Origin of the sequence: Flavobacterium urumqiense, from assembly GCF_900108015.1 — a bacterium.
In the GTDB taxonomy this organism is placed as follows: domain Bacteria; phylum Bacteroidota; class Bacteroidia; order Flavobacteriales; family Flavobacteriaceae; genus Flavobacterium; species Flavobacterium urumqiense.
In genome coordinates this window covers 1-50,004 of sequence record NZ_FNVP01000016.1, presented here as the reverse complement: position 1 = coordinate 50,004, position 50,004 = coordinate 1, and the positions used below count along the sequence as shown (strand labels likewise).

General features: G+C 32.7%; 38 protein-coding genes and 1 tRNA gene. 20 read left to right on the top strand and 19 right to left on the bottom strand.

The annotated features are described in order from the left end of the window. The 4 genes from C4S35_RS14595 to C4S35_RS14580 form a co-directional block, all read right to left on the bottom strand. Nucleotides 1-3,664: beta strand repeat-containing protein (locus C4S35_RS14595; RefSeq protein ID WP_146059562.1), on the bottom strand; the 3,664-nt coding region annotated here is incomplete at its 3' end. A 646-nt stretch (nt 3,665-4,310) separates the two neighbouring features. Next, nucleotides 4,311-6,329 carry a protein-disulfide reductase DsbD family protein gene (locus C4S35_RS14590; RefSeq protein WP_104000885.1) on the bottom strand — a complete coding sequence of 673 codons (2,019 nt, stop codon included), beginning with the start codon at nt 6,327-6,329 and terminating at the stop codon, nt 4,311-4,313. Next, a complete protein-coding gene (gene tilS / locus C4S35_RS14585; protein ID WP_104000884.1) occupies nt 6,329-7,639 on the bottom strand; it encodes a tRNA lysidine(34) synthetase TilS in 1,311 nt (436 codons plus the stop codon). The genes C4S35_RS14590 and tilS overlap by 1 nt, the downstream gene beginning before the upstream one ends. 12 nt (nt 7,640-7,651) lie before the next feature. Then, nucleotides 7,652-8,953 (bottom strand): anthranilate synthase component I family protein, encoded by a 1,302-nt coding sequence (locus C4S35_RS14580; protein WP_104000883.1) that lies wholly within the window; start codon nt 8,951-8,953, stop codon nt 7,652-7,654. A gap of 358 nt (nt 8,954-9,311) precedes the next feature. Here C4S35_RS14580 and C4S35_RS14575 point away from each other — a divergent pair, with 358 nt between their 5' ends. Then, nucleotides 9,312-9,689 carry a DoxX family membrane protein gene (locus C4S35_RS14575; RefSeq protein WP_104000882.1) on the top strand — a complete coding sequence of 126 codons (378 nt, stop codon included), beginning with the start codon at nt 9,312-9,314 and terminating at the stop codon, nt 9,687-9,689. A gap of 81 nt (nt 9,690-9,770) precedes the next feature. Here the strand turns inward: C4S35_RS14575 and lpdA are convergent, their stop codons facing one another. Further along, the gene (gene lpdA, locus C4S35_RS14570) at nt 9,771-11,174 is read right to left on the bottom strand and encodes a dihydrolipoyl dehydrogenase (RefSeq protein ID WP_104000881.1); all 1,404 of its coding nucleotides are present in this window, start codon (nt 11,172-11,174) and stop codon (nt 9,771-9,773) included. 440 nt (nt 11,175-11,614) lie between these two features. Next, nucleotides 11,615-12,073 carry an Lrp/AsnC family transcriptional regulator gene (locus tag C4S35_RS14565; protein WP_104000880.1) on the bottom strand — a complete coding sequence of 153 codons (459 nt, stop codon included), beginning with the start codon at nt 12,071-12,073 and terminating at the stop codon, nt 11,615-11,617. A 291-nt stretch (nt 12,074-12,364) separates the two neighbouring features. Between C4S35_RS14565 and C4S35_RS14560 the strand changes: the two genes are divergently transcribed. Then, the gene (locus tag C4S35_RS14560) at nt 12,365-13,591 is read left to right on the top strand and encodes an aminotransferase class I/II-fold pyridoxal phosphate-dependent enzyme (protein WP_104000879.1); all 1,227 of its coding nucleotides are present in this window, start codon (nt 12,365-12,367) and stop codon (nt 13,589-13,591) included. A 122-nt stretch (nt 13,592-13,713) separates the two neighbouring features. On the opposite strand, the gene C4S35_RS14555 is transcribed toward C4S35_RS14560, so the two are convergent. Together C4S35_RS14555 and C4S35_RS14550 are read right to left on the bottom strand one after the other, a co-directional pair. Next, complete coding sequence (locus C4S35_RS14555) at nt 13,714-15,645, bottom strand: amino acid permease (protein ID WP_104000878.1); 1,932 nt, start codon at nt 15,643-15,645, stop codon at nt 13,714-13,716. A gap of 306 nt (nt 15,646-15,951) precedes the next feature. Further along, a complete protein-coding gene (locus C4S35_RS14550) occupies nt 15,952-18,867 on the bottom strand; it encodes an FAD-binding and (Fe-S)-binding domain-containing protein (protein WP_104000877.1) in 2,916 nt (971 codons plus the stop codon). Between the two features lie 249 nt (nt 18,868-19,116). Between C4S35_RS14550 and C4S35_RS14545 the strand changes: the two genes are divergently transcribed. From C4S35_RS14545 to C4S35_RS15765, 18 genes are all read left to right on the top strand, one after another. Beyond that, nucleotides 19,117-20,649 (top strand): glycoside hydrolase family 10-like protein, encoded by a 1,533-nt coding sequence (locus C4S35_RS14545; protein WP_104000876.1) that lies wholly within the window; start codon nt 19,117-19,119, stop codon nt 20,647-20,649. Nucleotides 20,650-20,673: 24 nt separating this feature from the next. Continuing rightward, entirely contained in the window at nt 20,674-21,951 is a 1,278-nt protein-coding gene (locus C4S35_RS14540) for an MFS transporter (RefSeq protein WP_104000875.1), read from the top strand. Nucleotides 21,952-22,113: 162 nt separating this feature from the next. Further along, a complete protein-coding gene (locus tag C4S35_RS14535; protein ID WP_104000874.1) occupies nt 22,114-23,724 on the top strand; it encodes a glycoside hydrolase family 3 protein in 1,611 nt (536 codons plus the stop codon). A gap of 138 nt (nt 23,725-23,862) precedes the next feature. Beyond that, entirely contained in the window at nt 23,863-24,501 is a 639-nt protein-coding gene (locus C4S35_RS14530; protein WP_104000873.1) for a peroxiredoxin, read from the top strand. A gap of 89 nt (nt 24,502-24,590) precedes the next feature. Further along, the gene (locus tag C4S35_RS14525; protein ID WP_104000872.1) at nt 24,591-24,899 is read left to right on the top strand and encodes a thioredoxin family protein; all 309 of its coding nucleotides are present in this window, start codon (nt 24,591-24,593) and stop codon (nt 24,897-24,899) included. 124 nt (nt 24,900-25,023) lie between these two features. After that, on the top strand, nt 25,024-25,281 hold the full coding sequence (locus tag C4S35_RS14520; RefSeq protein ID WP_073211635.1) for a DUF6952 family protein: 258 nt from the start codon (nt 25,024-25,026) through the stop codon (nt 25,279-25,281). 224 nt (nt 25,282-25,505) lie between these two features. Further along, complete coding sequence (gene tpx / locus C4S35_RS14515) at nt 25,506-26,003, top strand: thiol peroxidase (protein WP_104000871.1); 498 nt, start codon at nt 25,506-25,508, stop codon at nt 26,001-26,003. Nucleotides 26,004-26,012: 9 nt separating this feature from the next. After that, nucleotides 26,013-26,387, top strand: a complete 375-nt coding sequence (locus C4S35_RS14510) for a diacylglycerol kinase family protein (protein WP_104000870.1) — start codon at nt 26,013-26,015, stop codon at nt 26,385-26,387. Between the two features lie 18 nt (nt 26,388-26,405). Further along, the gene (locus tag C4S35_RS14505) at nt 26,406-28,853 is read left to right on the top strand and encodes a DNA translocase FtsK (RefSeq protein WP_104000869.1); all 2,448 of its coding nucleotides are present in this window, start codon (nt 26,406-26,408) and stop codon (nt 28,851-28,853) included. 49 nt (nt 28,854-28,902) lie between these two features. Continuing rightward, nucleotides 28,903-29,547 carry an outer membrane lipoprotein periplasmic chaperone LolA1 gene (lolA1, locus tag C4S35_RS14500; RefSeq protein ID WP_104000887.1) on the top strand — a complete coding sequence of 215 codons (645 nt, stop codon included), beginning with the start codon at nt 28,903-28,905 and terminating at the stop codon, nt 29,545-29,547. A gap of 7 nt (nt 29,548-29,554) precedes the next feature. Further along, the gene (locus tag C4S35_RS14495) at nt 29,555-30,988 is read left to right on the top strand and encodes an LptF/LptG family permease (RefSeq protein WP_104000868.1); all 1,434 of its coding nucleotides are present in this window, start codon (nt 29,555-29,557) and stop codon (nt 30,986-30,988) included. 9 nt (nt 30,989-30,997) lie between these two features. Then, the gene (gene ribB, locus C4S35_RS14490; protein ID WP_167386528.1) at nt 30,998-32,131 is read left to right on the top strand and encodes a 3,4-dihydroxy-2-butanone-4-phosphate synthase; all 1,134 of its coding nucleotides are present in this window, start codon (nt 30,998-31,000) and stop codon (nt 32,129-32,131) included. 167 nt (nt 32,132-32,298) lie between these two features. After that, nucleotides 32,299-32,383, top strand: a tRNA-Ser gene (locus C4S35_RS14485). A 131-nt stretch (nt 32,384-32,514) separates the two neighbouring features. Beyond that, nucleotides 32,515-33,138, top strand: a complete 624-nt coding sequence (locus C4S35_RS14480; RefSeq protein WP_104000866.1) for a hypothetical protein — start codon at nt 32,515-32,517, stop codon at nt 33,136-33,138. A gap of 549 nt (nt 33,139-33,687) precedes the next feature. Then, entirely contained in the window at nt 33,688-34,443 is a 756-nt protein-coding gene (locus C4S35_RS14470; protein WP_104000864.1) for a hypothetical protein, read from the top strand. Nucleotide 34,444: 1 nt separating this feature from the next. Next, complete coding sequence (locus C4S35_RS14465; RefSeq protein ID WP_104000863.1) at nt 34,445-34,840, top strand: DUF5675 family protein; 396 nt, start codon at nt 34,445-34,447, stop codon at nt 34,838-34,840. 10 nt (nt 34,841-34,850) lie between these two features. Next, entirely contained in the window at nt 34,851-35,084 is a 234-nt protein-coding gene (locus C4S35_RS14460) for a hypothetical protein (RefSeq protein WP_104000886.1), read from the top strand. After that, nucleotides 35,074-35,250: a hypothetical protein gene (locus C4S35_RS15765; RefSeq protein ID WP_167386527.1), complete on the top strand. Its 177-nt coding sequence runs from the start codon at nt 35,074-35,076 to the stop codon at nt 35,248-35,250. The genes C4S35_RS14460 and C4S35_RS15765 overlap by 11 nt, the downstream gene beginning before the upstream one ends. Before the next feature lie 55 nt (nt 35,251-35,305). On the opposite strand, the gene C4S35_RS14455 is transcribed toward C4S35_RS15765, so the two are convergent. From C4S35_RS14455 to C4S35_RS14405, 11 genes are all read right to left on the bottom strand, one after another. Next, nucleotides 35,306-35,896, bottom strand: a complete 591-nt coding sequence (locus C4S35_RS14455; RefSeq protein ID WP_104000862.1) for a DUF1643 domain-containing protein — start codon at nt 35,894-35,896, stop codon at nt 35,306-35,308. A gap of 11 nt (nt 35,897-35,907) precedes the next feature. After that, entirely contained in the window at nt 35,908-36,750 is an 843-nt protein-coding gene (locus C4S35_RS14450; RefSeq protein ID WP_104000861.1) for a phospholipase D-like domain-containing protein, read from the bottom strand. Nucleotides 36,751-37,552: 802 nt separating this feature from the next. Beyond that, the gene (locus tag C4S35_RS14445) at nt 37,553-38,680 is read right to left on the bottom strand and encodes a hypothetical protein (RefSeq protein ID WP_104000860.1); all 1,128 of its coding nucleotides are present in this window, start codon (nt 38,678-38,680) and stop codon (nt 37,553-37,555) included. 316 nt (nt 38,681-38,996) lie between these two features. Beyond that, nucleotides 38,997-39,461 (bottom strand): hypothetical protein, encoded by a 465-nt coding sequence (locus C4S35_RS14440; protein WP_104000859.1) that lies wholly within the window; start codon nt 39,459-39,461, stop codon nt 38,997-38,999. Further along, the gene (locus C4S35_RS14435) at nt 39,461-41,407 is read right to left on the bottom strand and encodes an ATP-binding protein (RefSeq protein ID WP_104000858.1); all 1,947 of its coding nucleotides are present in this window, start codon (nt 41,405-41,407) and stop codon (nt 39,461-39,463) included. The genes C4S35_RS14440 and C4S35_RS14435 overlap by 1 nt, the downstream gene beginning before the upstream one ends. Before the next feature lie 111 nt (nt 41,408-41,518). Continuing rightward, entirely contained in the window at nt 41,519-44,149 is a 2,631-nt protein-coding gene (locus C4S35_RS14430; RefSeq protein ID WP_104000857.1) for a DEAD/DEAH box helicase, read from the bottom strand. Between the two features lie 3 nt (nt 44,150-44,152). Continuing rightward, a complete protein-coding gene (locus C4S35_RS14425; protein ID WP_104000856.1) occupies nt 44,153-45,802 on the bottom strand; it encodes a site-specific DNA-methyltransferase in 1,650 nt (549 codons plus the stop codon). Between the two features lie 9 nt (nt 45,803-45,811). Further along, nucleotides 45,812-46,723, bottom strand: coding sequence for a hypothetical protein (locus tag C4S35_RS14420; RefSeq protein ID WP_104000855.1), 912 nt, complete (start codon nt 46,721-46,723; stop codon nt 45,812-45,814). A 5-nt stretch (nt 46,724-46,728) separates the two neighbouring features. Then, on the bottom strand, nt 46,729-47,877 hold the full coding sequence (locus C4S35_RS14415; protein WP_104000854.1) for a DUF3696 domain-containing protein: 1,149 nt from the start codon (nt 47,875-47,877) through the stop codon (nt 46,729-46,731). Continuing rightward, the gene (locus C4S35_RS14410) at nt 47,874-48,977 is read right to left on the bottom strand and encodes a DUF262 domain-containing protein (protein WP_104000853.1); all 1,104 of its coding nucleotides are present in this window, start codon (nt 48,975-48,977) and stop codon (nt 47,874-47,876) included. Before C4S35_RS14410 ends, C4S35_RS14415 begins: the two co-directional genes overlap by 4 nt. Before the next feature lie 173 nt (nt 48,978-49,150). Continuing rightward, nucleotides 49,151-49,777 carry a hypothetical protein gene (locus tag C4S35_RS14405; protein WP_104000852.1) on the bottom strand — a complete coding sequence of 209 codons (627 nt, stop codon included), beginning with the start codon at nt 49,775-49,777 and terminating at the stop codon, nt 49,151-49,153. Between the last annotated feature and the right edge of the window lie 227 nt (nt 49,778-50,004).

Below are 50,004 nucleotides of genomic sequence, written 5' to 3'. Positions count from 1 at the left end.
GAACCGTAATCACTTGGATTTTTGAAGAACTGTTTGATGCTACATCGGTAGCTGTCCAAGTTCTGGTCAACGTGTAGTTGTTGGTTGAGGCTCCGTTAGTTCTTACTTCAGCGTACGTTACAACTGGCGCTGCATCACAATTGTCTGTAGCGGTCAAAGTAGCCGCTGCAGGAACTGCATCACATTCTACTGTTGCGTCAGCAGGCACAGTACTCAATACTGGTTTGGTCGTATCTTGAACCGTGATCACTTGGGTTTTTGAAGAACTGTTTGATGCTACATCGGTAGCTGTCCAAGTTCTGGTCAACGTGTAGTTGTAATGTCCTATGCCTGTTGGAGTTTGTGTCTTGGTTTCTACCAAGGCGATCGAAGGACTTGCGTCACAAATATCGCTTGCTGTTACAATTGCAGCAACCGGGATTGTATTACAACTTGCTGTAGCGTCTACAGGAACTCCTGCCAATACTGGAGCTGTTATATCTAATACAGTTACCGTAAAACTACAACTGGCCGTGCCACATGAATTAGTTGCAGTAATAGTAACAGTCGTGACTCCTTTATTAAAAGTAAGGCCGCTTCCTGTACCAATGCCGCTTCCTGTTGTTGCACCGAAAAATACATAAGTAAGTGTCGCTGTGGGCGTGCCTGTTGCTGTAGAGGTATAAGTTACAACGGCATTACAAACACCTGGATCTGTGTTTTTTGAAATATTTAAAGGACATATAGTAAATGATGGCTCTTTATTGACAGTTACAGTTGCAGTAATCGGAGGGCCTGGGCATCCTCCGATAGTTGGTATAATAGTAAAAATCGTTGACTGGGCAGTAGTAGTTGTATTACTGAGTATACCTGAAATATTTCCCGTGCCGCTACTACTTATACCAGTTATATTAGAACTATTATCACGCGTCCAGTTAAAAATGGTTCCCCCTACACTTCCTGATAAAACAATTGCTGTTATAATATTGCCTGAACAAATGGCTTGGATAGTAGGAGTTGCAACTGCATTTGGTGTTGGGTTTACTACTACAGTAGCAGTGATCGCAGTTCCAATGCATCCATTTGCTGTAGGCGTAATAGTGAATGTAACAGTTTTGGTCGCTGTAGTGTTATTAATAATTACAGAATTGATATCTCCACTTCCAATTGAAGGGACAATATCAACATTTCCAGTTACGCTGCTTGTCCATGCGTAAGTTGTGCCACTTATGTTAGAATTGGTCACAATTGCAATTATAGCATCACCAGAACAAATTGTTTGAGTTGAAGGAGTTGTTGTAGCAACCGGTACCGGTCTTATCGTTATCGTTCCTGTTGCATTTAAACTGCTACAACCTCCTGTTAACGGTAGGCTGTAATTAAATATACCTGATGCAGTCGGTGTTCCGCTGATTGTAATTGTATTAGATGTAAAGGCAGCAGCTACTCCCGCAGGTAAACCCGTTGGACTACCGATACCGGTTGCACCAGTTGTAGTATGTGTAATATTCGTTAATAGAGTATTAATACATAAAGTTGGTGTTGATGATGCAGCTCCTACTGTATTGTTTGCTTTTACAGTTATCGTTCCTGTTGCATTTATACTTCCACAACCTCCCGTTAATGAAATGGTGTAATTAAATGTGCCTGATACAGTCGGTGTTCCACTTATCGTAATTGCATTGAATGCAAAGGCAGCAGTTACTCCCGCAGGTAAACCCGTTGCACTTCCAATACCGGTTGCACCGGTTGTAGCATGTGTTATATTCGTTAATACTGTATTAATACATACGGTTGGTGTTGACGAAGCTGCACCTACAGAATTATTCGGCGTTACTGTTATCGTTCCTGTTGCATTTGCACTACTGCAACCTCCTGTTAAAGGTATGCTGTAATTAAATGTACCCGATGCAGTAGGTGTTCCGCCTATTGTAATTGTATTAGACGCAAAGGCAGCAGTTACTCCCGCAGGTAAACCCGTTGGACTACCAATACCAATTGCACCAGTTGTAGTATGAGTAATATCCGTTAGTATTGTATTAATACATAAAGTTGGTGTTAATGATGCAGCTCCCACAGTATTGTTCGCTTTTACAGTTATCGTTCCTGTTGCATTTACACTGCTACAACTTCCTGTTATTGGTATGGTATAATTAAATGTTCCTGATGCCGTCGGCGTTCCGCTTATTGTAATTGCATTGGATGCAAAGGCAGCAGCTATTCCCGCAGGTAAACCCGTTAAACTACCAATACCGGTTGCACCAGTTGTAGTATGTGTAATATTCGTTAACACTGTATTAATACATAAAGTTGGTGTTGATGATGCAGCCCCTACTGTATTATTTGCTTTTACAGTTATTGTTCCTGTTGCATTTATACTTCCACAGCCTCCCGTTAATGAAATGGTGTAATTAAATATGCCTGATGCTGTCGGTGTTCCACTTATTGTAATTGTATTGGACGCCCACGCTGCGGTTACTCCCGCCGGTAAACCTGTTGCACTTCCAAGACCTGTTGCTCCAGTTGTAGTGTGACTAATATTAGTTAATGCTATATTAATACAAGAGGTTGGTGTAGATGATGCCGCACTTACTGTGTTATTCGGCGTTACTGTTATCGTTCCTGTTGCATTTACACTGCCACAACCTCCTGATAATGGTATGGTATAATTAAATGTTCCTGATGCAGTTGGTGTTCCGCTTATTGTAATTGTATTGGATGCAAAGACAGCAGTTACTCCGGTAGGTAAACCCATTGGACTACCAATACCAGTTGCAACAGTTGTAGTATGTGTAATATTCGTTAACACTGTATTAATACATAAAGTTGGTGTTGATGAAGCTGCTCCTGCATTATTGTTTGCATTCAAGGTTACAATTGGCTGTGAGGCAATATTTGTTAGTGTCCCGCCATTTTGTTTTGTTTGAGTTGTGAATGTATATATTGTATTAGTTCCGACAGTTGGTACAGTCACTTTTGTACCTCCACCTTCATATGTTATAATAACAGTGCTTCCTGCACTACAAGTCATAGTAATTGTAATCAACGATCCACTTATAGAATATATAGATTTTGCCGAAGCTGTACCTGAAAGACTAATGAATCCGGGGTTAGTAGAAGTTGTATTCTGAGGAGTTGTCCATCCAATAGGTACTAACAAAGTTAATTCAGACACAGCATTAAAATCTTTTCCATTAGGAGCAGTGAAAGTAAAAGTAAGGCTATTTCCAGTACTTCCGGAACATTTAGAAGTAGGAGCGGTTAAAACCGTTATTGTTCCATCTCCATCATTTGCATTTCCTGCATCCGTAAATGTCCACTGCGCATGCGCACCACTTTGACTATCAGCAGTCAAAAGAAAAGTTGCTCCAAGAGCATCACCTTCTTCAACAGTCGGAACATACCAAGAGGTTTGAATATTTCCAATGCTGTCAGCAACAACTGTCCACGGTTGGTGATACTGCGGATCAGTTCCTGCAGGTTCTTCCCCAACATGTTCTACAAGTAAAATAACTGTTTCACCTGCCTGAAATCCAGAACCCGTAATAATAGCCGTTGATCCCGGTCGATAATCCAGTAAATCAGTTGATACCGTTGCCTGCCCAAAAGCCACACTTGCAAAAAACAAATTGGTAAGTAAAAAAATAATCGATAAAAAATGGGATTTGTGTAAAAATGTCTTCATAACTAATTGAATTAAAATAATAAATTAGGGGCTACTACTTTATTTAAAATTTAGATGGGAAAGGAACTTCTTTGATTTTATCGCTTTAACACAATTTTATAAAATTAAAGTCTTTTTAAATAAAAAATCTTACAGCAAGTAGCTAAATTTCAAATACTTATAGACTAAGTTAAATAATTAAGAATACATTAGTATTATTTTTTAGACATTTCCGATGAACAGAATAAAAAAAACTACTAACTACATATATTGCATTTTCCAGGATAATAAAAAATAAATCGAATAGGAATTCATCACCTTTTCATCCCATATTTCCTTTCAAAAAAATTGAAATCTAATTTGAAATTATATAAATGGAACTTTTTAACTTAAAAATGAAATGCTTATTTTTTTAAAATCCATACATTATTTAGAGTTATTTATTCAAAAAAATAGACTAGAATAATACTGTTAAATAAGACAATAGGAATAAGAACAATAGTGCAAAACACGGTTAAAATAAAGTCGCTATTGTACTTCATTTAAATCGTTCACATAACATTTAAAAATAGGATGCAAAATTATGTACACCGTAAAAAAGAAATAAAAAAAACCTGTCCAAAGAGTTGAACAGGTTTTGAATATTTTAAAAAAATATTTTAAGATTCTATTTTTTGAATTGAGAGATTCCAATTTTTAGCCAACTTGCATATTCATCCACTCCAACATAACTAATAGTAGGCTTTTCTTCATTTAAACTTTTCCCTTCTAAATCTGTTAAAACATACAAAGGCTGGGTATTGGTTTTGTATTTCGAAATCATAAAATCAGTCCACTTATCTCCTGTAGTTTCAATTTCGGCTCCTGTTGTTTTCGAAACAAATTGTTCTTCTTTAGGCAATTCTCTTTTATCATCTACATATAACGAAATTAATACTACTTCATTTTTCAATTGGGATAAAACACGATCAGCAGACCAAACATTATTTTCCATTTTTCTACAATTCACACAAGCATAACCTGTAAAATCAAGCATTATGGGTTTGTTTACCGTTTTGGCGTAAGCCAAACCTTTTTCATAATCATCAAAAACCACTAAACCGTGAGGTCCACTTTTTGCCCCATCCGGTAAAACAACTGCCGATTCCTTTACTCCGGAACCTACAAAACCCATTGGACTTTCGCTATATTCCATTGGTGGCGGAAAAGCATTAATTAATTTTAGTGGTGCTCCCCAAAGTCCGGGTATTAAATAAATGGTAAAAATTAAAACAACTAACCCAAAAGCTAATCTTCCTACAGAAATATGTGGTAAAGGACTATCGTGTGGCAAAGTAATTTTTCCGAATAAATAAAAGGCCAAAGTTCCAAAAACAGCGATCCAAATCGCCAAGAAAACTTCTCTTTCCAATAAATGCAATTGCAAAACTAAATCAGCATTCGATAAAAATTTGAAAGCCAAAGCCAATTCCAAAAAACCCAAAACTACTTTCACCGTATTAAGCCATCCACCTGATTTAGGTAAAGAATGTAACCAACCTGGAAACATGGCAAATAGCATGAATGGTAAGGCTAATGCCAATGAAAAACCAAACATTCCTATAATTGGAGCAATACCTCCTTTAGAAGCAGCTTCTACTAAAAGTGTTCCTACAATAGGTCCCGTACAAGAAAATGAAACAATAGCAAGTGCCAATGCCATAAATAAAATTCCAACTATTCCTCCTCTGTCTGCCTGACTGTCTACTTTATTAGCCCACGATTGAGGCAGCATAATTTCGAATGCACCAAGAAATGAAAATGCAAAAACAATCAATAAAAGAAAGAAAATGATATTAAACCAAACATTGGTAGACAACGCATTTAATGCTCCGGCACCAAAAATCCAAGTCACTAAAAACCCTAATACAACATAGATAAATATAATCGAAACTCCGTAAATAAGTGCGTTTTTAATCCCCTTGGCTCTTGATTTACTTTGCTTGGTAAAAAAACTTACGGTCATGGGAATCATCGGAAAGACACATGGCGTAAGCAAAGCGGCAAATCCTGAGAAAAAAGCGATGAAAAATATAGACCAAAGTCCTCTTTTATTTACCGGATTAGCATCAGGAATATTGACTTTTGCAGGAATAACAGTCGCTGTACCTACTTCGGTTTTTACAACCGTTGAATCTGATCTTACACTATCTGTAACAACAGCCTCTTTTTTAACGGCATCAACAGAGTTTTTTAAAGGTGAAGGAATCGCAAAAGTGAATTTTTTTTCCAAATTAATACACGCCTCTTTGCAGACCTGATAATTCAAATCAACTTCAATTGTAGTAAGCTTTGGATTTGTGATAATAACTTGTTGCTGAATTTGAGCTTTATCGTGAAAAAACGTTTCATTAACACCAAAAACATCATTAAAAGCAGTTGTAGTTTTACTTTCTTTGGCTTTGCCAACTAAGGTAAAATTACCTTTTTGATTTTTGAAAATAACTTCTAATGCCAGTGGTCCGCCATCTGGTGTAAATTGAGAATACATATGCCAGTCTTTTTCAATGACAGCATTAAAAGTCAACAAATATGTATTCTCCGATTTTTTCTCAATTTTGGTGGTCCATTTTGCGGGATCCAGAATTTGTGCGTTTCCTTTGGCGAAAGCCAAAAAAACAAGTAGTAAAAAAATAATTTTCCTCATTATTCTAATTGTATTTTAAGTATATTTTCTGCTTTATTTTCTATTCTAAAACGTTCATCCTGCCGAATCCCAATAACCCAAACGATTTCATTATTGGAACATAAAAGCCATGCATTTTCTTTATCGATCAATGACAATTTTTCGTCTTTAAAAAGCTTGCTCACTTTCTTAGATTTGCCTCCCATTCCAAAAGGCTGAAAAACATCTCCTTCATTCCAATGGCGTAAAACCAAAGGAAATTGTAATTTATCAGTAGCAACAAATATAGTTGTATTCGAAACTAAACTAATGTCAGTTACTTTACAAAATGAAAGATTTAAGGGAATTTTAACTTCTTTCTGATTTTCTTCAATTAAAAATTCCTCCTTTTCAGTTATTAAATTTATCGGACTTAAAATTAAAGAATTTCTGTCTTTTATCAATCTAAATTCAAGAGAAAAAACCTGTTTACCAGATTGACTTTCAACCAAATCATATATATCTTCCCATGCCGAAAATCCAAATTCATGAAGCCATTGGTACAAATACGATTTGTAATTTGGTAATTTCCTCAATTGATTCAAATCAAAATGAATGTCGTCACCTTCTTGCTTTGCCACTTGTTGATAAACTATTATTGAAGCATCTTCAACCATGTCTTGTGCTTCCTGCAAATAGGTTTGCGTTTTTTGAAAAGAGGTGATAAAATTTGGATTTAACGCTTTTAATATCGGAACTAAATGATGCCGAATTTTATTCCTCAAATATTTATCGGAAGCATTACTGCTGTCTTCTCTCCATTTTATATTGTTTTCTTTTGCATAATTTTCAATTTCTTGTCTTGAAAACAACAATAATGGCCGAATTATATTTTCATTTTTCTCCGGAATTCCGGTTAAACCTTCTAATCCAGTACCTCGACTAAGATTAATGAGAAAGGTTTCTAAGTTATCATCGGCGTGATGTGCAGTCAGAATATAGTCGTAGTTTTCTGTTTCCAAAAGCTCATAAAACCAGTTGTATCTTAATTCGCGAGCGGCAATTTGAGTAGATAATTTGTAGTCTTCTGCAAAAGCTTTAGTATCAAATTGTGTTAAAAAAAGAGGTGTCGAATTTGTATTAGCATATTCCTGAACAAAGTTCTGATCTTCAAAACTTTCCATTTCTCGGAGTTGAAAATTGCAATGCGCAATAGCGATTTCATAATTTAACTTATGGAATAAATCAGCCATAACCATACTGTCTAATCCTCCGCTTGTGGCAAGAAGCAACTTTTTTCCATTCAAAAACTGGAGATTTTGGCTAAGATGATTTTCTAATTTTTGCTTCATTTTTAAAAGTAATTAATTCATTCCACTTTTACTTAAAACTTCAAGCATTGCTTTGGCTTTAAGCAAACATTCCTCATACTCCTTTTCAGGAAGAGATTGTGCCGTTATAGCACTTCCCACTGAAAACGAAACGTATTTCTTTTCTTCATTATACAAAATACTTCGAATAACCACATTGAAATCGAAGTCGCAATTTGGTGTAAAATAACCCACGGCACCGCTATACAAACCGCGTTTTGTTGCTTCCAGTTCTTCAATAATTTTCAATGCTGAAATTTTAGGCGCTCCAGTCATACTTCCCATAGGAAAAGTAGTTTTTATAGCTTCAACAGCGGAGTATTGGTTATCTAATTTTGAAGTAACTGTAGAAATCATTTGGTGTACTTGCATAAAAGAATAAATGGCACACAACTCCGCTACTTCAACAGAACCTTTTTGAGCCGTTCGAGACAAATCATTCCGAACTAAATCAGTAATCATGATGTTTTCAGCGCGTTCTTTTGGGTCTAAAGCCAATTGATTTCTTGATTTTTCATCTTCAATTGTATCCAAAAATCGCTTGGTAGTTCCTTTAATGGGTTGAGAAATTAATACTTCTGCTTCTTTCCTTAAATAACGTTCCGGTGATGCTGAAAGTAAAAAATGTTTATTGTTTTTAAAATAAATTGCAAAGGGAGGCTGAGAAATTGCATTGAGTTTTACAAATTTTTCCAACGGATTAATAATCGCATTTTCAGCAAAAAATTCCATACAAAAATTAACTTCATAAATGTCACCCTGATGGATATGATCTAATATTTTGGATGCTTTAACAAGATAATTTTCTCTTGAAATTCGTTGTTGAATTTTGATTTGTGAGTTCTGAACATTAAATATTGAAGACTGAATATTTATTTCTTCTAAATCCTCCTCTATTTCATCATCACACATATTGAGATATTGAATTTCGAGTTCATTTCCTTTCAACAAAAATATTTTTTTGGGTTGAAAGAAAAACAAATCAGGAAAACCCAACCCATCAAAATTACTTGATTTTAAATGCTCAACATCATTTTTTAAATCGAAAGATAAATAACCAAAAAGCCAATCCTTAGTGATTTGCTGATATTGTTTTAAATCTTCGAAAGCGTTATGATCGTCGGTTTTTATGGAAGTAAAAGCATCTACAGCGAGAATACAATCATAACTGGAATACTGTTGTGGATATTCGTTGCTATCCATAAAAATGATTTCACGGAATTGTTGTCCCCAAAATAGAAGCTGTTGTTTAAACAACTTTGGATCCGAAATTTGCTTAAAAATTGAAGTTCTCAATTACTATATTTCTTTAAAATTCAAAATTACAATAAAAAAAATCCTTCGATAAGAGATTACTGTAAAAATTAGCTTGTTTTTTTGTAAATTTGTTATAGTAGATTGATTTTAAATTCCTTGATAATGTCCATAAAAAAAGGGAAAGTTTTGATTGCCATTGATGCCGCAAGAAAAAGAATATGAAATGGTTAATAATACTGTTCATGATGGTAGTTCAATTTATAAAAAACTGCAAAATCATAACTAGATGTACGAGCATCGTTTTGCTGATTTATCAGTACACAAATGGGAAATTTACAGGGATGAAAGTACTATCCTAAATAGGATACTTAAGATGTAACCAATAAAACCATATACCATGAAAATTGCAATCATCATTGTTAGATCTTTACTAGGACTCCTTTTTCTTTATACCTCAATTAGTTTTTTTTTACATCTATCTCCTGAGGCTGAAACGACTGGAAATTTCAAAGCATTTAATGTCGGTTTAATGGCATCAACTTACTTGATACCTTTAGCAAAATCTTTGGAATTTCTTTGTGCAATTTCATTTATTACCGGTCGGTATGTAACCTTGGCTAATCTTATCATTTTGCCGGTTACTTTAAATATATTACTAATTAATTTTTTCCTAACGCCAGAAAACTTACCAATAGCTTTATTTGTATTTTTTGGAAATATCTTTTTAATCTTTAGCCATTGGGACAATTATAAAAGTGTATTTGTCGCTAAATAATTTTAGTTCATATATTGAAAAACCCGTCTTCTATTAAAAGGAGACGGGTTTCTTTGTATAAAACAATTATTTTTTTTCTATTTATACGTGCAGTGCTCTATTATCTGTAGCGGCAAGTGCTGCTTCTTTTATTGCTTCTGCAAATGTAGGATGCGCATGAGACATTCTTGAAATATCTTCAGCAGACGCTTTGAATTCCATAGCAGTAACAGCTTCAGCTATTAAATCCGCACAACGCGCACCAATCATGTGAACTCCCAGAACCTCATCGGTTTTTGCATCAGCAAGAATCTTTACAAATCCGTCTAAATCTCCACCTGCGCGAGCACGACCTAAAGCTTTGAATGGGAAACTTCCTGATTTATAATCTATTCCGGCAGCTTTTAATTGCTCTTCCGTTTGCCCTACTGCAGCCACTTCTGGCCATGTATAAACAACGCCAGGAATCAAGTTATAATCAATATGTGGCTTTTGGCCTGCTAATATTTCAGCAACCATTACTCCTTCTTCTTCTGCTTTGTGCGCTAACATTGCTCCACGAACAACATCACCAATTGCATAGATATTAGGAACTGAAGTTTGTAAATGGTCATTTACTTCAACCATTCCTCTATCAGAGATTTTCACGCCTGCTTTATCAGCATTCAATCCATCAGTATACGGACGACGACCTACAGAAACCAATGCATAATTCCCTTCAAGCGTAATCGTTTCACCCTTTGCATTTTCGGCTTGAACAGCAACGATATCACCATTTCTTTCTACTGACTTCACTTTGTGTGAAACGTAGAATTTCATGCCTTGTTTTTTTAATACTTTAGTCAATTCTTTAGACAATGAAGCATCCATTCCTGGAATGATTCGGTCCATGTATTCCACTACAGAAACTTGTGCTCCCAATCGTAAATATACCTGACCTAGTTCAATCCCAATAACTCCACCACCAATAATAACCAAATGTTTTGGTACTTCTGGCAATTTCAACGCTTCAGTAGAAGTAATGATTCTTTCTTTATCGATTTTGATAAATGGTAAAGAAGATGGTTTTGAACCTGTAGCGATAATGATATTTTTAGCTTCGATAGTTTCTGAGGTTCCATCCGCTTTTGCAACAGCAACATGTGTAGCATCAACAAATGAACCTAGTCCTTCGAGAACAGTAATTTTATTTTTGTCCATCAAAAATTTCACACCACCTGAAGTTTGATCTACAACAGCTTGTTTGCGTGCAATCATTTTTTCAAGGTTCACTTTTACTTCTCCAGAAACTTCAATTCCGTGATCTGCAAAATGAGCAATTTCACTGTAATGGTGCGAAGAAGCAAGCAATGCTTTTGAAGGAATACATCCTACATTCAGGCAAGTTCCTCCAAGAGCGGAATATTTTTCGATAATTGCTGTTTTGAAACCTAGTTGTGCGCAACGAATTGCTGCTACATATCCGCCTGGGCCAGAACCTATAATGACTACGTCAAATGAACTCATAGTTTATTTATTTTGTTGTGTTTTTCAAAAAAATTTAGTACAAAATTAAGGAATTTTGTTTATAAAGAAGGTTCTTTATTTAGTAATTTCAATAAAAAAAGACAGCCAATATCTTGACTGTCTTTTAAAAAAAAATTGAATGAATATTTATTATTTTTTTGATGGCATTTTCTCAATTCTTTTTAGAATATTTTCCATTGACTTCATTTCAGGTTTTTCGTCCATTTACTTCGCATTTATGTACATACTTTAGCGCAATGTACGCTTGTACTGTTTTCATCATTTCTTTTTTACTGAACACTTAAACCTGAAGATTTACGGAAAAAACCACAATAAAAGTAGCTACAAAAATTATCTTTTTCATAACAATATATTTTATTGGTTATAAAAATATTGTTATTGAATTTTATTTTAAAACATTAATAATCAATTGGTTTTGATTACAAAATATATGCTGTCGTATTTTTTACTTCCCCAATCATAAAGGTGCTGTGCGTACTTCCGATATGCTGTAAGGTGGTTAGTTTGGTCACCATAAATTCTCGGTATTCTTGCATGTCTTTCAAACAAATTTTGAGAATGTAATCGTAATCACCACTAACGTGAAAACATTCCAGTACTTCATCGAGTTGAACAACTTCTTTCTCAAATTGTGATATAAATTCCTTGGTGTGTTGCATCAATTTGAGATGACAGAAAACAACAAATCCTTTTTCTATTTTATTCCGATTCACTAACACTATATATTTGTCAATAATCCCTTCTCTTTCTAATTTTTTGATCCGTTCATAAACGGCAGTAACAGAAAGATTAAGTTTTAAGGAAAGTTCCTTGGTTGTTTTTTTACTGTCCGATTGCAATAAAAAAAGCAGTTTTTTATCGATGGCGTCTAATGTCATTTTTATTAAAATTTGAATTGAAATAAAATCTATATAAATCCTATTTAAGAAGCTAATTTAGAAAATTAAATTACATTACTCTTATTTTATAGATTTAAAATCCAATATTAAACAGTAGAATTGATTATTAATCTAAAACGCTGTTATTTTGATTGGATTTTTTAAAGACCTAAATCCCCTAGCCCTGATAGAAGCGGCATCCTTTCCAGTGCTGAACTTGTGAAACAAGTTCAGCACTGGAAAGATAGAGCGAATAGCAGGAATAGCTTCAAACAACAATAAAAAACAATTATGAAAAATTTCAATCCCGCAGACAACATTCAGGATTTACAGTACTTTGGAGAATTTGGTGGTGTAAACCCTTCAATTTCTGACTCATCAACTTATACTTTTCTTTCGGCAAAAACAATGTTCGATACTTTTGAAGGAAATATGGAAGGTTGCTATTTATATTCCCGTCATTCCTCACCAAGTAATTTATATTTAGACAAAGCCTTGGCAGCAATGGAAGGTACAGAAACAGCCAATGTTTCGGCTTCAGGAATGGGAGCGATTACCCCTACGCTATTGCAATTGTGCGGAACGGGTGATCACATTGTTTCTAGCAGAACCATTTATGGTGGAACGTATGCTTTCTTGAAAAATTTCACTCCAAGATTAGGTATCAAAACCACATTTGTCGACATCACAAAACTTGAAGTGGTTGAAGCTGCAATTACTCCGGAAACTAAAGTTTTGTACTGCGAAACGGTGAGTAATCCTTTGCTGGAAGTTGCTGATATTTCTGGTTTGGCTAAAATTGCGAAAAGGCACAATTTAAAATTGGTGGTCGATAATACTTTTTCGCCATTATCTGTTTCTCCGGCACGATTAGGTGCTGATATTGTGATTCACAGTTTGACAAAATACATCAACGGAAGCAGTGATACTGTAGGTGGTGTAACTTGTGCGTCACAAGAATTTATCGACAGTTTAAAAAACGTAAATAGTGGTGCCAGCATGTTACTTGGGCCAACAATGGATAGTTTGCGTTCCGCTAGTGTGATGAAAAACTTACGCACATTACATATTCGGATGAAACAACACAGTTATAATGCGCTGTATCTTGCGAAACGTTTTGAAAAAGACGGACTAAAAACTGTTTATCCGGGATTAGCTAGTCATCCAAGCCACAAAATCTATAAAACAATGATTAATCCTGAATATGGTTTTGGAGGAATGATGACATTGGATGTTGGAACTTTGGCGAAAGCCAATGAATTGATGGAATTGATGCAGTCGAAAAACCTGGGTTACCTAGCGGTGAGTTTAGGATTTTACAAAACCTTGTTTAGCGCACCGGGAACTTCTACATCTAGTGAAATTCCTATGGAAGAACAAATAGAAATGGGGTTGACTGATGGTTTAATCCGATTCTCTATAGGTTTAGACAATGACATTGAAAGAACCTATCAGATGATGAAAACCTGTATGATGGACTTAGAAATCCTGAAAAGTGACTCTATAGTAATGGTATAATATTTTTTTAGTTTTTTTGTTAAAAGCCGTTTGAATGCCATTTCGAACGGTTTTTTTTGGTTTAAACCAAAAAAAACCGTCTTGAATAAACAAGACGTTTTACGTTATATAAATCTTTAAAATTAAGCTTCGATCGTATTCAACTTACTGTTATTGCGGCTAAAGCCAAAATAAATTACCAGACCTATTAACAACCATATGGTAAAGTAAATCCAGTTCCAAACACTTAGTTCTGCCATCATATACAAACAGCAAATCAATCCTAATAATGGAATCAATGATAAATTTTCTTTGAAAGACCACACGGATAATCCAACCAAAACGATTAGAAAAATCCACATTGGAATTTTGTGTTTGAATAAGCCAAACCCACTTTCGTATTTAATGGATTCCGCAACTGGTAAACTGGCAATTACACCAGCATATTTAAGATCATCTTGTTGGTACTGACTTAGTAAAAGTTCTAAATCAGGCGTTCCAGTTGTGGCATTTTTAGCATCAACAGTTACTAAATAATCATATACTTTTTGAGTTTCTTCTTTATTCAATGATGTAATGATATCAGCTGAATCATTGATTTGAGTTTCATTAGTTATGAAGTCTATTGTGTTTTTTTTGTTGTATCCAAAAGAAAAAACCAATCCCACAATTATTAAAACTGGCATGATAAATTTTGAATTCACATAAGGTGTTTTGAATTTTCCACGAGGAATATCGGTTCTGTTTTGCAAAGCTAAAACTCCCGCACAAACCAATACAAAGGCAAATAAAGTTCCTATACTACATAAATCTGTAACCATAGTCAGATTCAAAAACAAAGCAGGTATTGCTACAACAAAACCGGTAACAATTGTAGCATAAGAAGGCGTTTTGAATTTAGGATGTACTTTAGAAAAACGTTTTGGCAATAATCCATCACGACTCATACTCATCCAGATACGCGGTTGCCCCATTTGAAATACTAATAAAACACTTGCCATTGCAATTACCGCACTTACTGCAATAATTCCCGACATCCATTTTAAATGCAATTTATCAAATACGAATGCTAGCGGATCCCCAACATTCAATTCGTTGTAGCTTACCATTCCTGTTAAAACCAATGCGATAGCTATATATAAAATAGTACAAATAATAATTGCCCACATCATTCCTTTTGGCAAATCACGTTGCGGGTCTTTACATTCTTCCGCAGTTGTAGAAATAGCGTCAAACCCAATATAGGCAAAGAATACAGCCGAAACCCCTTTTAAAACTCCTGAAGCCCCATTAGGTGCAAACGGATGCCAATTATCAACATCTACATAAAAAATCCCTACAGCAATGACCAAAAGTACAATACATAATTTCACTACAACCATAATATTACTGGCATTACGAGATTCTTTCATACCGCGATATACTAAAGCAGTAATCAATACAATGATTAATAAAGCAGGCAAATCAGCTACAAGATGAAAAGAACCAATAACCGGCGAAGTTGTCCATGCAGTATAAGCGCCTTGTGTTGCTAAACTTAAATTTTCAAATGTTTTTCCACCTTGCATCAAAGCAGTGGCGTCTTTAAAACCCGTGGAGGCAGATAGATAATCCATTTGGGCATATTGTGGAAGATGAATCCCCATACTATCAAGTAATCCTGTAAAATAATCACTCCAGGATATGGCGACCGTTATATTTCCCACAGCATATTCCATGATTAATGCCCAACCAATAATCCAAGCGATTATTTCTCCAAAAGCAACATAGGAATAGGTATAAGCACTTCCGGATACTGGTACCATCGAAGCAAATTCAGCGTAAGCGAAGGCAGCAAAACTACACGCTATTGCTGTAAACAGGAATAAAAAGATAACGGCAGGACCTCCATCAGCACTTGCTTTACCAATAGTGCTAAAAATACCAGCTCCAACAATTGCTGCAATTCCAAAAGCAGTCAAATCACGAGCGGTCAAATGTTTTCCTAGTGCATTATGTCCATCTGCATTATTTTTTTCAACTTGTTTTAAAATATCTTGGACCGTTTTCTTTCTGAATAAACCGTTTAATGCCATTTTGTAAATTTTATCATTAAAAATTATTATGTTGTAAATTTTACAATTTTTAGTTGTAATTAGTGTGAATTATATAAAAAAAACCAAATATATAAAACAATTTCAATATTCGAAGTTTTAAGAAAATAATTTTATCAATACTTTTATCTCTTATTCCATATTTCCTTTTTTTAGCTTTAAAAAATTAATAAATCAATATTAAAAAACTGTATTTTTTACGAAATAATAGATATTAAACAAAAGATTTAAACTAAATTCATTTTTTTACAAATATTGCACATTTAATGTTCCAAAACAAGTACAAATCTACTTTAAATATGACTTTAAAATAGATACCGGATGCAAGGCTTTTCTACGGGTTCCATCAAAAATCTGGTGACGACAACTTGTTCCTGCTGCAGCAATAGTTACAGTTTCATCGGTCGTCCTAATTTTTGGAAATAAAGTATCTTCTCCCATTTGCATGCTAATATCATAATGTTCTTTCTCGTAGCCGAAAGATCCCGCCATGCCGCAGCAACCTGAATTGTAAATGGTAACCGAGCTGTTTTTTGGTAAATTCAGCATAGTAAAAGTCGCTTCTACGCTACTCAATGATTTTTGATGACAATGTCCATGAATTTTTATCGTTTTTTTAATATCGGAAAATTGTCCGGAATGAATTTTTCCTTTTAGGATTTCATTCTTAAAAAACTCTTCGATAGTAAATACCTGTTGTGCTAGTTTTTTAGCATTTTCTTTGTCATCTGCTAAACGAATATATTCATCTCTAAAAGTCAATATCGCTGACGGTTCTATTCCTACTAAAGGAACATCTGCCGAGATAATTTTCGAAAAAACAGCAACATTTTTATTTGCAATATCTTTTGCTTCTTCCAGAAAACCTTTGGATATAAAAGCCCTTCCGCTTTCCTCATGTTCAATCAACAGTACTTCATAACCCAAATTCATCAATAGTTCATAAGCATCTATCCCAACCGAAACATCGTAATAATTAGTAAATTCATCACAAAATAAATAGAGTTTTCCATTCGTAAAAGAATTAGCTAATTGTTTGGACTTATTTTTTTCAATCCATTTTCGAAGCGTCATTTTTGCTAATAAAGGAATTTCTCTTTTTGACGCAATTCCCATTACATTTTTTATCAATGGAATATTTACTAAAAAATTAGTTACTGATGGAGCGATACTTCCCAATTGATTCAATTTAGAATTGTAAGCAAATATTTTATTCCGCAGCGAAAATCCATTTGCTTTTTGATATTGGTACAAAAACTCCGATTTTAAGGCCGCTACATCTACATTACTGGGACATTCACTCGCACAAGCTTTACAACTTACACACAATTCAAATACTTTATATAATTCTTCATGATTGAACTTGTTGTCTTTTTCTGAATGCGTCAAATATTCTCTTAGTGCATTGGCACGAGCCCTAGTGGTATCTTTCTCGTTGCGTGTCGCTCTATAACTGGGACATAAAATACCACCTGCAGAAGGCAATTTCCTGCAATCACCAGAACCATTGCATTTTTCAGCCAATCTCAAAATCCCCATACTATCTGAGAAATCCTGAATCGTTTGGATATCCGGTTCTACTCTACCCGCTTCCACCCTTAAATTTTCATCCATTTTGAAAGCATTTACTATTTTACCTTCATTCAAAATAGTATTAGGATCGAAAGCGGCTTTTATTCGTTTTAATAATTCATAATTCTTTTCTCCAATCATAAATGGTAAAAACTCGCCACGAACTATTCCGTCACCATGTTCTCCACTTAGTGAACCTCTATATTTTTTTACTAAATGTGCCACTTCAGTAGCAATGGCTCTAAATTGATGTAATCCCTCTTTTGTTTTTAAGTTTAATATGGGACGCAAGTGAATTTCGCCAGCACCCGCATGAGCATAATATATAGCCTCTTGACCATGACTTTTCATCATTGCCGAAAAATCAGCAATATAATTAGGTAAATCACTTAACTCAACGGCAGTATCCTCAATAGAATCAGCTGCTTTATCATCTCCAACAATACTTCCTAAAAGGCCGAGACCTGCTTTTCGTAACTCGTTTATTTTATCAATATCTGATCCATAAATTTTAGGCAAAGCATATCCAAAATTGTTATTTTCAAGATCAACAATTAAAGCATTGGCCTGAAATTCGGCATCTTCCATACTAATAGGAGAAGCCACTTCGAGCATGATAACTGCCTTTGGTTCCCCTTGTATGAAAAACCTGTTTTTAGCTTGTTCTCTATTAGTTTTGGTACAATTCAAAATGGTGTCATCCATCATTTCGCACGTATACAAATGATGTTTCATCGCTATGACCACCGCTTCTAAACTTTCCTGAATGGTATGAAAATGCGCCACGACCATAATATTATTCGCAGGCGGCAAATCATCTACTTTCAAAGTAATTTCGGTCGTGAAGGCTAAAGTTCCTTCGCTGCCGCAAAGCAGTTTTCCTAAATTTATCGTTTTTTCAGTACCTGAAAATAATTCTGATTTTAATAATAAATCAACTGCATAACCTGTATTTCGTCTATGAATTTCTGGTTTCGGAAACTCTTTTACAATCTCTTTTTGGTTTTCTGTATTCGAAAGTTCTTCGTAAATTGTTTTATAAATTTTACTTTCCAGTGAATCACCTTTACTCTTTTCTATAAATTCTGTCGAAGAAAGTTCCTTAAACACCGCTTTCGATCCGTCACTCAAAATAGCTTTAATTTCTACTATTTTATCACGAGTGACTCCATAACGAATTGAGGTTGTTCCGGAGGAATTATTCCCTACCATCCCTCCTATCATGCATCGATTAGATGTAGAAGTATTAGGTCCAAAAAACAAACCATGAGGTTTTAAGTATAAATTCAGTTCATCACGAATGACTCCTGGCTGAACGGTTATTGTCCTTTTTTCTGCATCAAAAGAAACAATTTTGGTGAAATATTTAGATACATCTACAATAATTCCGCTACCCACAGTTTGCCCTGCTAATGAAGTCCCTGCAGTTCTGGGAGTAAGCGAAATTTTATTTTTATTGGCAAATTGTATCAGTTTAATGATATCATCTTCGTTTTTAGGAAGTGCTACAGCAAGCGGCATAATCCTGTAAGCGGAGGCGTCTGTTGCATAAATCGTTTTGTTAAGTTTGTCATATAAAAGTGTTCCTTCTAATGACTCTGACAAATGCTTTAATTGAAGAGCGGTCAACATGGCTGGTATATTATTTAAAAAAAAACTGTTACTACAGCATTATGTGACAAATATAAATATATAAGGGATTAAAATTTAAAAATTCAAATAAGAAAAATCCAAATTTATAAATAGTGTATTTCCTTTCAATGAAAATTTAAAAAACGGCAAAGAAATTGCAACAGTAAAATAAGTCAAATTTTATCTGGATTTTAACGGATTAATTTCACTAAAAAAACTATTTTTGAATACTTTATAAACACAATAATAATGAAGAATTACAAGCATATAGGATTTATAATTTTGTTCTTTTCACTTTCAGTTTTGAATTTAAAAGCACAAATACAGGTTACAAATCCTAAAAATGAGTTTAGAGCCGTATGGATTGCTACTGTTGCCAATATTGACTGGCCTAAAAGCAGTATCGATAATGTAGCAAAGCAAAAAGCTGATTTTATTGAAATTTTAGATACCTATAAAAAATTAAATTATAATGCTGTAATTGTTCAGATTCGAAGTGTTGGAGATGCTTTTTATCCTTCGCAATATGCCCCTTGGTCCCGATTTTTAACCGGTAAAGAAGGGAATGCACCAAAACCTTACTTTGACCCTTTAGCATGGATGATTGCCGAATCTCATGCCAGAGGTTTTGAATTTCATGCTTGGTTAAATCCGTATCGTGCAACAATGGATTTAAACACCGCTATTTTAAGTCCACAACATGATTATTTTAAGCATCCGGAATGGATGATTAAATACGGTGATAAATATTACTATAATCCAGCACTTCCAGAAGTAAGCGATCGTTTGACAGCCGTAGTTGACGAAGTGGTTAAAAATTATGATATTGATGCCATTCACTTTGATGATTATTTTTATCCTTACAGAATTAAAGGAGAAGTTTTTAATGACATTGATTCCTACCAAAAATACGGAAATGGACTAAGTATAGAAAATTTTAGACGATCCAATGTAAACAACTTGGTGAAAAACATTTCTATTTCCATAAAAAAAATAAAACCTTGGGTGCAATTTGGCATTAGTCCATTTGGCGTTTGGAGAAACAAATCGGTTGATCCAAAAGGTTCTGAGACAGAGGCTGGCCAAACCAATTATGATGATTTATTTGCCGATCCAATAGCGTGGATGGACAATAATTGGATCGATTATCTTGTTCCACAACTGTATTGGAGTGTGAATCATCCTAAAGCTTCGTACTCAAAACTGTTGCGTTGGTGGTCAGAAAACTCAAAAAACACGGCGATCTACATCGGAAATGGTTCCTATAAAATAAATGCAGATTCGGATAAAAAGTGGAGCAATCCTAATGAAATTCCAGATCAGATTAACATTACCAGAAGCTATAAAAATGTGCAGGGAAATGCTTTTTTTAGTGCAAAATCATTTTTGAACAAAAATCAAAATGTGACTAAATTATTGCTGGAGAATCAATACAGATATCCTGCGCTACCTAATGTGGTCCCAAATTCGGTAAAAAAGATGGCTATCGTCCCAACAGCAAATAATATTCTTATCAACCCAATTTCTTCAAGCTTCAATGTCAAATATCCTTTGTACAGTAAAGTACGTTACGTAATGGTTTATGGTGCAAAATTCAACTCGAAAATTGATGTGAATGATCCAAGTCAAATTATTGATAAAATAGCTTTTAAAGAAAATATTGATACTGTCGCAATTGTGATTCCTACTTATAAATTAGACAAAAACACAACCTGCGCCATTACATTTATTGATTTTTATGGTAATGAAAGCGAACCAACACTTGTAAACTTTACACTATAAAATTTGAATATTATCCCATCTTAAATGAGAAAAGACAATAGCCCTTGGTTTTGGATTCCGTTATTAAATTTTGCATCGGGATTTCCGTATGCCATCATCATATCCGTATCGGTGATTATGTACAAAAGTTTGGGTATCAGCAATGAAGACATCGGAGTTTATACGAGTTTATTATACTTGCCTTGGGTTCTTAAACCATTATGGAGTCCTTTTATAGATTTATATGCAACTAAAAGGAAGTGGTTTCTAGCCATGCAGTTGGTAATTGCCGTTGCCTTTTTGATTGTAGGATTAACCATTCCTATGAGTAACTTTTTTGTACTCAGTTTGGCTATATTTTGGATAGCGGCATTTGCATCAGCTTCAAATGATGTGGCCAGCGATGGTTTTTATATGTTGGCTTTAGCCAAAGAACAACAATCTTTTTTCCTGGGAATTCGAAGTACTTTTTACAGACTTTCTATGCTTACCGCCAATGGATTAATCGTGATTCTAGGTGGTTTTTTGGAACAGAAATACGGAGACAAAAGCAAAGCATGGTCCTACACCATGATAATTGTGGCTTTGCTTATGGTTTTTTTAACCATCTATAACTTTTTTAATACTCCAAAAGTAGAAGAAACGAAAATTACAACTGAAAGAGAAAACAATCAGAGTTTCGGAGTTGTTTTTAAAACCTTTTTTCAAAAAAAACAAATTGGGCTTGTATTAGCTTTCATATTACTATTCAGATTGGGGGAATCCCAATTACTAAAAATGCTAACCCCTTTTTTAATAGATGAAAAAATTAAAGGTGGTATGGGATTAACGACGGAAGATGTGGGTATTATTTATGGAACATTTGGAGTTGCGGCACTGGTAATTGGTGGAATTCTTGGTGGAATTGCAATTTCGAAAGGAGGACTTCGCAAATGGATGTTACCGATGTTTTTAGCCATGCACTTACCTATTATTGGTTTTATTTTACTTTCTAATTTTCATCCTGAATCTGTGTACTATGTTTATGCGACGGTCATTGCGGAACAATTTGGTTACGGCTTTGGTTTTGCTGCCTTTATGATGTTTTTAATTTATGTTGCCGATGGCGAATCTAAAACGTCCCACTACTCTATCGCAACTGGATTTATGGCTTTGGGAATGATGCTTCCGGGAATGTTGAGCGGATTCATTCAGGAATATTTGGGTTACGGAAATTTCTTTATTTGGGTGTTTTTAGCTACAATTCCTGGATTAATACTTTCCAGATTTCTAATCTTTCCTGCTGATTTTGGTAAGAAATTAGAACAAGAAAAAACAAACTAGTTTTTTTTAAACCATAGAAGTCACATAAGTTTATTTTAGTAAGGTAGATTCTCTTAAAATAACCGTTTTTTTTTACAACCTTTTTTATGTAATTATTTATTCTATGTATAATTTAACTCACATGACTTATATGTTTAAAATTATTATCATATTCATCTCAAAATGACATTAGAACAAAAAATAGGACAATTTTTCTTCCCGGCCGTTTTCATAAATGATACTGAAGAAAACATTCAGGAAACCGAACGATTAATCCGTGATTATAATATTGGTGGATTGACCTTTTTTCACAGTAGAGCTAGTGCTGCCACTAATTATGAAAGCAAGAAAAAAGTAATTCTAAACGACGATAGCTGCCAAAAGCTAAAAGAACTTATTGTACGTTATCAAAAATGTGCTTCTACGCCATTGTTAATGAGTATCGATGCAGAATGGGGATTAGCCATGCGTGTCGAAAAAACACCGCAATATCCGTATGCCATTACACTTGGCGCATTGCCGTACAGTGAAAAGCACTTGGTTTACGAGGTAGGAAAACAAATTGGTTTAGATTTGAAAACGGTTGGAATTCATTATAATCTGGCGCCATTGGCTGATATTAACAACAACCCCAATAATCCGGTAATTGGGTATCGCTCTTTTGGTCAAAATAAGAAAAAGGTGGCTCGATTTGCCCTCGAATACTTAAGAGGAATGTCAGACGCTGGTATATTAGGTTGTCTGAAACATTTTCCGGGACACGGAAATACCAACGTAGATTCACATTTGGGATTACCTATTTTAGAAGAAAATTTAGACCAATTACTTGAAAATGAATTGTATCCTTTCATAAAAGGAATCGAGAATAATGTGGATTCGATTATGATTGGTCATTTGGCTGTTCCTGCTTTAAACGACGGCAAAAACACCTCGGCAACATTATCAAAACCCATAATAGAAACACTTTTGCGAAAGCAATTAGGATTTGATGGTTTAGTAATTTCTGATGCGTTGAATATGCGAAGTGTTTCGAGTTTGTATGATAAAAAAGGACAACTGGAAGGGGAGGCTTTTAATGCTGGAAATGACGTATTGTGCTTTGCTGAAAATGTTCCTGAAGGGATTCAGGAAATCCTTAAAAATGCTTCGCCAGAACGCATCGAAGAAAGTTTTAACCGTTTACTGAAATGCAAACAAAAAGCAGGGATTCTAGATTCGAAAGTTCCTTTGACAATTCTTTCTGAAAACGATTTTGATTTTGAAACCACTTCGACTTTAAACAGCAGAATTGCAGAAAATTGTATTACAAAAATAAAAGACAATCACAATGCTGTTACCGTTTTTGACGCAAAAAATAGAGGAGATCTTGCTAAATTAAGTTTGTATAAAAGCACGGATAATACCTTTTTCAAAGAACTGGATATACTATTACCCTCTTCAGAATTCGCTTATGAAAATGGTGGTGAAGCAGCAGTAAATGAATTAAACAAAAGTTTAACCAAATACGACACCGTCATTGTCTCTTTATTTGTTCCAAAAGCGAAGCCGTTTCATAATTTTGAGATGGAAGACAGTGTCCTTCAATTTTTAGGTAATTTGTTTGTTTCTAAAAAATGTGTTTTATATATATTTGGAAATCCATATGCCTTGCAAGTTATCCCAAATTTAGAATACGCATCAGGAATTGTTCAAATGTACCAGGATTTCGAAGAATTTCAAAAAGCAGCGGCATCCCAACTACTGGAAAATTCAGAATGCAAAGGAACTTTACCAGTGATTTTAAGCGGTATCTAATTAAATAACATAGCAATAATCAAAATCAATAAGAAATATTTATTTTTAAATAAATATTTCTTATCAAAATTTACAACAATAAACCTCTTATTTAAGCTACTTTTGCACCATTAAAAAAAATAATTTAAAATAAAGAATATGTCATTAGTAGGAAAAAAATTCCCAAGTATTGCAGTTGACGCCATCTCTGAAATGGGAGATAATTTAAAAATCAACATTTTCGAAGAAGCTACAAAAAACAACAAAAAAGTACTTTTGTTTTGGTACCCTAAAGATTTTACATTCGTTTGTCCAACTGAATTACATGCTTTTCAAGCAGCTTTGCCAGAATTTGAAAATAGAAATACAATTGTTATAGGTGCATCTTGCGATACTAATGAAGTGCACTTCGCGTGGTTAAATACTCCAAAAAACAATGGTGGAATTGAAGGGGTTACCTATCCAATTCTTGCTGACACGAACAGAAATTTATCTAACATTTTAGGAATTCTTGATATTGAAGAAACTGGTTACAGTGAAGAAACTGATTCTATCATTATTGAAGGTTCTAATGTAACTTACAGAGCTACTTACCTTATCGATGAAACTGGAAAAATTTTCCATGAAAGTGTAAACGATATGCCGTTAGGTCGTAATGTAAATGAGTATTTACGTATGGTTGATGCTTACACACACGTTCAGGAAAAAGGAGAAGTTTGTCCTGCTAACTGGGAAGCTGGAAAAGAAGCAATGAGTGCTGACAGAAATAGTACTGCAGAATACTTAAGCGCAAACTAATAAAGTATAAGACTAAGATACTGAGGTTATATGGTTTAAAACCAACAACCTCAGTATATTAGTAGATTAGAACCTCAAAAAATAAAATTATGTTAATTGAATTAAACGAAGATACATTAGCAGACTTAATTTCAAAAAACGAAAAAGTTGTAGTTCAATTTTCGGCATCATGGTGTGGAAACTGTCGTATTATGAAACCAAAATTCAAAAAATTGGCTTCAGAAAACGAAACTATTACTTTTGCTTTTGTTGATGCAGAAAATTCTCCAGAATCTAGAAAGTTAGCTAATGTGAGTAATTTACCAACTTTTGCTACTTTCGTAAACGGAAAATTAGTGAACGAAACACAAACCAATAAACAAGAAGTGTTAATTGAATTAGTGAACGAAATTGTTTAATTTTTTTTTAGTTTAAAGTTGAAAGACTTAATAATAAAGTCCATTATTAAACTTTAGTACCAAATTTTCAACGGCAATCTTGAAACCTTAAACTTTTTGAACATTAAACTTTAAACAAATAAATATGAAATTACCCGTAATCAAGCATTTAACACAATTCATAGAAGATAATGATCAGGATTATGTGATAGAAGCAATTGAAGTTTTAGAGGCAATGACTGAAATTTCGTCCTTGAAAGATGAAGAATTAGACGTAATTGGTGAATTGATTTCTAATATGTATGGCGCATTAGAAGTGAACAAATTGGTAAAAAACGGAACCGATAAAAAAGAAGCTTTAAATACCTTTATGAAACGCGTTCTAGGTTCTATAGACAAATAATTTTCCCGAAAAAACTATCAAAAATAGGATTCTAGCGACTCAATAATTAAAATATCAGAAAACGTACTCGGCAATGGGTACGTTTTTTTATTGGACTCCAATAAACGAGAGAGTTATTTATTGAAGTTTGTTTTAGTTCCAAAATGATGAACTTTATCCCGAATTTTCGAGACTAAATCTTAAATAATTTTCATACTTTTGAACCTCATTAAAAAACATTTATTATGGCTTCAATAACATTAGGCGGAAATCCAATACATACATCAGGAGAGTTACCAAAAGTGGGGACAAAATTATCCGATTTTAAATTAGTTAAAACTGATCTATCAATCGCAACATTGGGAGACTTTGCTGGAAAAAAACTAGTCCTTAATATTTTTCCAAGTATTGACACAGGAACTTGTGCTGCTTCCGTTAGAAAATTTAACGAAAGTGCGAGTAATCTAAAAAACACTAATGTATTATGCATTTCCAGAGATTTACCTTTTGCTCAAAAACGTTTTTGTGGCGCTGAAGGACTTGATAATGTAATTAATTTATCTGATTTCCCAGAAGGAAGTTTTGGTAAAACAAATGGATTGGAAATCACTGATGGTCCTTTGTCAGGATTGCATTCAAGAGCTATAATTGTTGTTGATGAAAATGGAATTATTACCCATACGGAGCAAGTGCCTGAAATTGCAGATGAGCCTAATTATGAAGCTGCTTTAGCGGTACTTTAATACTCACGAATGGAATTTCAAAAAGATAATACGTTCTTTACCGGAAGACTAAAAAGTGTCACTTATGCTTTTAAAGGCGCTGTAAAATTAATTACCACTGAACACAGCGTAATGGTTCAATTTTCGCTAGGAATAGTGATGGCTATTGCTGGCTTTTATTTTGGTATTTCAAAAACAGAATGGCTTTTTCAAACCTTTGCAATTGGTTTAGTAATGAGTATTGAAGGCTTAAATACTGCTGTAGAAAAAATGGCAGATTTCATTCATCCTAATTACCACGAAAGAATTGGTTTTATTAAAGATATTGCGGCAGGAGCAGTGTTTTTTGCTGCATTGACAGCAATCGCAATCGGTTTAATCATATATATACCACTATTATTTTAGGTATCATAAAAATCAAGAATGGCAAAAACGACAAAAAAAGAACCTTTAGACAAAAAAAATAATTCTAAAACGGAGGTAAATAAGCCATTGCAACTGACCAAACAGCATAAAATAGTTTTGGGTTGCCTTTTGGTGTTATTTTCTATTGCTTTATTACTCGCATTTGTTTCCTTTTATATTTATGGACAACAAGATCAAAGTGCAGTGGCAGAATTGACAGACAGATCTGAAGTTGTTCGTAATTGGTTAGGAAAATTTGGCGCTTTTTTAGCTGATTTGATCGTATATAAAGGTTTTGGACTTGCCGCATTTCTATTTGTCCGTTTATTTTTCCTAACTGGGATGTATATGGTTCTTGGATTGCCTTTAAAAAAATTGAAGAACATTTGGTTCTGGGATTTATTCGTAATTATTATCCTATCCGTTTTATTTGGTTTTTTCGCCACTTCAGTTCCTGAATTAGGTGGAACGATCGGATATGAATTGAATTCCTTTTCGCAAGATTACATTGGAAAGACTGGAACTTTGTTAATTTTATTTTTTGGATTAATTATTTACGTAATTTTTAAACTGAAAATATCTCCTGAAAATATTCAATCTTTTTTTGACAGCACTAAAAAAGAAATCAAAGCTGAATTAGCGACTAATGCAATCAGTAATAATAAAAACAATTATAATTTAGAGGAATTTGCAGTTGTTGAAGAGGAATTGGATGAAATACATTTAAAAACAAATGGCTCACAATTCGAAATTAACAAAGAAGCATTAAAACCAACTATTAATAATTCTTCGGAAATTAATTTAGATCCTATTGCAAAACCATTAACAATGGTAGTAACGCCTCCTCCATTTCCAGAAAATATTTCAACTCACAAAGAGGAATTTGTAATTGAAACTGCTCCTGAGGAAGATATTATAGAAGAAAATTTAGCTTCAAGACTCGTTGCTGATTTCGGATTATTTGATCCTACTTTGGATTTATCCAATTATAAATTCCCTACAATTGATTTATTAAAAGAATATTCAACGGGAGGAATTACTATAAACCAAGAAGAATTAGAAGAAAATAAAAACCGAATTGTAGATACGCTTCGCAATTATAAAATAGAAATCGCTCAGATAAAAGCGACTGTTGGTCCATCGGTTACTTTATATGAAATTGTACCGGAAGCGGGAATTCGTATTTCAAAAATTAAAAGCTTAGAAGACGATATTGCGCTGTCACTTTCGGCATTAGGAATTCGTATCATCGCTCCTATTCCTGGAAAAGGAACAATAGGAATCGAGGTTCCAAATAAGAATCCCACTATGGTTTCTATGAAAAGTGTAATTGGCTCCGCCAAATTTCAGGAAGCCGAGATGGAATTACCTATCGCACTTGGAAAAACAATTTCGAATGAAACTTTTGTTGTCGATTTGGCCAAAATGCCTCACTTATTGATGGCAGGAGCAACTGGTCAAGGAAAATCAGTTGGTTTGAATGCCGTTCTGACGTCGCTTTTATACAAAAAACATCCAGCCGAAGTCAAATTTGTATTGGTCGATCCTAAAAAAGTAGAGCTAACGTTATTTAATAAAATTGAAAGACATTATTTAGCGAAACTTCCAGACATGGATGACGCTATTATTACTGATAACGCAAAAGTGGTCAATACTTTGAATTCCCTTTGTGTAGAAATGGATAACCGTTATTCTTTGTTGAAAGATGCAATGGTGCGTAACATAAAAGAATACAACGACAAATTTAAGGCTCGAAAATTAAATCCTGAAAACGGACACCGATTTTTACCTTATATCGTTCTTGTGGTAGATGAGTTTGCCGATTTAATCATGACTGCCGGAAAAGAAGTAGAAGTACCAATTGCTCGATTGGCACAACTGGCGCGAGCCATTGGAATTCACTTAATTATAGCAACACAAAGACCTTCTGTAAACGTAATTACAGGTTTGATAAAAGCCAATTTCCCGGCCAGAATTGCTTTTAGAGTTACGTCAAAAATTGATTCAAGAACTATTCTTGATACTCAAGGTGCAGATCAATTAATAGGACGTGGTGATATGCTTTACACAAATGGAAATGATGTAGTGCGGGTACAATGTGCTTTTATAGATACACCCGAAGTAGAAAAAATAACTGAATTTATTGGTTCTCAAAAAGCGTATGCAACTGCCTATTTACTCCCGGAATTTGTTGGGGAGGAAAGTGGCATTAATCTTGATATGGATATTTCCGATAGAGATACTTTGTTTAGAGAAGCCGCTGAAATCATTGTAAATGCACAACAAGGATCGGCATCATTGTTACAAAGAAAACTAAAATTAGGCTACAACAGAGCAGGTAGATTAATCGATCAACTGGAAGCTGCAGGAATCGTAGGTCCTTTTGAAGGAAGTAAAGCACGCAGTGTAAATATTCTGGACATGAGTTCTCTTGATCAATTTTTCAACAATGAACAAAACAATTAATACCATGAAATCAACGAATTTAGAATTCAAAAAAAACAATATAAAAAACATGTTTAAAAAATATATTTTAATCACAGCTTTACTTTTTTTTAGTTTTTTGACTCAAGCACAAGATAAAAAAGCGAAAGACCTTTTAGACCAAGTAACTGCAAAAGTTAAAAGTTATGATACAATAATCATTGATTTTAAATACTCTTTAAACAATGCTAAAGAAAACATCAATCAGGACAGCAAAGGAAATGTAATCATGAAAGGCAATCAATATGTATTGAATTTTATGGGGATTACTAAAATTTTTGATGGGAGTAAAACCTATACAATTGTTCCTGAAGACGAAGAAATTACCATTTCTAAAGTAAGCGAAAAAGACGACAATGCTATTACGCCTTCCAAGATGCTTACTTTTTTTAATATCGGTTACAGATATTCTATGGATATTTTACAGGATATAAAAGGCAGAAAAATTCAATATATAAAACTCATTCCTACGAGTGGTAAAGACCAAAGAAAAGAAGTGTTGTTAGGCATAGATGTACAGACAAAACACATCTATAATTTGATTGAAATGGGTAAAAAAGGCACAAAAACTACTTTAACGGTTAATTCTTTCAAAACGAACCAACCATTGTCAAAAAATCAATTTACCTTTGCCCAAAGTAAATATCCAAATTACTACATCAATAAATTAGATTAATTCTTAGGTGAAAATTCTTGACAAATACTTATTAAAAACATTTCTGACTACATTTACGACAGTATTTGTAATACTTTTTTTCATATTCATACTTCAGACCATTTGGTTGTTTATAGCTGAATTGGCTGGTAAAGATTTGGATCTTCCAATGATTATCAAATTTTTAGCTTTTTCGATGCCACGAATTATTCCATTAGTATTACCGTTGTCGGTTTTGTTGGCTTCTATAATGACCTTTGGTGATTTATCGGAAAATTATGAATTAGCTGCAATGAAATCTGCGGGTGTTTCGCTGAAAAGAGCGATGAAAAGCCTAACCGTTTTTATACTATTATTGAGTATTATCGCTTTTTTATTTTCAAATAATGTAATTCCTTTTGCCGAATATAAGTTTATTAATTTCAGAAAAAATATTGCACAAGCAAAGCCTGCTCTAGCAATTACAGAAGGACAATTTAGCGATGTTGGTTTTTATAATATTAAAGTCAATAAAAAATCAGGGGAAAATGGAAATACGCTAACCGGAATTACTATCCATAAAAAATCTGATTTTGGTGATGGCAGTAAAACGGTAATCAAAGCCAAAGATGGCCTGTTGATCAGCAATGAAAAATCCAGCATTCTACAATTAGTATTGAATAATGGGTACTATTATGAGGACATTACTCCAAAAAAATATGAAGATCGCAGTAAAATGCCATTTGCAAAAAGCACCTTTAAAAAGTACATTATTAATATCGATTTATCAAAATTGAATAAAACGGATACTAATGATCAAAGTATTGCTAACACAAACACAATGCTTAATATCAGCGAATTAAACTACACATTGGATTCACTTCACAAAACCTTTAAAACCGATATCATTTCGTTTTCAGAAAATATAAATCAACGAATTGGAATTCCAAAAGATAATAAGATACAACCTGCCAAAAAAAATAAAAACCTTCCTGATAACATATTGTCTTTGTACAAAAATGATCAAAAAGTAAAAATACTAGATATTGTTATTAGTAATTTAGCGAGTACTAAATATTCAATAGATGCCAGTAATACTGAATTTAAACTCAAGCAAAAAAACATTAATAATCATATATTGGCATTTTATGACAAATTTGTAATCGCATTTGCTTGTTTTTTAATGTTTTTTATTGGAGCACCTTTAGGAGCTATTATCAGAAAAGGAGGATTAGGGCTTCCTATCATTTTTGCTGTGTTAATATTCATCACATTCCATTTTATAAATACTTTTGGTAAAAGAATTTCACAGGAAAATACTATGTCTCCATTTATGGGTGCATGGATGTCTTCCTTTGTTTTGACACCATTAGCAATTCTCTTGTCCTACAGGGCTACAAATGATATTGGATTAATCAACATGGATGTTGTTTTAGCTCCATTTCAAAAACTATTAAAAAAAATATTTCCATCTCAAAAATAAATACCAATCATGGTTACAAATAAAATACAGCTCAACACTATAGAAGAAGCGATTGAAGATATTCGTCAAGGTAAAATTATTATAGTTGTTGATGATGAAGATCGAGAAAATGAAGGTGATTTTTTGGCTGCAGCCGAAAAAGTAACACCTGAAATGATTAATTTCATGGCAACACACGGACGTGGATTAATTTGTGCACCATTGACAGAAAGCCGTTGTAAAGAATTAGGCCTGCATGTTATGGTTACTAACAATACGGATCCAATGGAAACTGCTTTTACAGTTTCGGTAGATTTAAGAGGAAATGGAGTTACTACAGGAATATCAGCAGCCGATAGAGCTAAAACTATTTTATCACTGGTAGATTCGAAAACCAAACCACATGATTTAGCACGACCAGGACATATATTCCCTCTTATTGCTAAACAAGGAGGCGTATTAAGAAGAACAGGACATACAGAAGCTGCCATAGATTTTGCGCGTTTAGCAGGTTTTAAATCGGCGGGAGTCATTGTAGAAATCATGAACGAAGATGGTTCAATGGCTCGCTTACCCCAATTAGTAAAAGTGGCTAAAAAATTCGATTTAAAATTAGTTTCTATTGAAGATTTAGTTGCTTACAGAATGCAACATGATAGTTTAATTGTCAAAAAAGAAGATTTTGATCTGGAAACCCGTTTTGGTACTTTCAGATTAAGAGCCTATCAACAAACAACCAATAAACAAATACATATTGCTTTAACAAAAGGAACTTGGAATTTAGGAGAATCTATTTTAACCCGAATAAATTCTTCTCAGGTGAATAATGATTTATTGGGTACTTTGACAAACAATGCCGACCAGCAACTTGATGACATGTTTAAAGTAATTAATGAGCAAGGAAGAGGTGCTGTAATCTTTATTAATCAAGATATGCAATCTGTCAATCTTCTTAGTCGCATTTCTGAATTGAAGAATTTACAGGCCGAAGGTACAATGAAAGCACCAAAAATAATTATTGACAGTAAGGATTTTGGAATTGGGGCTCAAATACTACATGATATTGATATCTCAAAAATTAGATTAGTATCCAATGCTGAGCAAACCAAACGGGTTGGAATGATAGGATACGGGTTGGAAATAACCGAATATGTACAATATTAAATCCTTTTTAAATTATTTTTTAAAAATAATTTTATTGTAAAGCGAAGTAAATGAAACATTTAAAAAATAGTCATAAAAATAGATGCTTTTTTTATAAAAATAGATTTGCATAACCAAAAAAGGTTCCTATATTTGCACTCGCAATCAGACAACGAAAGCGATATACTGGAGAAATGGCAGAGCGGTCGAATGCGGCAGTCTTGAAAACTGTTGACTGTTACAGGTCCGGGGGTTCGAATCCCTCTTTCTCCGCGGAATTAAAACCCTAGCTACTGATTATCAGTGAGTTAGGGTTTTTTGTTTTAACTATTAGCCCACATTTAGCCCACGGTTCATTTATTTTACTTTTTTTATTAATTTTATAATAGAAAAAAACAGAAATTATGAACGATACACCCTCTATCAAACAAATTGTAATTGATTTCATCTACATCAGAGAGCAATTAAAAATATTATTCAAAGATAAAATAGAATACCAACCCATAGTGGACTTCATACTTGCCAAAGATTATTTAGATGATAATCTAGAAATACCTTTTCCAAGAATGAAAGATATTGAAGAGGCAACTGGATTAAAAAGTCATATACTTAGAAAGCTTTTGTTACAAATGCACAATCATATATTTGGATTCACTAATAATTTGAAATTAAGCTTCAATAAGGTATTATATCATTTTACTATTAACTATTATGGCAAGAACTGTTATTTCATTATGGACAAACTTGAACATCTGCCTAGAGTTGGAGAAAATATTAGCTTACCTTTTGTCAAAGCGATAACAAACATAAATTGGTTTTATGTTGAAGAAATACAACACGAATTTCAGGACACAACACAAAACATTCATATAACTCTTAAGGTTGGAAGTTATAATTCATTTTGGCATTTTAGAAAAGACCAAGCGCTAGAATTAAATGAAGTAGGATTTAGGGATTCATTAGATTTAAGTGATTCTCAATTGAAAAAGAAAGTATATTCTAATAACCATTGGCACAAATATAAATAGCTCACCCTCCACCTTCGGTAATATTTTGAAATGAATCTGTATTTATTAAAAAATATCAAACCCATTTCTAACCAATAATCAATAACTCAACCTGGTCTTGTTTTAGACTGGTGTACTGGCAAAACTCTTCTATACTTACAAACTCATTTTGGAGCTTATTTAGCTCCTTTCTGATATTGTGCAACAATCTAATGCTTTGACGATAACTTTTACCTGTAATGCGCTGTATGTCCTTTGGATAAATACACAGTCTCTTATTTTCGATTTTCATACACTATCTATGCCTTTGCCTAGGCTTTGAGTACTATTAAAACACCAATAACATTATTTCTTGTCAGATTATAAAATTAGTAAATATATTCTTTCCATTTAGAATGAAATTAATGTTTATTTATGACATCTATATCCTTATGGTACAAAGTAATGAAACGTTTCTTTTATACTAAAACTTTAAATAACATATTTGTTACCAATTCAATCGAAAGATGTTGCAACAGGATGATGATTGAGCGAATTTAAAACAAATTATTAATTTAAATTTTAGAAATTATGGCAAGGCAAAAAGGCATAATTAAGTTGAAAGGTACTATCGGAGATATTACTTTTTACAAAACCAAAGACGGGCATTTGGCACGTGAAAAAGGCGGAATTGACGCTAGTAGAATTAAGAGTGATCCTGCGTTTCAAAGAACACGTGAGAACGGTGCTGAATTTGGAAGAGCTGGTAAGGCCGGAAAGATTTTGAGAACAGCAATGAGATCTTTACTCTTGAATTCTGCTGATAGTAGAATGGTGAGTAGATTGACTCAAGCAATGATTAAAGTAATCCAAGCGGATGTGACTAGTGAGAGAGGACTGCGTAATGTAATTGATGGTGAAGCAGAATTGCTTTCTGGCTTTGAATTCAACATTAGAGGAAAACTGGGCACCAGTTTATTCGCTCCCTATGTTGGGGTTATTGATCGAGGTAGTGGTGTGATTTCTGTTGATTTGGATTCTTTTGTTCCTTCAAATATGATTGCTGCACCTAGTGGAACTACGCATTTTAAAATCATTTCTGCAGGTGCAGAAATTGATTTTGAAGCTGAAACTTTCACTGAAGCACATTCTGAAAGTGATATTCTTCCTTGGGGACAAACTGCAACAGCAGTGATTAACCAAGCAAACACAGTGACTCCAAACAGTACTAAACCCTTGTTTTTGGCTTTAGGATTAGAGTTTTACCAAGAAGTGAATGGACAAATGTACGCCTTGAAAAATGGCGCATACAACCCATTGGCATTGGTTTCAGTGAGCGGATTGTAGAATGGTTATCCAACTACAAAGAACTTATTTCCCTAACGGAACTAACGGAAAACTCGAATGTGAAGGTAAATTTATATGTTATACAATTGAATTGCCTTGGAAGGAAAACGAGAAAAGGGTTTCCTGCATTCCGGAAGGGAAATATTTTATAAAAAAGCGATGCAGTAATAAGTTTAAATGGCATTTGGAAGTTACAAATGTGGTGAATAGAAGTTTGATTTTATTTCATCCAGCTAATAATGCTTTATTAGAATTGAATGGCTGTATAGCTCCAGTAACAAAACTTTCAGGACCTGGTTTAGGTCTAATGTCTAGAAAAGCATTTACAAGATTAAAAGACTTGGTTTATAAAGCTTTGGACAATAATGAAAGTGTTGAATTGATTGTTAAATTTTAAATTTATAATTATGAATATTATAAAAAGAGTAAAAGCACCAACTCCGAAGTTTTTCAAGATTTTGAGAGGTATAGGTTTGGCTTTATTGGCCATCAGCGGAAGTGTAATAGCTGCTCCAATAGTTTTACCCACAGCAATTATAACTACTGCCGGATATATGGCAGTTGTAGGAGGTGTTATATCTGCAGTTAGCCAAATGACAGTAGTTGAAGAGAACCTAAATAAACCTAGAGATGGAGACTAATATTTCCCTCCGAACCGGAACCGTATCAGGAACTTTTATGAGTGTTTTGCCTAATATCCTTTCAGAGGATATTGTAAAAACAATTTTCCTGGCAATCGTTGGTGCCATTGTAAGTTTTGTGGTTTCTCTCCTATTGAAAATCTTAATCAAATTTAAAAATAAATAACACTGCTTTGATTGACAAAGATTTCCATATTAACTGATCAAGCCTAGTCTAACAACTAGGCTTTTATCGTTTCAGTAATATTAATTACCCATTCCTTTTGTTTATTATAGGTTTGAGGTAAAGGGTGATAATAGGCATACTCCTCCCCTTCCTTTTTTAGACCAGATACGTTTACCAGTCCAATTCTTTCTTTTGCTAATGCTGCCAATTCAAAAAGATTTCTATTTACACCCCAGGCAAAAATTACAGGAATATCTTTAATGAATAGTTTATTAAAATCTTCTTTTCTCTCCTCGCAAAAAATAGAATGATGTATATTTTTAGTCTCAAAATCATCCATTTGATTGTAAAATTTTCGACTTTTCGGTTCTCTAAAATCTGATAGATTCAAAATTCTTGCATAATTAAATTTACAATTATTCATCAATACCATTATCTGATCCTGCGTTCTATCCGGGATTGTTTCAGTTTCAATTTTATAATCATCATATCCATTAATTGGTCTTGATCCTCCAGGATTCATCATTACTACCATCAAATCAGGAATTTGACAATTTGAATCCTTCTTTACAATATTTAAAAATTTTCTGAATTTGTATCCTTGATTTTCATAAAACAGCCCAGTAATATTAAAGTCCTCTCTCATAACAATTTAGACTATCTGTTTTTATAACAATACTCTTTTATTTCTTCTATTTGAGAAATGTAATCAACAACCGCATTTACAACATTTCGGGATTCAATATTATTTACATCATTAATATTAGATGCTTTTAAATTAATATCAAGAGTTGCCCATATAGAATCATAATGTCTATTTCTTCCTCTCATTATCTCAAACACCAAATTATTTTTATCCAATTCATCTGCAATTGAATTAGCGTATTCATATTCACTACCGGAAATAATTCCAGTCATTCGCAAAGTATTTCTTTGATATTCGTTCGATATAAAAACTTCATAATTGTTTGAGGAAGTTTTGAAAAATATTTTATTTTCATCTTCGAAGGCGTTAATTTTTTTAAATTTATCCCTCAATAAATTAAGCAATCTATCTTTCCAATCATCATTATGATTATCATCATTAGAACTTAAAAAATTTCTTTTTAGATACGTCTCATAAAAATCAATCAATTCTAAATATTCTTCTTTAGTACTAGTCATATAGCCTAAGTCCAGAGAATTAATTTCAGAACTTAGCAACAAATTCATCGATGTAACTATTGCGGTTTTTTCATTGAGATATACTTTAGCGTGCAAATTAGGGATGCAAATTGGCACAATTCCTATTTTCAACACTTGTTCTAATGTTTCTGGTTCATTATCTCTTATGTAAAATTCAATTTCAATATTTCTCGATTGTAAATCCTTTAATTTCTTAACGAGTTTATACCATTTATCGAATTTACAATAAGGAGAAACAATAATCACTTTTTCTTTAGCCTCGTCCAACAAGTTCATAATTTCGCCCGAAACGCTATTTGGTTTTAAAAATTTCATAAACTTTATCTAGTAGGTAATATTCTATAAAAATATATAACTTATTCCAGGTAAATTATTTTTTGAAAAGAAAAAAGAGAAAAAAAGAAAGCCATTATACGAAGCAGTAATGACGAACGGGAATGGAGGAAGGCACGACCGACTGGAAGTGAGGAATGAATGCTAAATTTGCTGGTTTTTTTTCTCTTTCTTTTCAATAAAATGCACCATAGTTCTCGTGAAAGATTTTAACACCCCCAAGCACCGCAGAAAATGATAATTGAAGCGATAGCGGAAATTATTGTTTTTCGAGGAGCGCAGTGGCGGGGTTGCGGCAATCGAACAGCCACGCTAGACCGAGAATGAAACGCAGCCCTTGCGAAGTGGAAAGAAGGGATAGCAGCGTGAAACGACGGGGGAAATATAAAAGCCAGCCTCTGGCGTTCCTTTATTTAGGGCAAAGTAATAACGGAGCCAACCCCGATGGCTGTGCGAAGGAGCAACCGCTGAAAAAATAAAGGGCGGCAGACATTATACTGCTGGAATGTAGTGAAACGTAGCCTGCGGAGTGTAACGAAATGAAGCTGTATTGTGGATGCATAAGCCCGACCGAACGCAGGAAGTGACCGTGTGAAGATGAGGAACGAGCAGCCTAAAAAATAAGGCTGCCTATTTTTTGGCTGCCTTATTTTTTTATGGGCTGCGAAGTGTCTGTGGAACGGAGGAAGGAACGACCGACTGGAGCTGCCGAACGGAACAAAGAGAACGACCGAAGAGAGACCGCTTGATTGCAAGTATTATTTGGATGACTAAATATTGTTGATTATCTGTAATAATTATTTTGTTGTTTTGGTTTATGCAATTCCTCTTTGTCATTTTCGTTTAATAATTCGTCTTCTCTCTTTGTAAAAGGATCAAACCAATCGGCTTTTTCATTAGCCCATTTTATCCAATCTTTTAATACGGATGTTACGTTATTTTCTTCGATTGCTTTTTGTTCTGTGGCCTTTATAAACCTACGGTAAACTGTTGCTTTTTCGAATTTTTCTGCATCAGAAAAAAGCTTTTTAATTTTAATTATTTCTTTATCTTTTCGTGCAAGAAATTCTTTTTTTATTCTTTCCTCTTCTGCTCTTTGAATGGCTGCTATTCGACATTCTTCGCGCCATAATATTTCTTTTTCTGCTAGCAATTCTAATTTAGCGACAATTTTGACCAATTGATTTTCTAATTTCACACTGCCATCTTTCCATTCAACAGCTGTTATACTTTGTCCAATTTTCAATACTAATTTCCCTGTTGGAAGATAAGTTGAGCTATAATGCAATTTGTCAGCAGGGATTCTTTTTTGCACTTCTCTTAAGTAAAAAGAAAATTCAACGTCTTTTATTACAATATGTGGACCGAAATTATTGCGGTCTCTTCTGAAGGAGTGACCTCTGTATCTTAATAATTTAATAAAAGCATCCATTATACGTAGTGCTCTGGCTAAATTTGCATCGTCTACATTTATTGCTACATAATCTACTTTATCATCGCGATAAAAGCGTTCTTTTTTTTGTTTTCTATATATTTCTTGCGTGTTTTGAATTAAAATATCAGGTTTTGTAAGATTGTCAGATACAATTACTGGTGCATTAGGGTCATTTTCTATTTCCTGGATAAGAATAGTATAAGGAGACCGCTCGTAACTAATTGTATCCTCCTTTACGCTACTGGTTAATTCAATTAATTGAGAAAAAGATGAATCTTCAGGAAGTTTTTCAATGACAACAGGCTTATTAAATTTTACCTTACTCCAATATCCATTTTGTGGAAGTGGAATATTACTATTTTTACAAATACTTTTAAGCCCATGGGAAGTTAATGCATATTTCTTAGCAAGTGAAGTTATTGATTCCTTCCAAACTAAATCGTAAAGTTCTTGTCTTTTTATAGTTGAATTTTCCATTTCCTATTATTTTAATTTTATTGAAAATTAAAGTTAAGAAATAAATTAAAGCAGCATTCTAGTTATGCTCTTCCCTTTTTAAAATCTTTTATTGGTCGATATGGGAATTTGAAAGGAAGATATAAAACCAATAGTAATTAAGACTCTAATACTGCTTATTAAATTAAAATGTAGTTAAGTAAACATCAGACTGACCTTCCAAAACTGTATAACCTAACAAAGTGAATGACCGTCTTGAGCCCGCTTGATTGCCCGTGATGTTTTTATCTGAAACATAAATGAAATAACACTACAAGAATAGTATCAAGAAAAGGAACTATAATAATAGCCAATTATTAATTTTGATAATCAATTCTTCTTTAGTTAATGACTGAACTTCCTTGAATAATTTAATTTTAATGCCATTATATTTTTCACCTACAACATCGCCATTTAAATATTGTCTAATCATATTACTATCAACAAACCAGTATTTTTCGCTACTTTCTTCTCCCAAAACCCAACGCATATTTTCTTCAAAATAATCTGTTGCGGTTATTAGAACTTCAGGCTGAAACCCACCACCTTTACCGTGACCAAACCCTAATCTACCGTGATTAGGTTTATGGTATTTTACTTCAATAAAAAAAAGTTTAGGGTTCACCCCATTTCTAGCAATTAGAATATCAACTGCTTTCTTGAAATTAAATAATTTGTGATTATTGTCTTCAGGAATAGCAAATGGCAAAATATCATTTCTTAAATGATTTTCAAACTGTGTTTCACTTAAAATACCTACCATTAAACAACCATTGATTTTTCCATTAGTTTATTCAATCTTGTTTGTTTTCTAATAATTTCTAAAAACACTTTATTTCTTGCTTCTGCGTCTTTAATAAGAGTTGTAGCACTTATAACAAATATAGAAATTCCAGTTTCTTTATAAAATCTATGAAAAATTGGATTTTCAGTTGAAAACAAAGGTGTATAATCATCTTCCCTAAGTCTCACTTCTAATTTATGGTCAATTTCAGTTATTAAAAATGCAGAAACTTCATCGATTTTGTCCTTTGCTTTAAATGCTTTGACATAATCTAATAACTGTTGAATTCCGGCAAACTTTTTACGATCAGGTTTTGAACTATAGTCAAACGGTTTTATTTCTATCAGTACCGATTTTAATCTTTCTGGATTATTCGGATTATGTGAGAAGAAAAGAGACAAATCTGGTTTATCATCTAATATTTCAGTATCACCATTTCCTTCATCAATCCCTTTCAAAACATCGCGGATTCGTTTATCACTCGCTGCATAACTATATGTTGTATAACGATCATCTAAAAGCCAAAGATTATTTTTACCAACACTGTAGTAATCATCATCAGTACGCATTTCCATAAAGAGATTATGAATAATTTTTTCAACACGTTCACTTTTGGTAACAAATGTTTTGAGTCTTTCAATGACTTGAATTCTATCATTTATATAGGATACTAATTCATTTTGAGCGAGCTGTATCGCTTCATTTAATTCTTCATCTGAATATTCATCTTTACCAGCATTTACAAGAACCTTTTCCTTTACAATATCAAATCGCTTTTTGGCTTTTTCAATTATGTGTTTTTTATCTAAAAACCCTGCCATTTCAATATCCTCATCTTCAATATAATTCATCAAATATGGTCTTTCTTCCTGAATTTCCTCTAATTTTTCAATGTTTCTTTTTTGAGTTTCTGGAATTCCCGCCTTCACTATTTCACTAATTTCCTTTTTTAAATTTGTGTTAATCATCTCCCAAGACAATGTCGAAAAAACGTCAATTTTAACTGGATAAATATCGAAATCATTACGTTCATTATTGGAGTGTTCATTAAGATAATCAGATTCTAATAGCATAAAACCGGAATAACCATAAGGCATTGCAATTTTCAAATCCTTTTCACTAAACTCGCATACTGTCCTATTATTTGCACAATAATAAGCGTTTAGATTACCGGAATCCTTTATAATTTTATGATGCAGGTTGAATTTGAAAATATTACCATCTTTATTTTTGACTTCAAAAATATTTTCTTGAAAGTCAGGAATATCACTAGAACTTATTTTGTTATGTGTCGTATCGAATTCGTTATGAAATGTAATAGTTATATTTTTTCCTTTTTGCTTATAAAAAAACAAAGTAGGAATAAGATTCATTAACACTTTTTCTCTAATTGTTTCAATATCTAATTCAATCCTACGATCAATTTTTTTGGTGTCATCATAGTATTTAGAAGTTAAACCTGACAAAGTAAGTATTGTTTCATTGCTTGCAACGACTACTGTTTCTTTTACCAAATCATCAGTGTCAAAATTAAAATCAAATTTGAATTTTCTTTCCTCTGACTCAGTTTTTAATCTACTTTTATAATTAACATTTTTGAAAATCTTAAGAAAAACAAATCGACCAACACCTTTGCAACCCAATTCCTTTTTGTGTTCCGTACGATATGTGGAAAAAGAGGCAAAATTTTTATCGGTCAAGCCATCGCCATTATCGACAATTTTTACTGTATCTATTTTAATTGACCCAAGTTCATTTTCACCTTCTTTAAGTTGATTATCGACTGAATTTAGGTAACATTTAATCTCAGTAGCATTGGCGTGAATAGCATTTGTAATTGCTTCAAAAAGCACATCATATTGAGTAACTCTTGGGCTAATATCACCATTTACAATTCTGCTTATATCCGCTAACATTTGACTCATAACACTACTTTTTAAAATCGTTTAATTTTGTGTTTCTTATATTTCTACAATAACACTTAATTTCAAAATATTCTTATAATATCTTGAATTGAAACAATCGTGATATTAATACTAAATATCCTTTATTAGATTTAGAAACTCTTCTAATTTATAAGCACCATCTACATTCCTTCTTTCATAAACCATAAAATATCGGTAATCATTACCTGACTTACTTGCCCAAAGCCCACCCAATCTAATTTTTTGTTCAGCATCTAAATGATCTCCTTTTGTTTCAAGTACTATTGTTTTACCACTTTTAGTTTGGATTATGAAATCAGGGTAATGATTTACAAAACCATTTATTCTAAATCCTTTCCTTTCAATATTTCTCGTCCAAAAAGCAATATTGGTCATATTCCCAATTTCATTGATAACTCGTTCTTCATAACCATTCATACTTCCTTCTTTTTCATAAAGGGATTTGGTTATGTCTTTCGAAGTTAGTCCTGGGGTAATGTTTTTTGGCAACTCAAATGATGGTTTAATAAATACTTTATCAATATCTAAAAAGTCTTTGAATTTTTGTTCTGCAAATGCTTCTGACAATGATTTTATTTTACTTTTAATTTTATCCGTATAGGTATATTCATTATTTGCAAAGTCACTAAACTGTTCATCACTAAAGTCTTCTAAAATAAGTTTTAAATACTTCTCAATTTCTTTATCAGGTATAGGATACATATTCCCAATAATATCCATAATTCTCTTAGTGAAATTTTTAACTCTAGTATCTTTTCTTGATGGGTCAAGGATATAAGCCATCACACTTTCCTTAACAAGTCCGTCTAGTCTAACGAATGTTGGTGTGTGTTCTTTCTTTGTTTCATCAAGATCAATCTTATAAAGTTCTGATGATATACTTGCAAAATCAATTTTCCTTTCCTCTTGACTAAGTTTAAAGCCTTCTAGTAGATTTTCTTTTTCTAAAGGCAATTCCTCTTCTTTTTTTCCAAATAAATCATTCGATGGAACTTTTAAAAAGAACTGTGGTAAATTGATTTGTGCTGCTTGATCAATAAAAATATCTTTAATACTATATGTTTTCACAAGTTTTTGTATTTCGTTTGGTAAAACAATTTCATTATTAGTTTCCATATCGGAAACAGTTTTTTCAAATACGTCATTTTGTTGAATAGCTGTTTGTTCTATGTTTGCAACAGTTGTATTTGGCAAGATAGAATCTGAAGGTATTGAAATTCTGGTTGTATCTATATCAGCAGTAATATCTTCTGATATTTCTATATTATCTATATTTTTAATAGTTTCAAATACATTAAGTTGTTGCAATGGATCTTGTTTTTTAGACTCTTCAAGCATAACAGGATTGGCCAACTTATAATCTTTATCACTAAAACCAGCTTTGTTTAAACCTTTAACTATGTTATCTAAGGTTTCCAAAAATTTTGACGAAGCTGTTAAAACATAACTCAAATTAAGTAAAGGAAAATTATGTTTCATTACGTATGGCTGTCTTAAAACCCTACCTAAAATTTGTTCAACATCAACTGCTGAGCTCTTATCTGCTAAAGAAGATAATATATATGCGAAAGGGCAATCCCAACCTTCTTTTAATGCATTAATAGTAATTATAAAACGTACTTCACATTCTTTACTCATCAAATCTTCATTTTTGATTTCGTTAATGTTTGCCGTTTTAATTTTAATTTGGTTTTCCGGAATCTTAAGTTCAATTAGTTTTTCTTTGAGTTTTTGAACATTTGATTTTTCTTCTTCCTCGTTTAAAAAATCTTTACCGTTTTTTGGTTGTGCTTGAAACAATACAATAGGCCGTATATATTTACCACCTTTCTTTTCTTCTTCGATGGATTGTAACTCTAACCGTCTTTGTAATTGCAATGACGAATTTATTACTTCAGTTTTGTCCTGGTGATTGTAGACAATAACAGGTAGTTTTACCATATTTTCCTTTTTCAACTCCAATGCATCAATAAAACTAATTATATTGCTATTATTTCGAGGAGTTGCAGTAAGGTCCAATATAAAACAAGGATTTATTTCCTTTAGCATATCAATACTCAGATCACTTTCTGCGTTATGACTTTCATCAACAATCACTAGTGGATTTAAGTATTTAATAACAGCTCCTAATGTTATATCTGTATCTTTTCCTAAAACAGTTTCAAACGATTGTAAATTTCCATTTTCTTGAAATACTTTTCTATCTTCTTTATTCTTTGCCCTTAAACTATCAAAACTAAAAACTAATATGTTTAATTGTTCTTTGATGGATGTTGCATTAAAACCACTTCCTTGTAATAAAGCTGCTTTGTCAAACACTTCCACTTTATTACCAAAATGAGAATTTATTTTTTGTCTGTATGGATGTGACGGGTCTTTTAAGTTTTTGATTGTCTGGTCTAAAATTGTAATCGATGGTACTAACCAAATCACTGCTTTTGGTTTCTCTAATAGAAATGAATCGAAAATTGTTTTAATTGCATTGCAAGCAATAAATGTTTTCCCCCCTGCAGTTGGCACTTTTACACAAATATGTGGTACTCTAGGAACATTATTTTTATAAGGTTCTATCGCGGTTCCAACAAATGGAAACAAAGGAGTTTTTGGGTGTCGAGACCAAAAATTATAAAATGCTTCTTTCACGTCTTTGGTTTCCTGTACTTCTTCCAAAAACAATGATAGATCATTGATTACTTGTTGTTGATAGGGTTTTAATTCCATTTTTTAAAATCTTGTTATACCTCTAGGTATTTTTTTGAAAATAATATTGTGAGTTGTCATAAATATTTCATCAAGACTAACATTATCTGCATAAATTATATATTGCTCAGCTTTGGTTTTCATTGTTGCCAAGAACGCATGATTTAAAGTTGTTGTCTCGCTGGGTTCATATAAAAAATAATATGATGTGTCATTATTTTTGTCAAGAAAATATTTATTATCAAGATGTTTCTTTTTATTTAATACATTTTTTGTTTCTGTATAGTAAACATAATTTCTAATTTTGTCAGTATCTACATTTTCATTTAAGTTCCCATCATGATTAAATAATGATTGTTCTAATTTATAAAAGTCAAAACATCCTCCTTTACCTTTAACATCGGAATATCCACTTATAACTTTCTTTATTCTTTCGGAAGTTATACTTTCAACATAATCCATTAACTCAATGATAATAAATTTTCTATTTTTTCCGTCTATATCATTTAAATTTAACACCGCTTGAGCGGTTGTGCCAGATCCAGCAAATGAATCAAGAACAATAAAATTTTCTCCATTCACAATACTGATTAAATATTGAATTAGGTTTATTGACTTTGGGTAGTCAAAATCAATCCCCATTTTTTTTAATTCACTACTCATGTTTTGCGTACTACCCATATTAAAAAGAGAACTTACAACATGACTTGCTTGAGATCTTGATTTTATATTCTCAATAGCGCCAGTTTTGGATATGGTAAAGGTGGTTTCTTGATTTTTACTGTCTTTTACTGAATTAAATTCATTTTTAATAAAAGCCTCAAAAATTCCTTTAGAACTCCATCCACTTTTTACAATTACTTCATTTGTTAATTTATAGTCTTCTATTTTTGCATCAGATTCATAATGAGGCCAAGAATTATTTCTTTTTTTTATTACACCACTTTCAATATCACAAGGAAAACCTATTGGAAGTTTGACATCACTTATGGGATTTTTCGGGCCATTTTTAACAATTGTATTTCTAATTTCGGTTTTAAATAATTTACTATCTATTGAAATATTTGGATCAACAACTTTTGGATATTCGAAAAAATCTATGTTTTTAGAATAGCATAGAATATATTCATGGTTAATTTTAATTTTTGCTTGATTATCAAAATTACCATCTGTTCTCCAAGTAAAATTTGTAATGAAATTATTTCTTCCAAAAATCTCATCACATATATATTTTAAATTTTGATACTCATTATCATCGATAGAAATAAATATCAAACCATCATTGGAAAGTAACTTATGAAGTAATTTTAATCTCGGATACATCATACAAAGCCATTTATCATGCCTCGTTAGATCATCACCCTCTTTACCTACAGTTTCTCCCAACCATTTTTTTATTTTTGGATGGCTTACATTATCATTGTATTTCCAACCTTCATTACCTGTATTATATGGTGGATCAATATATGTGCATTTAATTTTCCCTTCATATTCGGGTAATAAAGCTTTCAGAGCTTCAAGATTATCACCATGAATTATTTTATTTCCGCTCTTGGTTTCTTTATCGGTTTGTACACCATTATCAAAACCATAGGAATGCTCCAATACCTTGAAAGGTACTTCTAGGTGATGGTTAACAACTTTGTCTTTACCTATCCAGTTTAATGTTGGCATATATTTTTATTATAAGTGGTCACCAATATGACCAATTAAGATTCTGTTTTCTTGAATATTATTAATTCCTTCGTGAAAGTATATTCTTCTATCATTTGAATAAGACGCATCGCCTGGGTAGAAATCGTTATGGCATAATTTTAAATGTGGTTCGCAACAAATATTTACAGTTTCTTTTTTATCGTTTAAGAAACTAAATGTTAATATAGGTTTTCTTGCCGCATTTCCCTCCAAAGATGCTGTTGCGTCTAAATTAGCATTAATGCTAAAATGCTCAAGTATTTGTGATCTATTCAAATGAGTAGCATCTGTATCTCTAAATTTATCATTTAATGCGGTTAAGTGATAAACAATTTTTTTTGGGCAATTGTGTAAAATTGCTCCAATGGTAGTTTTATTTCTTTCGTGAAAATATAAATTTGGAAAATATTTTATGCATTCATCAATAAAAAACACACTATTTTTCGGATAAATTTCTAAATAATATCTCCTGAAATCTAACCATCCATTATGATTATAAACAACTTGAAATTCTGGATGAACACCAGTTACAGTATTAAATGCTATTAAGCCATGACATAAATCTTGATTATGCTCAGGTAATAATACTTCAATTACTTCCTGACTAGTAATGTTTTTAGTTTCTGTTTCAATAACAATTTTTTTGAGCATATTTCTTGCATCTCTATCTAAGTTATTATTTGCTATTTGATCATTGAATAGTAAATCTGAAATTGACACCTCGTTAATGAAAGGTATATTATAAATATCAGGGTTTATAAATAATTTATTAGTTTCCTTGTGTTTTCGAATACTTACAAAGTCATTTCCCAAAGCTTCAATTTTAGTTTCAATTTCTGCTTTAGAAGCAGTTGTATTTTGAGCAAATGATTCTGCTATGATGTAAAATTCTGCTATCATAGCGATTATCTTGTATATTTAAAAATATCCGCAAAATCTATTTCCTGCTGGTCAAAGAAACCATATGGCCAATTAGGGATTTTACCTTTTTCATCCATAGTTAATTTTACGGAATCAAAAGATTCATCAAAATAGTGTACTGCTAATTCATTGAATTTAATATCAATTTCAGGATTTAATGCGCTAACTCTTAGTCCGTTTAAAATATGCTCACTATGAGATTCAATGAATACTTGTACGCCGCATGAAGCTACTTTTGAAAAGAACTCCGCAATTTTTGATTGAGCTCTAGGATGAAGATGCGCCTCAGGGTTTTCTATTATTATTGTTTCACCAGGTTTGGCAATAAGTCCTGTAACAATTAATGGCAAGATATAACTATACCCAAAGCCAATGTTGGCAGGTTTATATGCATAAGAATTATTCCTATTGTTCATAAGCATATAAAGTACACTACTTTCCTTTTCTTTTCCACCGATTTCAATTTTAGCACCCTCTAATATATAACTTAACCATTCTATAGTTTGTTGAATAAGAGAGTTTGCATCATTCCCCTTGTAAAGAATTTCATTGATAACTGGCAAATTAATTGAATCCGCTAAAATATTTATAGTGTGTTCACCTCTAGGACCTACATGAATAAATTCTGGTAAATTAGTTTTTTCCATAAATTTAACGGGACCAAGTCTATCGGCACTAACAAAATGAATTTTCTTAAGCACCTCGGAAAACGTAATGATTATTTCATCAACTTCTTTATCAAAATGATTAATAACAATGTTTTTTCCATGTGAGGTAATATCCAATTTAACAAAATCAGCCTCCAATGGTTTATCCGGATTTTCATCGAACTGTATTTTTGCTTCGTCAATAAAAGGATTGTCAAATTTTATATTGAAGTGTATATTTTCGCCTCTAGGAGTTTCACTATTTTTAATATCATCAAAATTTCCGAGATTGATTAATTCATCATTAATAACAAGTTTTTTTAAATTACTGTTTCTCCATGCTGATTGAGACAATATCAAAAATGATTGTAAAAGAGAGGATTTTCCTCTCCCATTAATTCCTGTAAGTAAATTTATTTTTGAAAACTCAAAAGGTGTTGAGTTACTGAAACATTTGAAGTTTTGGATTTGTAACTCTTTAATCATAATGTATTTTGATTTAAAATTTCATTCGCTAATCTGAAACGATCTAATACTTTTGCTTTGTTACCTGTTGATTTAGTTACAGCTTCGTAATATGTTGTATTACGAATTAACGATCTATAATTATTTTTTATTTTACTTTTATTAGTTGCAACAAAACTTTCACTTGTATTAGATAAATAATTACAAACTGTTTCAAAAATCGCAATATTAATAGTTCCCTTAGTTTTATCAGTAGGCATTCTAAAATTTTCGTATTTCCAAATAGAAAATGACAACTTCATCACTTTATGAAAATCATCTTTAATAATCTGAATATCCTCTTCACTTTTTTTATTTATCTTTTTCATTGCGCTTTCCACAAAATCGCTCATATCTCCTGAATATAAATTCTCGTAATCAAACCATCTAAATGCAAGATATCTTAAAATAACTTCTCTATCTTTCATTCTTTTGTCCGAAACACCAGAATTAATTGCCTGCTTAAAATATTGTTGCTCAGATAATTCCTTTAGTAACTGAGTAGATTTTCCAATAAAAATACAATTTCTAACTTCTTGTCTATTTAATTGGGTACCACCTGTATTAATACGATTGAATAAATCATAAATAACAACCATAGGTGTTGATGGCTTTAATATAAAAACAGTTAATTTTTTATCTTCAAATTTGGACTGTAAAACTTCAGGCAAGTCTTTAAATTTACGCCCATTGTATTTTGGTAAAGCCTCGATTCCGGTTAAAGCATATTCACCTTTATAAAATTGTTTTAAAGCAGTGGAACGTTGGAGACCATCAATTACTATATATGTAGATTCTTTAGTTTCATTAAGATAAATTGGTGGTAAAGGAAAATTTAAAATAATAGATTCAATAAATTTACTCTTTTGTTTTTTATCCCAAACTTGATTTCTTTGAAAATCTGGTTGAATTAATATTTTACCTTTATCTAATTGCCTTAAATATTCGTACACAGAAAAAGGGTCTTCTCCAATTTCTATATTTTCATAAGCCGGGTCATAAGGATAAAGTCCACCATCATTTTTATCCTCAATTGCAGTGTCTTCATCGGTAACAATTAAATCTTTATTTTCTTCGTTCATTTTTGATACTTTGCTTCTTTATTTTTCAAATATAATTAATAAATTTATAAGATAAATATCTATATTGATAATACATTTATATATAATAAAAAGTATCACCCAACAATATTTGTAAAGCACTTAAAATTTCTAAAAAAACATCACTTTTGGCATTCCCTTATAATCCCTTTTCTTTATGTTTTCAGGTTAGTTCGCTTGACAAAATAAAAAAGAGGATAAACCGTGTCAATTAACTGCATTCTATAATCATTCTTGTGATAAACAATATTATCATTCAAATCATTATATTTATGAATAGACATCAATAAAGGAATATCCATATTAATATCTTCGTAATTCTTTTTAAGTTTTACGAATCCTTCTTTGTATGCTGCAGTCTTTAATCGTGAAGCTGTCGCAATAGATATTTTAAAAATCTTACTTACACCAATAACAGAAACAGGAGCCAATTTTTTTTTATAGTTGAATGAAGGAGACGGAAAATTATAGGTACACCCTTTTATTTGTACGCTTTTCTTTCTCTTCACTTTTCTCCAAAAATCCTTGTGGAGATAACCATAAATAACTGCCCCTGTAACTGCTTGTATTTTATTATAAGTATTGTAATCTATTGGAAATGCTAATCTAACTTCCCAACCGTGAAATTGTCTTATTTTGTCAAATGAATTGATTGTATAATTGGAAAAACCGGTCAAATTGACCACCCAATTCCAGTGCAAATTGACCACCAGTTTCGGAGCAAACTGACCACCACTTTCCAGTTCAAATTGACCACCTGAATTTGAGGTAAAATTGGACATTAAAAACTACTGACTTTTTCATGTTGTTAGCACCATACATTCGTTTAAAAAAACACGGATTATGGCAAACAAAATAACAGACATGAGTAAAATTAGAAAAGCAATTAAATTCTACTGTAACGGCAAAAGTAAGTTATTCATAAGTAAGTACTTATCTCTTTCCAGGAATACAGTAAAGAAGTATATTTCTTTATTTGAAGTGCTAGGATTAAGTTTTGAAGTAATTA

Excerpts from the sequence above, each read along its gene's own strand:
- C4S35_RS14590 (WP_104000885.1), bottom strand. The coding sequence starts at position 6,329 with ATGAGGAAAATTATTTTTTTACTACTTGTTTTTTTGGCTTTCGCCAAA.
- tilS (WP_104000884.1), bottom strand. The coding sequence starts at position 7,639 with ATGAAGCAAAAATTAGAAAATCATCTTAGCCAAAATCTCCAGTTTTTG.
- C4S35_RS14575 (WP_104000882.1), top strand. The coding sequence starts at position 9,312 with ATGAAAATTGCAATCATCATTGTTAGATCTTTACTAGGACTCCTTTTT.
- lpdA (WP_104000881.1), bottom strand. The coding sequence starts at position 11,174 with ATGAGTTCATTTGACGTAGTCATTATAGGTTCTGGCCCAGGCGGATAT.
- C4S35_RS14565 (WP_104000880.1), bottom strand. The coding sequence starts at position 12,073 with ATGACATTAGACGCCATCGATAAAAAACTGCTTTTTTTATTGCAATCG.
- C4S35_RS14560 (WP_104000879.1), top strand. The coding sequence starts at position 12,365 with ATGAAAAATTTCAATCCCGCAGACAACATTCAGGATTTACAGTACTTT.
- C4S35_RS14555 (WP_104000878.1), bottom strand. The coding sequence starts at position 15,645 with ATGGCATTAAACGGTTTATTCAGAAAGAAAACGGTCCAAGATATTTTA.
- C4S35_RS14550 (WP_104000877.1), bottom strand. The coding sequence starts at position 18,867 with ATGTTGACCGCTCTTCAATTAAAGCATTTGTCAGAGTCATTAGAAGGA.
- C4S35_RS14545 (WP_104000876.1), top strand. The coding sequence starts at position 19,117 with ATGAAGAATTACAAGCATATAGGATTTATAATTTTGTTCTTTTCACTT.
- C4S35_RS14540 (WP_104000875.1), top strand. The coding sequence starts at position 20,674 with ATGAGAAAAGACAATAGCCCTTGGTTTTGGATTCCGTTATTAAATTTT.
- C4S35_RS14535 (WP_104000874.1), top strand. The coding sequence starts at position 22,114 with ATGACATTAGAACAAAAAATAGGACAATTTTTCTTCCCGGCCGTTTTC.
- C4S35_RS14530 (WP_104000873.1), top strand. The coding sequence starts at position 23,863 with ATGTCATTAGTAGGAAAAAAATTCCCAAGTATTGCAGTTGACGCCATC.
- C4S35_RS14525 (WP_104000872.1), top strand. The coding sequence starts at position 24,591 with ATGTTAATTGAATTAAACGAAGATACATTAGCAGACTTAATTTCAAAA.
- C4S35_RS14520 (WP_073211635.1), top strand. The coding sequence starts at position 25,024 with ATGAAATTACCCGTAATCAAGCATTTAACACAATTCATAGAAGATAAT.
- tpx (WP_104000871.1), top strand. The coding sequence starts at position 25,506 with ATGGCTTCAATAACATTAGGCGGAAATCCAATACATACATCAGGAGAG.
- C4S35_RS14510 (WP_104000870.1), top strand. The coding sequence starts at position 26,013 with ATGGAATTTCAAAAAGATAATACGTTCTTTACCGGAAGACTAAAAAGT.
- C4S35_RS14505 (WP_104000869.1), top strand. The coding sequence starts at position 26,406 with ATGGCAAAAACGACAAAAAAAGAACCTTTAGACAAAAAAAATAATTCT.
- lolA1 (WP_104000887.1), top strand. The coding sequence starts at position 28,903 with ATGTTTAAAAAATATATTTTAATCACAGCTTTACTTTTTTTTAGTTTT.
- ribB (WP_167386528.1), top strand. The coding sequence starts at position 30,998 with ATGGTTACAAATAAAATACAGCTCAACACTATAGAAGAAGCGATTGAA.
- C4S35_RS14480 (WP_104000866.1), top strand. The coding sequence starts at position 32,515 with ATGAACGATACACCCTCTATCAAACAAATTGTAATTGATTTCATCTAC.
- C4S35_RS14470 (WP_104000864.1), top strand. The coding sequence starts at position 33,688 with ATGGCAAGGCAAAAAGGCATAATTAAGTTGAAAGGTACTATCGGAGAT.
- C4S35_RS14465 (WP_104000863.1), top strand. The coding sequence starts at position 34,445 with ATGGTTATCCAACTACAAAGAACTTATTTCCCTAACGGAACTAACGGA.
- C4S35_RS14460 (WP_104000886.1), top strand. The coding sequence starts at position 34,851 with ATGAATATTATAAAAAGAGTAAAAGCACCAACTCCGAAGTTTTTCAAG.
- C4S35_RS15765 (WP_167386527.1), top strand. The coding sequence starts at position 35,074 with ATGGAGACTAATATTTCCCTCCGAACCGGAACCGTATCAGGAACTTTT.
- C4S35_RS14455 (WP_104000862.1), bottom strand. The coding sequence starts at position 35,896 with ATGAGAGAGGACTTTAATATTACTGGGCTGTTTTATGAAAATCAAGGA.
- C4S35_RS14450 (WP_104000861.1), bottom strand. The coding sequence starts at position 36,750 with ATGAAATTTTTAAAACCAAATAGCGTTTCGGGCGAAATTATGAACTTG.
- C4S35_RS14445 (WP_104000860.1), bottom strand. The coding sequence starts at position 38,680 with ATGGAAAATTCAACTATAAAAAGACAAGAACTTTACGATTTAGTTTGG.
- C4S35_RS14440 (WP_104000859.1), bottom strand. The coding sequence starts at position 39,461 with ATGGTAGGTATTTTAAGTGAAACACAGTTTGAAAATCATTTAAGAAAT.
- C4S35_RS14435 (WP_104000858.1), bottom strand. The coding sequence starts at position 41,407 with ATGAGTCAAATGTTAGCGGATATAAGCAGAATTGTAAATGGTGATATT.
- C4S35_RS14430 (WP_104000857.1), bottom strand. The coding sequence starts at position 44,149 with ATGGAATTAAAACCCTATCAACAACAAGTAATCAATGATCTATCATTG.
- C4S35_RS14425 (WP_104000856.1), bottom strand. The coding sequence starts at position 45,802 with ATGCCAACATTAAACTGGATAGGTAAAGACAAAGTTGTTAACCATCAC.
- C4S35_RS14420 (WP_104000855.1), bottom strand. The coding sequence starts at position 46,723 with ATGATAGCAGAATTTTACATCATAGCAGAATCATTTGCTCAAAATACA.
- C4S35_RS14415 (WP_104000854.1), bottom strand. The coding sequence starts at position 47,877 with ATGATTAAAGAGTTACAAATCCAAAACTTCAAATGTTTCAGTAACTCA.
- C4S35_RS14410 (WP_104000853.1), bottom strand. The coding sequence starts at position 48,977 with ATGAACGAAGAAAATAAAGATTTAATTGTTACCGATGAAGACACTGCA.
- C4S35_RS14405 (WP_104000852.1), bottom strand. The coding sequence starts at position 49,777 with ATGTCCAATTTTACCTCAAATTCAGGTGGTCAATTTGAACTGGAAAGT.